General features: G+C 46.3%; 53 protein-coding genes and 5 tRNA genes (1 of these 58 running past the window's edge). 26 read left to right on the top strand and 32 right to left on the bottom strand.

Features of this window, described 5'->3' with window-relative positions:
- The 8 genes from FJ023_07645 to FJ023_07610 form a co-directional block, all read right to left on the bottom strand.
- On the bottom strand, positions 1-552 hold the 5' portion of the coding sequence (locus FJ023_07645; GenBank protein MBM4447204.1) for a PHP domain-containing protein. 99 nt of this gene lie to the left of the window's left edge; the window shows 552 of its 651 coding nt (coding positions 1-552); the start codon lies at positions 550-552; its stop codon lies off the left edge, out of view.
- A 4-nt stretch (positions 553-556) separates the two neighbouring features.
- Positions 557-1,117, bottom strand: coding sequence for an elongation factor P (gene efp / locus FJ023_07640; protein ID MBM4447203.1), 561 nt, complete (start codon positions 1,115-1,117; stop codon positions 557-559).
- Between the two features lie 15 nt (positions 1,118-1,132).
- Complete coding sequence (locus FJ023_07635) at positions 1,133-2,209, bottom strand: aminopeptidase P family protein (GenBank protein MBM4447202.1); 1,077 nt, start codon at positions 2,207-2,209, stop codon at positions 1,133-1,135.
- A 2-nt stretch (positions 2,210-2,211) separates the two neighbouring features.
- A complete protein-coding gene (gene aroQ / locus FJ023_07630) occupies positions 2,212-2,652 on the bottom strand; it encodes a type II 3-dehydroquinate dehydratase (GenBank protein ID MBM4447201.1) in 441 nt (146 codons plus the stop codon).
- Positions 2,649-4,781, bottom strand: coding sequence for a type I DNA topoisomerase (gene topA / locus FJ023_07625; protein MBM4447200.1), 2,133 nt, complete (start codon positions 4,779-4,781; stop codon positions 2,649-2,651). The genes aroQ and topA overlap by 4 nt, the downstream gene beginning before the upstream one ends.
- A 2-nt stretch (positions 4,782-4,783) precedes the next feature.
- Entirely contained in the window at positions 4,784-5,905 is a 1,122-nt protein-coding gene (gene dprA, locus FJ023_07620) for a DNA-protecting protein DprA (GenBank protein MBM4447199.1), read from the bottom strand.
- Between the two features lie 97 nt (positions 5,906-6,002).
- Positions 6,003-6,091: transfer RNA gene (locus FJ023_07615), tRNA-Ser, on the bottom strand.
- 7 nt (positions 6,092-6,098) lie between these two features.
- Positions 6,099-6,185: transfer RNA gene (locus FJ023_07610), tRNA-Ser, on the bottom strand.
- A 177-nt stretch (positions 6,186-6,362) separates the two neighbouring features.
- Between FJ023_07610 and FJ023_07605 the strand changes: the two genes are divergently transcribed.
- From FJ023_07605 to FJ023_07545, 13 genes are all read left to right on the top strand, one after another.
- The gene (locus FJ023_07605; protein MBM4447198.1) at positions 6,363-6,482 is read left to right on the top strand and encodes a hypothetical protein; all 120 of its coding nucleotides are present in this window, start codon (positions 6,363-6,365) and stop codon (positions 6,480-6,482) included.
- A gap of 3 nt (positions 6,483-6,485) precedes the next feature.
- Positions 6,486-7,628, top strand: a complete 1,143-nt coding sequence (locus tag FJ023_07600) for a sodium ion-translocating decarboxylase subunit beta (GenBank protein ID MBM4447197.1) — start codon at positions 6,486-6,488, stop codon at positions 7,626-7,628.
- Positions 7,629-7,670: 42 nt separating this feature from the next.
- Positions 7,671-10,397 carry a cation-translocating P-type ATPase gene (locus tag FJ023_07595; GenBank protein MBM4447196.1) on the top strand — a complete coding sequence of 909 codons (2,727 nt, stop codon included), beginning with the start codon at positions 7,671-7,673 and terminating at the stop codon, positions 10,395-10,397.
- A gap of 113 nt (positions 10,398-10,510) precedes the next feature.
- The gene (locus FJ023_07590) at positions 10,511-11,806 is read left to right on the top strand and encodes a cation:proton antiporter (GenBank protein ID MBM4447195.1); all 1,296 of its coding nucleotides are present in this window, start codon (positions 10,511-10,513) and stop codon (positions 11,804-11,806) included.
- 60 nt (positions 11,807-11,866) lie between these two features.
- A tRNA-Arg gene (locus FJ023_07585) sits at positions 11,867-11,938 on the top strand.
- 20 nt (positions 11,939-11,958) lie between these two features.
- The gene (locus tag FJ023_07580) at positions 11,959-12,846 is read left to right on the top strand and encodes a hypothetical protein (protein MBM4447194.1); all 888 of its coding nucleotides are present in this window, start codon (positions 11,959-11,961) and stop codon (positions 12,844-12,846) included.
- A gap of 8 nt (positions 12,847-12,854) precedes the next feature.
- Complete coding sequence (gene porA, locus FJ023_07575) at positions 12,855-14,024, top strand: pyruvate ferredoxin oxidoreductase (protein ID MBM4447193.1); 1,170 nt, start codon at positions 12,855-12,857, stop codon at positions 14,022-14,024.
- Positions 14,024-14,953, top strand: coding sequence for a pyruvate synthase subunit beta (locus FJ023_07570; protein MBM4447192.1), 930 nt, complete (start codon positions 14,024-14,026; stop codon positions 14,951-14,953). Before porA ends, FJ023_07570 begins: the two co-directional genes overlap by 1 nt.
- A 2-nt stretch (positions 14,954-14,955) precedes the next feature.
- Positions 14,956-15,405 (top strand): NADH-quinone oxidoreductase subunit NuoE, encoded by a 450-nt coding sequence (gene nuoE, locus FJ023_07565; GenBank protein ID MBM4447191.1) that lies wholly within the window; start codon positions 14,956-14,958, stop codon positions 15,403-15,405.
- Positions 15,406-15,420: 15 nt separating this feature from the next.
- The gene (locus tag FJ023_07560; GenBank protein ID MBM4447190.1) at positions 15,421-17,277 is read left to right on the top strand and encodes an NADH-quinone oxidoreductase subunit NuoF; all 1,857 of its coding nucleotides are present in this window, start codon (positions 15,421-15,423) and stop codon (positions 17,275-17,277) included.
- 1 nt (position 17,278) lies between these two features.
- Complete coding sequence (locus FJ023_07555; protein MBM4447189.1) at positions 17,279-17,998, top strand: 2Fe-2S iron-sulfur cluster binding domain-containing protein; 720 nt, start codon at positions 17,279-17,281, stop codon at positions 17,996-17,998.
- A 71-nt stretch (positions 17,999-18,069) separates the two neighbouring features.
- Positions 18,070-18,145 (top strand) — tRNA-Pro (locus FJ023_07550).
- A gap of 170 nt (positions 18,146-18,315) precedes the next feature.
- On the top strand, positions 18,316-18,960 hold the full coding sequence (locus FJ023_07545; protein MBM4447188.1) for a cysteine hydrolase: 645 nt from the start codon (positions 18,316-18,318) through the stop codon (positions 18,958-18,960).
- A gap of 225 nt (positions 18,961-19,185) precedes the next feature.
- On the opposite strand, the gene FJ023_07540 is transcribed toward FJ023_07545, so the two are convergent.
- The 12 genes from FJ023_07540 to FJ023_07485 all read right to left on the bottom strand — a co-directional run bounded on the left by FJ023_07540 (position 19,186) and on the right by FJ023_07485 (position 30,417).
- Positions 19,186-19,461, bottom strand: a complete 276-nt coding sequence (locus tag FJ023_07540) for a hypothetical protein (GenBank protein ID MBM4447187.1) — start codon at positions 19,459-19,461, stop codon at positions 19,186-19,188.
- A gap of 81 nt (positions 19,462-19,542) precedes the next feature.
- Entirely contained in the window at positions 19,543-19,797 is a 255-nt protein-coding gene (locus FJ023_07535) for a hypothetical protein (GenBank protein MBM4447186.1), read from the bottom strand.
- A 55-nt stretch (positions 19,798-19,852) separates the two neighbouring features.
- Positions 19,853-20,479 carry a repressor LexA gene (gene lexA / locus FJ023_07530; GenBank protein MBM4447185.1) on the bottom strand — a complete coding sequence of 209 codons (627 nt, stop codon included), beginning with the start codon at positions 20,477-20,479 and terminating at the stop codon, positions 19,853-19,855.
- Positions 20,480-20,688: 209 nt separating this feature from the next.
- Positions 20,689-21,360 (bottom strand): indolepyruvate ferredoxin oxidoreductase, encoded by a 672-nt coding sequence (locus tag FJ023_07525; GenBank protein MBM4447184.1) that lies wholly within the window; start codon positions 21,358-21,360, stop codon positions 20,689-20,691.
- Positions 21,303-23,240, bottom strand: a complete 1,938-nt coding sequence (locus tag FJ023_07520) for an indolepyruvate ferredoxin oxidoreductase (protein MBM4447183.1) — start codon at positions 23,238-23,240, stop codon at positions 21,303-21,305. The genes FJ023_07525 and FJ023_07520 overlap by 58 nt, the downstream gene beginning before the upstream one ends.
- 30 nt (positions 23,241-23,270) lie before the next feature.
- Complete coding sequence (locus FJ023_07515) at positions 23,271-24,389, bottom strand: hypothetical protein (protein ID MBM4447182.1); 1,119 nt, start codon at positions 24,387-24,389, stop codon at positions 23,271-23,273.
- Positions 24,390-24,555: 166 nt separating this feature from the next.
- Complete coding sequence (locus tag FJ023_07510; GenBank protein ID MBM4447181.1) at positions 24,556-24,933, bottom strand: RidA family protein; 378 nt, start codon at positions 24,931-24,933, stop codon at positions 24,556-24,558.
- A 160-nt stretch (positions 24,934-25,093) separates the two neighbouring features.
- Positions 25,094-26,641, bottom strand: a complete 1,548-nt coding sequence (nadB, locus tag FJ023_07505; GenBank protein MBM4447180.1) for an L-aspartate oxidase — start codon at positions 26,639-26,641, stop codon at positions 25,094-25,096.
- 37 nt (positions 26,642-26,678) lie between these two features.
- On the bottom strand, positions 26,679-27,941 hold the full coding sequence (gene miaB / locus FJ023_07500) for a tRNA (N6-isopentenyl adenosine(37)-C2)-methylthiotransferase MiaB (GenBank protein ID MBM4447179.1): 1,263 nt from the start codon (positions 27,939-27,941) through the stop codon (positions 26,679-26,681).
- A gap of 27 nt (positions 27,942-27,968) precedes the next feature.
- Positions 27,969-28,742 carry a 3-oxoacyl-ACP reductase FabG gene (locus FJ023_07495; GenBank protein ID MBM4447178.1) on the bottom strand — a complete coding sequence of 258 codons (774 nt, stop codon included), beginning with the start codon at positions 28,740-28,742 and terminating at the stop codon, positions 27,969-27,971.
- Positions 28,743-28,931: 189 nt separating this feature from the next.
- A complete protein-coding gene (locus FJ023_07490) occupies positions 28,932-30,158 on the bottom strand; it encodes a CoA transferase (protein MBM4447177.1) in 1,227 nt (408 codons plus the stop codon).
- Between the two features lie 167 nt (positions 30,159-30,325).
- Positions 30,326-30,417 (bottom strand) — tRNA-Ser (locus FJ023_07485).
- Between the two features lie 122 nt (positions 30,418-30,539).
- Between FJ023_07485 and ybeY the strand changes: the two genes are divergently transcribed.
- Complete coding sequence (ybeY, locus tag FJ023_07480; protein MBM4447176.1) at positions 30,540-31,022, top strand: rRNA maturation RNase YbeY; 483 nt, start codon at positions 30,540-30,542, stop codon at positions 31,020-31,022.
- A 66-nt stretch (positions 31,023-31,088) separates the two neighbouring features.
- Here ybeY and FJ023_07475 read toward each other — a convergent pair whose 3' ends face one another.
- The 3 genes from FJ023_07475 to FJ023_07465 are packed head-to-tail and all read right to left on the bottom strand — an operon-like array spanning position 31,089 to position 33,889.
- Entirely contained in the window at positions 31,089-31,697 is a 609-nt protein-coding gene (locus tag FJ023_07475) for a guanylate kinase (GenBank protein MBM4447175.1), read from the bottom strand.
- A gap of 24 nt (positions 31,698-31,721) precedes the next feature.
- A complete protein-coding gene (gene aroA, locus FJ023_07470) occupies positions 31,722-33,053 on the bottom strand; it encodes a 3-phosphoshikimate 1-carboxyvinyltransferase (protein MBM4447174.1) in 1,332 nt (443 codons plus the stop codon).
- Positions 33,032-33,889: a prephenate dehydrogenase/arogenate dehydrogenase family protein gene (locus tag FJ023_07465; protein MBM4447173.1), complete on the bottom strand. Its 858-nt coding sequence runs from the start codon at positions 33,887-33,889 to the stop codon at positions 33,032-33,034. Before FJ023_07465 ends, aroA begins: the two co-directional genes overlap by 22 nt.
- Before the next feature lie 174 nt (positions 33,890-34,063).
- Between FJ023_07465 and FJ023_07460 the strand changes: the two genes are divergently transcribed.
- From FJ023_07460 to FJ023_07405, 12 genes are all read left to right on the top strand, one after another.
- A complete protein-coding gene (locus tag FJ023_07460; GenBank protein MBM4447172.1) occupies positions 34,064-34,855 on the top strand; it encodes a carbon monoxide dehydrogenase in 792 nt (263 codons plus the stop codon).
- Complete coding sequence (locus tag FJ023_07455; protein MBM4447171.1) at positions 34,848-36,041, top strand: phosphoglycerate kinase; 1,194 nt, start codon at positions 34,848-34,850, stop codon at positions 36,039-36,041. The genes FJ023_07460 and FJ023_07455 overlap by 8 nt, the downstream gene beginning before the upstream one ends.
- The gene (locus FJ023_07450) at positions 36,038-37,243 is read left to right on the top strand and encodes a 2,3-bisphosphoglycerate-independent phosphoglycerate mutase (GenBank protein ID MBM4447170.1); all 1,206 of its coding nucleotides are present in this window, start codon (positions 36,038-36,040) and stop codon (positions 37,241-37,243) included. Before FJ023_07455 ends, FJ023_07450 begins: the two co-directional genes overlap by 4 nt.
- A 1-nt stretch (position 37,244) precedes the next feature.
- On the top strand, positions 37,245-38,009 hold the full coding sequence (locus FJ023_07445) for a triose-phosphate isomerase (protein MBM4447169.1): 765 nt from the start codon (positions 37,245-37,247) through the stop codon (positions 38,007-38,009).
- A complete protein-coding gene (gene miaA, locus FJ023_07440; protein ID MBM4447168.1) occupies positions 38,006-38,956 on the top strand; it encodes a tRNA (adenosine(37)-N6)-dimethylallyltransferase MiaA in 951 nt (316 codons plus the stop codon). Before FJ023_07445 ends, miaA begins: the two co-directional genes overlap by 4 nt.
- A complete protein-coding gene (locus FJ023_07435; GenBank protein ID MBM4447167.1) occupies positions 38,943-39,803 on the top strand; it encodes a diaminopimelate epimerase in 861 nt (286 codons plus the stop codon). Before miaA ends, FJ023_07435 begins: the two co-directional genes overlap by 14 nt.
- Positions 39,800-40,972, top strand: coding sequence for an LL-diaminopimelate aminotransferase (locus FJ023_07430; protein ID MBM4447166.1), 1,173 nt, complete (start codon positions 39,800-39,802; stop codon positions 40,970-40,972). Before FJ023_07435 ends, FJ023_07430 begins: the two co-directional genes overlap by 4 nt.
- Before the next feature lie 20 nt (positions 40,973-40,992).
- Positions 40,993-42,147: a GTPase HflX gene (hflX, locus tag FJ023_07425; GenBank protein ID MBM4447165.1), complete on the top strand. Its 1,155-nt coding sequence runs from the start codon at positions 40,993-40,995 to the stop codon at positions 42,145-42,147.
- A 1-nt stretch (position 42,148) separates the two neighbouring features.
- Positions 42,149-42,364, top strand: coding sequence for a hypothetical protein (locus tag FJ023_07420; GenBank protein MBM4447164.1), 216 nt, complete (start codon positions 42,149-42,151; stop codon positions 42,362-42,364).
- Between the two features lie 94 nt (positions 42,365-42,458).
- On the top strand, positions 42,459-43,391 hold the full coding sequence (locus FJ023_07415) for a hypothetical protein (protein ID MBM4447163.1): 933 nt from the start codon (positions 42,459-42,461) through the stop codon (positions 43,389-43,391).
- Between the two features lie 175 nt (positions 43,392-43,566).
- Complete coding sequence (gene trxB, locus FJ023_07410) at positions 43,567-44,484, top strand: thioredoxin-disulfide reductase (protein ID MBM4447162.1); 918 nt, start codon at positions 43,567-43,569, stop codon at positions 44,482-44,484.
- A 258-nt stretch (positions 44,485-44,742) separates the two neighbouring features.
- Positions 44,743-44,943, top strand: coding sequence for a TM2 domain-containing protein (locus FJ023_07405; GenBank protein ID MBM4447161.1), 201 nt, complete (start codon positions 44,743-44,745; stop codon positions 44,941-44,943).
- A gap of 275 nt (positions 44,944-45,218) precedes the next feature.
- Here the strand turns inward: FJ023_07405 and FJ023_07400 are convergent, their stop codons facing one another.
- From FJ023_07400 to FJ023_07360, 9 genes are all read right to left on the bottom strand, one after another.
- Positions 45,219-46,667 carry an acyl-CoA dehydrogenase gene (locus tag FJ023_07400; GenBank protein MBM4447160.1) on the bottom strand — a complete coding sequence of 483 codons (1,449 nt, stop codon included), beginning with the start codon at positions 46,665-46,667 and terminating at the stop codon, positions 45,219-45,221.
- A complete protein-coding gene (locus tag FJ023_07395; protein ID MBM4447159.1) occupies positions 46,668-47,438 on the bottom strand; it encodes a hypothetical protein in 771 nt (256 codons plus the stop codon).
- A gap of 14 nt (positions 47,439-47,452) precedes the next feature.
- On the bottom strand, positions 47,453-48,532 hold the full coding sequence (locus FJ023_07390) for an acyl-CoA dehydrogenase (GenBank protein ID MBM4447158.1): 1,080 nt from the start codon (positions 48,530-48,532) through the stop codon (positions 47,453-47,455).
- Positions 48,517-49,452: an NAD-dependent epimerase/dehydratase family protein gene (locus tag FJ023_07385; protein ID MBM4447157.1), complete on the bottom strand. Its 936-nt coding sequence runs from the start codon at positions 49,450-49,452 to the stop codon at positions 48,517-48,519. Before FJ023_07385 ends, FJ023_07390 begins: the two co-directional genes overlap by 16 nt.
- A gap of 234 nt (positions 49,453-49,686) precedes the next feature.
- Positions 49,687-50,415 (bottom strand): hypothetical protein, encoded by a 729-nt coding sequence (locus tag FJ023_07380; GenBank protein MBM4447156.1) that lies wholly within the window; start codon positions 50,413-50,415, stop codon positions 49,687-49,689.
- Between the two features lie 295 nt (positions 50,416-50,710).
- Positions 50,711-50,914 (bottom strand): hypothetical protein, encoded by a 204-nt coding sequence (locus tag FJ023_07375; GenBank protein ID MBM4447155.1) that lies wholly within the window; start codon positions 50,912-50,914, stop codon positions 50,711-50,713.
- Positions 50,915-51,268: 354 nt separating this feature from the next.
- The gene (locus FJ023_07370) at positions 51,269-53,026 is read right to left on the bottom strand and encodes a TIR domain-containing protein (protein ID MBM4447154.1); all 1,758 of its coding nucleotides are present in this window, start codon (positions 53,024-53,026) and stop codon (positions 51,269-51,271) included.
- A gap of 22 nt (positions 53,027-53,048) precedes the next feature.
- A complete protein-coding gene (locus FJ023_07365; GenBank protein ID MBM4447153.1) occupies positions 53,049-55,703 on the bottom strand; it encodes an AAA family ATPase in 2,655 nt (884 codons plus the stop codon).
- 12 nt (positions 55,704-55,715) lie between these two features.
- Entirely contained in the window at positions 55,716-57,320 is a 1,605-nt protein-coding gene (locus FJ023_07360) for a hypothetical protein (protein MBM4447152.1), read from the bottom strand.
- Between the last annotated feature and the right edge of the window lie 351 nt (positions 57,321-57,671).

Here is a 57,671-nt window from a genome sequence, read left to right as displayed (position 1 = left end):
AAAGTCATCTTTTCCATTGAATTCCGGCATTTCAACATAGGCATTGCCTATTTCAGGTAGTGTATGGGCATCACTGCCGGCACTGGCAGGCTTGCCATATTTTTGTGCTAGCTTCCAGGCTCTGGATGAGCTGCCAGGTGAAAAAAGACTACGGGCGTTGAAAGCCTCGATAATATCAATCTCTGGCATTACGCCTTTCAATACTTTGTTTCTAAATATTGATAAACGCAAGCTGTCATAGGGATGTGGAATACATACCAGCCCTCCCTGAGCTTTGATCTGGGCTATAGTTTCTTCTATGGACAATTTGCTAGGAATCTCCTGGGTGAGAAAGAACCCTATGATCTCACCACCCAAAGTCAGGATCTCTTCACCGACGATAATTAGGAAAGGTGCCATTTCTTTCAGCTTTAGAGCTCCGGCAATAGTGTTATGGTCAGCTACGCCGAGGCAGTTGATGCCAACTTCAAGACAGCGGTCAATTATCTGCTCCAGGGACATGGTGCAATCCATGGAGTATGTGGTGTGAATATGAAGGTCAGCTTTTATCAAAGATTCAGCTTACCCTCTCTAGGTAGTCCCCAGTGCGAGTATCAACCTTAATAGTATCGCCAGTATTTATGAAAAAGGGAACTTTAATAGTAATTCCCGTCTCCATCTTAGCTGGTTTGGTGCCGGCTGAGGCGGTATCCCCTTTGAAGCCAGGGCCTGTTTCCGTTACCTTAAGCTCTACTGAAACAGGTAATTGTATTCCCACAGATTTGCCTTTGTGTGTCAGTATTTCCAAGTTCGACCCGTCTTTCAAGTAGTTCAGCGTATCACCAAGCATTGATTTATCAAAAGGTATCTGCTCGAAGGTCTTGGTATCCATAAAATGGTAAAGGCTGCCATCATTATAAAGGTACTGTACAGGGCGACGTTCAAGGAAAGCTCTAGTAAATGTCTCACTGGCCTGGAAGGAGCGTTCAGTATTATGCCCAGCACGAACATCACGAAGTTTCAGCCGAACCTGTGCTGAGCCCCGTCCCATCTTAATATGCTGGTAATCAAGAACCTGATACAACTGCCCATCCAGTTCAATAGTTATTCCTCTTTTTAACTCTCCAGCGTCTATCATAAGGTGACTACCCTCCTAACAGATGTTTGCTATCTTCTCCGCCTTGGTAAGGGCTTTAACTCTGCCGTTCTCCATTACAACTGTATCTTCAATCCTAACTCCACCCCAGCCAGCTATATAAATCCCGGGTTCTACAGTGAAAACCATGTCATCAACTAACGAATCTGAAGAATTAGGCCCAAGCCTTGGCGATTCATGAGCCTCTAAGCCAACGCCATGTCCTAACCCATGACCAAAAGCATCACCATAGCCTGCCTTTTCAATAACCGCCCGGGCTAGTCGATCAGCTTGGTCGCCATTCATGCCAGCACCTATTGTTGCCAGAGCAGTTAATTGTGCACCCAAAACAATATCATAAATTTTAAAAAAAGTCTTGTCCTCATCACCTAGAAAAAAGGTACGGCTGAGGTCACTGCAATAGCCATTCACCCGTGCCCCCAAATCAACCACCACAGGTACATTTTTTTTAAGGCGCTGTTCTGAGGGCTTAGCATGAGGCGAAGCCGCATTGGGGCCAGAGGCCACGATGATCTCAAAAGGCACGGCTTCGCTACCCTTTTCTCGGAGGAATTTCTCCAATGCCCAAGCCAACTCTTTTTCGCTAATTCCGGGACGGATAATTGATTTAGCATGGTTAAAAGCGGCATCAGCTAATTCAACTGCTTCAATTATGAACTTTAGCTCCTCAGGCTCCTTGATAGCGCGAATGGACTCCACCAATCCAGTAGTTGGAACAAGTTTAATCTTATTATTGTCATCGCCTACCGTTTTACACAGCTGCTGGCAGGTGATAAAAGGAACCTGGTTGGCTTCAAAGCCCATCTTTTTATATCCTAAATCCGAGACCAATTTCGGCAACCAACTTACCACGTCACCTTTTATATGAATCACATCAAAATCCGGTGCTTCCTTCCTAGCTTGCTCTACATAACGGAAGTCCACGGCTAAATAAGTACTATTCTCAGAAATAAGCAGCCAACCCAATGAGCCAGTAAAACCAGAAAGATAACGCCGGTTTTCCGACTGAGAAACTACAAGGATATCCAACTCCCTTTGTGTTAGACTCTGCCGTAGTTTCTGCAGCCGGCTCACTCTTACTTTTCTGCCTTCAGTTCATCAGCTAGAATTCGCAGCGCAGCAACATATCCACGCCAACCCAAACCACTAATTTGCCCTTTGGCGATAGGTGCAATTACCGATTTGGCTCGCCATTCTTCACGGGCATAAATGTTGGACAGATGAATCTCAATAACCGGCAATCCACTATCAGCCAAGGCATCCCGTAAAGAAAAACCATAGTGAGTGAGTGCTCCCGGGTTTATGATTATGCCGCTAACTTCAGAGGAACTCTTCTGGATGAAGTCAATAAGTGCACCTTCATTATTTGACTGAAAGCTAACTATATCCACCCCCAGATCCTCCCCTTCCTTTTTCAAAAGGGTGTCAATCTGTGACAATGTTTTATCGCCATAAAGGGCTTTATTCCGCTTGCCTAATATGTTAAGGTTCGGTCCGTTGATAACCATGATTTTCATGCTGCCGCTCCTATTTTTTCTAATTCATCTAATTTATCTTTATATTCGCAGGCAGTGCATTTCACCCAACCGTCTCGATAAATAATGAGGAGCTTGCCACACTGAGGGCAGGGTTGTGGAACCGGCCTGCGATTAACTGCAAATTGACATTGTGGGAAACCACTGCAACCATAGAAAATGCGCTTTTTCTTTGTTTTTCTCTCTATCAACTCCTTTCCACATTGTGGGCAGGAGACACCGGTTTTGACCTTGAAAGGCATAGTCTTCTTGCAGTCGGGATAGCCACTGCAGGCTAGGAACTTGCCGAACCGTCCTGTCTTTAATACCATCGGGCGACCACACTCAGGACAGACTTCCTCTGTTGGCTTAGCAACGTTAATTCTTTCTATCTTCTCAGAGGCTTGGTTCAGCGTCTCCTCAAAAGGAATGTAGAAATCTCTCAAAACTGATACCCAACCCCTCTCACCCCGGGCAATCTCGTCTAGTTCTTCCTCAAGCTGAGCCGTGAAATCCAGGTCAACGATTTCAGGAAAGTGCTGAGTTAAGAGATCATTCACAATGAAGCCTATCTCGTCAGGGCAAAGCCTACCACTTTCCTTATATACATAACCTCTTTCTTGGATGGTAGATATGATTGGAGCGTAGGTGCTGGGACGACCGATTCCTTTTTGTTCCAGCGCTTTTATTAATGTAGCCTCAGTATAGCGAAACGGTGGCTGAGTAAAACGCTGCTCAGGGAAAAGGTCCAGTAAAACTAATTTGTCACCTGCTTTCAATTCCGGGAGGATGACTGCCTTGTCTTCTTCTCCGTCCTCATCTTTCCCTTCACTGTACAAAGTTATAAAGCCTGGGAACTTTACTACGGAGCTGGCTGCTCTCAGCAAATATCCCTTCTGGGATTCGGAACATTTGGCTTCTACTTCAACAGTGGTAGTATCCATCGAGGCTGCCGCCATCTGACTTGCTACCATCCGCTTCCATATAAGCTCATAAAGTCTAAGTTGCTCTGGTTTGAGATAGGGGCGAAGTTGGTCAGGTTCCCGATAAATCTTTGTAGGTCGAATAGCTTCATGTGCTTCCTGCGCCCATTTACCTCTCTTGCCAAACGAACGCGGATGTGGGGGCAAAAAACGAGCACCGTATTTGCTGGTAATGAAATCTCTGGTCTCAGCTATGGCGCTGGCAGCCACATTAGTGGAATCGGTACGCATATAGGTAATCAACCCAACCGAGCCCTCTTCGCCCAACTGTATGCCTTCATAAAGCTGCTGAGCGATAATCATGGTCCTTTGAGCAGTGAACCTTAGCTTGCGCCATGCCTCCTGCTGCATGGTGCTGGTTGTAAACGGTGGCGCCGGTTGGCGGGCTATCTCTTTTACCATCACTTTCTTAACCGCATAGTCGGCCTTCCTCAACTCGTCTTCAATCTTCTTGGCTTCCTCTTGGTTAGGCATCTCCAGCTTCTTGCCATCAGTCAGGCCTATAAGCAAAGCTCTGAAACTGGTTTTCGTAGCTTCCGTCAAACTTTTAGCCAATTCAGCCTCAATAGTCCAGTACTCCATACGGACAAAATTTTGTATCTCTCGCTCCCGGTCAACAATAATTCTCAAGGCTGCTGACTGAACTCTACCCGCAGAAAGTCCTCTTTGCACCTTCCGCCATAACAACGGGCTCAGCTTATAGCCAACCAATCTGTCCAAAACACGCCGTGCCTGCTGAGCATCAACCAAGTTCATGTCGATAGAGCGGGGATGGTGAAAAGCCTTTTCCACAGCATCTTTGGTTATCTCATGAAAGACAACCCGGTGAATGGGCACCTTGTTTTTACCCAGCTTAATGGACTCGATCAGATGCCAAGAAATCGCCTCTCCCTCCCGGTCAGGGTCTGTGGCCAGATAAACTGCTGAGGCACTATTAGCCGACTTCTTTAGCTCAGTTATGACAGGTCTCCTCTGTTTGATAACGACATATCTGGGAGCAAAGTCATTGGCCGTATCTATGCCCAATTCACTTTTGGGCAAGTCACGCACATGCCCCAGGGTCGCCTTGATATCATAACCCTTACCCAGTATCCTGCTTATTGTCCTTGATTTAGCTGGTGATTCGACAACAACAAGTTTCATTGTCATAATTACCTTGCCGTTTGGTATTCTTCTCTCATCTCTCTAGCCAGCACATAGTTCATACCACCAATCTGCTTCACCATTCCTTTAAGTTCCATCATGGTTAGAGCGCTGCTAACTAGAGCTGCTGCCAGACTACTATTACGACAAATCTCATCGATATGGGTCGGCTCACGGCTCAGTTGCTTTAGCAATAATGCTTCAGTCTCATCAACAGGTAGAAGCTCCTTCATCTCCAGTTGCTGTGCCATAATGGCCAGATTAAGCTCCTCTAAAATATCAACATAATTCCGAACCAGTTTTGCCCCCTCTTGAATTAAATGATTCGTCCCTCTGCTGGCGGGAGATAGAATACTGCCCGGGACGGCAAAGACCTCCCGGTTTTGCTCCAGCGCCTGATTAGCCGTAATTAAAGCCCCACTGCTCTCGCCAGCCTCCACCACCAGTACACCAAAGCTCAATCCGCTCATAATCCGGTTGCGTCTGGGGAAATTATCAGCTTTAGGCTTGGTGCCCAGTGGATATTCGCTCATCAAGGCGCCGTGCTCCATAATCTCGCGGGCTAGCTTGGCATTTTCTGCCGGGTAAACGATGTCCAGCCCACAAGCGAAAACAGCAATAGTTCTGGCACTTACTTGCAGCGCAGCACGGTGGGCTACAGAATCAATTCCTTTAGCTAGACCACTAACGATAGTGATTCCACTCCGAGCCAGGTCACTGACGATCTCCTCGGTCACCTGACGCCCGTAGACTGTAGCTCGACGGGTGCCGACTACAGCTAGGCAACATTCATCCTCAGACAACAGATCGCCCCTGACATAAAGCACCGGTGGGAAATCGTAAATTTCCTTGAGCCTTTGGGGATAGGCCGAAGAATCACAGGTAAGTACTTTCACCTTATATTGCTTCAGGCTGTCCATTTCAGCATCTGGCGAAATCCTGAGCCTCAAATTCACGATATTATCTACAGTTTTTGAATCAAGTCCGGCTCTTTTCAGTTCACCAGCCGAGGCTTTCCAGGCATGCTCAAGAGTAGTGAAATGCTCCAGTAGTTGGGAGATTTTCACTCGCCCGATACCTGGCACCTTGGAAAAGCCTACCCAATATTTCAGCCCATCTTCAGTCGTCATCTGAGTTGAAACATTGTAGCATAGGCAATATAGGCAAACAAACGGGCAGTTGACAAGGCTATTGTCAAGGTTAATGGGAAAACATTGAAGTGTAAACTGGCGGAGAGGGTGGGATTCGAACCCACGGTCGCCAATGGCGACACGCGCTCTCCAGGCGCGCCTGATAGTCCACTCCAGCACCTCTCCATGAGGCTGGCGGAGAGGGTGGGATTCGAACCCACGAGGCTCATCGCCCACCGCTTTTCGAGAGCGGCACCATAAACCACTCGGACACCTCTCCGCAGCTGCTAACATTATACAATTCCTGCGTTTGGTGGCAAAGTTTAGCACGCAGCTTTAACATACTGTCGAGGATAGGTTTACAAGGAAAAGCAAGCTATGATATGATTCCACCTTACCATATACCAATTGAGCGTTTTTGCAAGGGAATTAAGACACCAAAATTTGAGGCCTTGAAATGCTAGATGCGTTGTGGATAGTTCTTCTGGGAATGGCAATTATCTTTGCTGTGCTGGGAATACTGCTTGGCATGATGACCTTGCTGAATAAATTCCTGAAGCCCAATAAGGAAGAGTAAGGAATGGACATACCTGTAAGTGAATTTGTGGGCTTCCTCAACCTCAACTGGCAAATAGTCGTGATGCTGGCTGTCGGTGGGTTTCTCATCTACCTGGGCACCGCCAGGAACGTAGAGCCGGTTATACTGATACCCATTGGCACCGGAATTATGCTAGCTAACATACCTCTTGCTGGATTAGTTGATGAAGGCGGGCTTTTTGCTGTTTTGAGACAAGCTGGGATCAAAACTGAGCTCTTTCCCCTTCTTATTTTTATTGGCATAGGAGCTATGATTGATTTCGGCCCCTTCCTAGAAAGACCACACACTATCTTTCTCGGCGCTGCAGCCCAGTTCGGCATCTTCGGCACCTTTTTCCTGGCCTATCTCCTCGGTGATGGTTGGCTTCACATCATGAACTTCAGCCTGAAAGACGCAGCCTCTATCGGTATAATCGGCTCGGCCGATGGTCCAACTTCAATTTATGTGTCTTCCATACTGGAATCTAAGTATGCCGCAGCTATTGTGGTGGCAGCTTATTCCTATATGGCATTGGTGCCCATTATCCAGCCGCCGATAATGAGATGGCTGACTACCAAAGAGGAACGCCTAGTGGAAATGCCTATCAAAGTAGGAGCAGTGTCGCGAAGGACAAAAATCATCTTCCCTATAGCTACTGTATTGATAGTGGGATTAATAGCACCAAAAGCTACACCACTTATTGGCTGTCTTATGTTCGGCAATGTACTTCGGGAGTGTGGAGTGGTTGAAAGGCTTTCTGCGACAGCTCAGAACGAATTGACCAACATTGTTACCATCCTGTTAGGCCTCACAGTGGGTGGGATGATGATAGCTTCCGAGTTCCTCAAGCCAGAGACAATACTTATCTTCGTCATGGGAATAGTTGCCTTTGCATTAGATACTGCTGCTGGCGTCATTTTGGGGAAGACAATGTATCTTCTGTCCGGCAAGAAGGTTAACCCTTTGATCGGCGCTGCAGGAATATCAGCTTTCCCCATGTCAGCCAGGGTAGTCCAAAAGATGGGTCTTCAAGAGAATCCCCACAACCATCTGCTGATGCATGCTGTTGGAGCTAATACTGCTGGTCAAATCGCCTCGGTAGTAGCTGGTGGCGCCATGCTAATGCTAATACCCATGTTCAGCTAATTCCGATCTTGAATAAATACTGCAACAAGGAGGATAATTATCATGCAACTCAATAAGAACTGGCATAATTTAGAGGTACCAGAAGTCTTAGACTCTTTGAGTTCTAAGCGTGATGGCTTGAGTGAAGAAGAAGCTCAACACCGCCTGGCTCAGTTTGGTCATAATGAGCTGACTGCAGGGGAGAAGGTCTCACCCTGGAAAATTTTCCTAGAGCAATTCAAAAATTTCCTGATTATTATCCTCCTTGTTGCAGTAGTCCTGTCAGCTGTCGTGGGCGAGGTGGCTGATGCCATTGTCATTTTTGTTATCGTCGTTTTCGCTGCTGGCCTTGGCTTTATCCAGGAATACAGGGCTGAACGAGCTATGGAAGCCCTGAAGAAAATGGCAGCGCCTATGGCATCAGTGCTAAGAAATGGGAAAGAGGTGGAAATACCCTCTCGAGAGCTAGTCCCCGGGGACATAATCATCCTCAGAACCGGTGACCGAATACCAGCAGACGCACGCCTGATTGAAGCGATCAATCTAAAGGCAGATGAAGCCTCCCTAACCGGGGAATCGGTTCCCGTGGAAAAGATAGCTAAGGTATTGCCGGGAGAAATCAGCATTGGTGACAGAAAGAACATGGTCTTCATGGGAACAGCCGCCGTTTATGGTAGGGGTACAGCGATTATCACCGCTACCGGCATGGCTACGGAGTTTGGCAAGATAGCTACCATGCTCCAAGAGGTCAAGAAGGAGCAGACACCCCTCCAGGTTAACCTTGACAAGTTGGGAAAGTTAATTGCCATCGGCGCACTAGCCCTTTGTTTCATTCTCGCCGGAATTGGAGTTTTGAGAGGACATGAGATTTTGGAAATGCTCATCTGGGGAGTGAGCCTGGCAGTAGCTGCTGTTCCCGAAGCCTTACCTGCTGTAGTCACCATCTCACTGGCTCTCGGCGTTCAGAAGATGGTACGGCGACATGCCCTCATTAGAAAGCTACCGGCGGTAGAGACCCTCGGTTGTACCACATTTATTTGTTCAGACAAGACAGGCACGCTAACCCAGGATCAGATGACGATACGCCGCATCTATGTGGATGGCAAGCTGATTGATGTCACTGGAGTTGGCTATGAACCTAAAGGTGAGTTTCATTTTGACGGCAAAACCATAAACGCTGAAAAAGACACTGCCCTACAAATGCTGCTCCAGATAGGTAGCCTGTGCAATGATACGTCTCTTTCCTCTGCCGATGGCGTCTGGGGAATCAAAGGCGACCCTACCGAAGGCGCTTTGGTAGTAACAGCAGCTAAGGCCGATTTGTGGCAAGAGAAACTTCAGGGCCAATTCCCCCGCATCCACGAAATTCCTTTCTCCTCCGAGACGAAGAGGATGACCACTGTGCATCAAGCACCACAAGGTAAGATCGCCTACTCCAAAGGGGCACCAGAGGTAATCTTAAGTTCTTGCAGCCATATTTACCGGAATGAACAGGAACCAAAATTAAGCGATAATGATAGGAACAATATTCTGTCCGTGTCCCATGAAATGGCTGGTGATGCTCTCCGTATTTTGGGGGTAGCATATAAACGACTTCCTGATACCGCTAATACAACCGAGACGATAGAGCGAGACATGGTTTTCGTTGGCCTTGCTGGTATGATCGACCCGCCTCGTGAAGAAGTTAAAGAAGCGGTAAAGCTCTGTGACCAGGCAGGTATCAGGTCAGTAATGATAACCGGTGACCATAAGCTAACTGCGGTTGCCATTGCCAAGGAACTAGGCATACTCAAAGCAGGTGTTGCCCTCACTGGCGCTGATATTGATAATCTGAGCGACAAGGAATTTGAAGCCTTGGTGGAGAAAATAGAAGTCTATGCCCGCGTTTCTCCTGCCCATAAACTCCGCGTGGTGGAGGCTTTAACCAAAAGGGGGCATGTAGTAGCAATGACAGGGGATGGAGTAAACGATGCCCCGGCACTCAAAAAGGCTGACATCGGTGTGGCTATGGGTATTACCGGCACCGACGTTACTAAAGAAGCAGCCGATATGATACTTACTGATGATAACTTTGCCTCCATCGTATCTGCCGTAGAGGAGGGTAGGGGCATCTTCGGAAACATCAAGAAGTATCTAGTCTATCTCCTCTCATGCAATTTTGGTGAGATATTGCTCATGGCAACAGCCATTCTCTTTGGCCCACTTATTGGATTGCCGGCTGGGGTTATACCGCTTATTGCTATTCAAATCTTATATGTTAATCTGGCAACCGATGGCCTGCCAGCTATAGCTCTGTCTATGGATCCTCCTGACCCAGATATAATGAGGCATAAGCCCCGTCCTCGCCATCAGACTATCTTCACAGCACCTGTGCTCAGATACCTGACCGGTGCGGGAGTCTGGACTGCCTTGGTAACTTTAGCGGTCTTCCTCTGGGCATGGAATGCAAGGAACGACCACCTTGAGGCCCAAAGCATGTGCTTCGTTACCCTGATCCTCGTTCAGTTTTTCAACGCTTTTAACTGTCGCTCATTGGAACACTCTTTATTCAAGATTGGTCCATTTGCTAACAAGTGGTTATTGTTAGCAATAGGTTGGGAATGTATAATGCTCGGCCTAGTAATTTACCTACCCATTCTCCAAGGCCCATTCAATACCTATGCCTTAACTCTGACAGATTGGGTAATAGCCATACTCTCAGCCTCAACCATTTTCATTGCCGCCGAAATCTACAAGCTTATCAGTTCACGGCTAAAATCCAAAGGACTGGTTCCAGAACCCACCGGTTGACCATTTACCCTCTGCGATAACAGTCCTTAAAACCAGTAGGCTTCATTCTCGACATAAACCCAAATGTGGTAAACTTTACATGATTTATGTCTTTAACTACGGGTCTTTCGTAGATGGAAATCGAGATATATTTTAAATTTATACTGACCTTTGGCTTGATTCTGCTGGCAGCCAGGATAGGCGGCGAACTATTTGAGCGCTATTTAAAGCAACCACCAGTTTTAGGCGAATTGGTTGCAGGAATTATTATTTCACCATTTGCCTTGGGTGGACTTATCCATGACCCGATCATCCTGCATTTTGCTACTATCCAAGGTGCTTTCGGCCTCCATGAATTTAACGTAATGGAGATAATCTCCCAGATAGCCATCGTTGTTTTGCTTTTTGTTGCTGGTGTCGAAACTGATGTCGGTGCTTTCTTGAAGCAAGGAATAACCGGCGCTCTAGTAGCTGTCGGTGGCGTTATTCTTCCATTTACCTTTGGCTATTTCATCACCATGTGGCTAGCCCCTGAAGCAGGAATAGCTGGCTGGCTGTTCATGGGAGCAGCATTAACAGCTACTAGCATTGGAGTCACAATAAGGATACTAATGGGGATGGGCAAACTCCAGACACAAGCGGGAGCAACCATACTGGTTGGAGCTGTGATCGACGATATAATCGGCATAGTTATTCTATCAATTGTCGTTGGCATAAGCTCCGCAGTAAAAGCTGGCGGTGAGCTAAACATGATTCATGCCAGCTTAGATGCCCTTAAAATCCTTGCCATTGGCCTTGCCGTTTGGTTTGCCTTGTTAATCATCGGCGTAAAGCTCAACAAATATATATCACGTTTCCTTCTTAATCCTTTCAGAAAATCGGGGACAATACCCATTTTTGCACTTATCATCGGCTTTATCATAGCTTACCTGGTTACGTTGGTTGGCTTGCATCCCGTGGTAGGCGCCTATGTGGCTGGGCTTATGTTTGCCGCCACTGATGAAAGAGAGGACATTTTAGATAAAACCAGACCGATAATGCTCTTTCTGGCGCCTTTCTTCTTCTGTTACCTGGGCATGCAAGTTGACACACGACTGCTCTGGGGTGGAGCCATAATAGCAGTCATTTTGACAATAGCCGCTGTACTTGGGAAAATAGCTGGTTGCTATATTCCAGCCCGATTTGCAGGCAAGATGTCCCATACTGAGAGCATGATAGTTGGTATAGGAATGGTACCAAGAGGTGAGGTAGGTTTGATTATTGCGGGTGCTGGGCTTCTGGCTGGAGCCATAAGCCGAGACCTATTCGGTGCCGCAGTTGCGGTCAGCGTGGTCACAACACTTATAACACCAGCAATGCTCAAGCCATTTTTTAAGAAGCAGTCAGAACCAGTCACAGGCGCAGACAAGCCATTACAGCAAGATGAGTGAGTATGTAGTTTGCCTTTGGTAAGTTTGTCAAATAACACAATACTAGGTAAAATAACCAAAGCCCCTGTAGCTCAGGGGATAGAGCGCCGGCCTCCGGAGCCGGGTGCGAGGGTTCGAGTCCCTCCAGGGGCGCTTCGAGGAAATATAGCAAGTTGACGGAAAAAGACAAAACAATCGAGATCCGTTGGCATGGGAGAGGTGGTCAAGGGGCAGTAACATCGGCTGAACTATTAGCACTGGCAGCTATAGAGGAAGGCAAATTCGCCCAGGCATTTCCTAGCTTTGGCCCGGAAAGAAGGGGAGCGCCGGTGCTTGTTTTCAATCGCGTAAGCGATGTTAACCCGATTCGAGCCAGAGTGTCAGTAACAAATCCTGATATTGTGGTAATCTTGGATCCGGGCCTAATTTATATCACAGATGTCACATCAGGACTCAAGGAAGGCGGTGTGCTGATAATAAACACCACAAAGACATTAGTTGACATAACATCAGAACTGAATGGTCCATGGAAATTAGCTGTGGTTAATGCCACTTCCATTGCTCGGGAGATGCTTGGCGTTCCAATCGTCAATACGACAATGCTCGGAGCACTGGTTAAGGCCACAGGTATAATCGAGCTAGAATCGCTAACAGAGCCTCTAAAGGAGCGTTTCGGTGCTAGAGCTAAGGGTAATATCGATGCCTGTCGCAAAGCCTATGAAGAAACTGAAATAGCTGAACTTAGTGGCATTGTTGAAAAGCCACGTAAAACGTTCGAAACAGAAACATTTCCATCTTGGCAGGAATTATTGCCCGGCTGTGTTGTTACTGAGGCAGGGAACGCTAAGCAATATCGTACTGGGGATTGGAAATCAGAACGTCCAGTATTGGACCATCAAAAATGCATCAAATGTGGAATCTGCTATTTATTTTGCCCAGAAGGATGTATCGGGCAAAACGAAGACGGCTACTTCGAAGCCAATCTGTACTACTGCAAAGGATGTGGTATTTGTGCCCGCGAGTGCTGGACTGAAGCCATAAAGATGGTAGAGGAAGAATAGAGATGGCAATAAAGCGAACAGGCATGGAGGGCTCCTTCGCCATAGCCGAGGCTATCAAACTAGCCCGCGTCGAAGCTGTAGCTGCCTATCCCATTACACCTCAGACTCATATTGTGGAGCGGCTAGCTGAATTTGTAGCTAACGGTGAGCTAGATGCCGAATATATACCAGTGGAATCAGAACATTCAGCAATGAGCGCCTGCCTGGGAACTTCGGCTGTAGGTGCCAGAACTTTTACTGCTACCGCCAGTCAGGGACTGGAGCTTATGCATGAGGTACTCTATGTGGCCTCAGGGCTACGGCTACCAATAGTTATGACAGTAGCCAACAGGGCGCTCTCAGCACCATTGAGCATCTGGACAGATCATTCTGACGCGATGGCGACTCGGGACTGCGGTTGGATTCAGATATTCGCCGAAAATGCTCAACAAGCCTTTGATTTAACGTTATGTGCCTTTCGTATTGCTGAAGACCCAATTGTCTTGCTACCGACAATGTTCCATATTGACGGATTTTACGTTTCCCACACAATCGAATCTGTTGAATTTTTAGAGCAAGAAGTTGTAGATAAATTCCTTCCTGAATACCGGCATCCCTATCCTCTCGATCCAGATAAGCCAGTGACCATAGGCGCCTTTGGTCCCCCATTCATTTACACTGAGGCCAAGAAGGCACATGAGGCCGCACTAAGAAGCTCTAAGAAGGTGATTCTCCGAGTGTGGCAAGAGTTCAGCAAGCTCTCAGGACGCCATTATTCACCAGTAGAGAGTTACAAGGCAGAAGATGCTGACGTTTTGCTGCTATGCATGGGGAGCTTCAGTGAAACAGCTATGATGGCTATTGATAAAATGCAGGCTGAGGGTCAAAAGGTGGGACTAATAAGATTGCGCTTGTGGCGGCCATTTCCCACCGAAGAGCTTCGTCAGGCTGTAAGCAAAGCCCAAGTGCTTATCATCCTTGACCGAGCCCTTTCTCTGGGAGGCACACCACCGGTCTGCTCCGAAATACAAGCAGCACTTTACCCGCTAAAAACCAGGCCAAAAATTGTAAGTTTTGTAGGCAGCCTCGGCGGTAGAGAGATTTCCGCTCAAGGTTTTGAAGAGGTGATTCGTCATGGGGTGGATAAAGCGAAGCAAGGTGAACTTGATGAATTCGAGATTATAGGAGTCAGAGAATAGTGGAAAGTCTGGCTATATATGTCCCAAGATTAGTAACGACCAAGGAATATTTTGCCCCTGGACATCGTGCCTGTATGGGCTGTGGTGAAGCCTTGGCTGTAAGGCTTGTGTGTAAAGCTTTGGGCAGAAATATAATAATTGCTAACGCCACCGGCTGCATGGAAATCGTTTCCTCACCACTTCCTTCTACTTCCTGGGAGGTTCCCTGGATTCATACACTGTTTGAGAATACAGCGGCTGTGGCTTCCGGAATAGAAGCCGGAATAAAAGTTCTACGTCGCAAAGGCAAATATACTAAGAGAACAAAGGTTGTAGCAATGGCTGGTGATGGCGGTACTGCTGACATCGGCTTCCAAGCTCTATCCGGTGTTCTTGAGAGAGGCCATGACCTTATATATATCTGTTTCGATAATGAAGCCTACATGAATACCGGTATTCAGCGTTCCAGCTCCACTCCACTCGGTGCTTCCACCACAACTTCACCCGCAGGTAAGGTTAGCATTGGACAAACTACTTGGAAAAAAAATATGCCGGCTATCGCTGTCGCTCACGATATACCTTACGTGGCTACAGCGTGCCATAGTTATCCTTTCGACCTTATGAACAAAATTAGTAAGGCTATAGAAATCAAAGGCCCGTCTTACATTCATATATTGTCGGTTTGTCCCACCGGTTGGCGACTACCTTCAGATTTAACTATCAAGGCAGGGCGACTTGCTATAGAAACAGGCATCTTCCCTCTCTATGAGGTGGAAAAAGACAGATATACCCTGAATTTAGATTTTCCCCAGCTACGACCGATAGAAGACTACTTTAAGCTACAGGGAAGATTCCGGCACCTTTCAAAAGAAATAACATCTCAAATTCAAGAAAGGGTAGCTGCTGAGTATGCCAAACTTAAGAAGAAAGCTACCAGCAATAATTATTAGATATGGATGAAAAAGTTAGCGCTACTATAAACAAATACAACGCTGACAGAGGCCAACTGGTTTCCATACTCCAGGATATCCAGACTGAATACTATTACCTTCCCAAAGAAGCACTGATTCAGGTGAGTGAAATCATGGGCATTCCTGCAAGCCAGGTGTATAACGTGGCCACTTTTTTCAGAGCCTTCAGCCTCGAGCCCAGAGGCAAGCATTTGATTAACGTTTGCCTGGGCACTGCCTGCCACGTCAGAGGTGCCGTCAGAGTACTGGAAAAGATTGAACGAAATTTACTTATCGAAAGAGGTGAGACGACTAAAGACCGCAAATTTACATTAGAGACAGTTAACTGCATGGGATGTTGTGCCGTAGGGCCAGCCGTGAAAATAGACGGTGAATATTTCGGACAGCTGAGCACAGACAAGGTAGATAGTGTGCTAACCAAATTTGAGTAAGCGCTAACAAACGAAATGCCAAACAAGCTCCGTTCAAAACAAGACTTAGAGGCTCTACAAAAAGAGCTAATCAATGAAAGAAAATCAGGAAAGCCTCTAATTGCGGTATGCAATGGTACAGCCTGCCATCCTTACGGCTGCGCCCAAATCGTAGAAGCCTTTAAGAAAGAACTATCAAAACAAGGCTTGGAGAATAAGGCGGAACTGAGAATCACAGGTTGTCAAGGCCTCTGTGAGAAAGGCTCGATCGTAGTTATCCAACCTGGCGACATTTTCTACCAACAAGTAAAGTTGGAAGATGTGCCTGAGATACTGCATGAGACACTAATCAATGGCAATATTATTGACAGACTGCTTCATAATGACCCGATTACCGGCAGCAAACTTGTGCACAGGCATGAAATTCCCTTCTACCAAAAGCAAAAGCGGAATATTCTTGGCAACAACATCGAAATAAACCCAATTAAGATAGAGGATTATATTGCTATTGGTGGCTACACAGCTTTAGCCAAAGCCCTCTTCGAAATGGCTTCAGAGCAAATAATCGAGGAAATCAAACGCTCCGGCTTAAGGGGACGAGGAGGTGCTGGTTTTCCCACAGGAGCAAAATGGGAATCCTGCCATAATGCTCCCGGAGATATAAAGTACGTCATCGTAAATGCTGATGAGGGTGACCCCGGAGCTTACGCTAATGAAGGTCTACTTTCGGGCAATCCACACAGTGTACTTGAAGGCCTGATTATTGGTGCTTATGCAATTGGAGCTCACCAAGGATATGTGTATGTTCGCAATGAATATCCTTTAGCATTGGCTAACATAACAATTGCTCTGAACCAAGCACAACAGCTAGGGCTGCTCGGAGATAATATCCTGGGTTCAGGTTTCCATTTTAATGTCCGCATAACTAGAGGTGGAGGTGCTTTCGTTTGCGGTGAGTCTACAGCACTGATGGCATCCCTCGAAGGCAATGTTGGAGAACCAAGAGCTAAATATGTTCATACAGTGGAAAAAGGACTGTGGAACAGACCCAGTAACCTAAACAATGTAGAAACTTGGTCTAATGTGCCCGTAATAATCAATAAAGGCACTGATTGGTACCGCACCTTAGGTACCGATGGCAGCAAGGGGACAAAAATCTTTTCTCTGGTGGGTAAAATTAATAACACAGGCCTGGTGGAAGTGCCAATGGGGATAACCCTAAGGGAAATCATCTATGATATTGGTGGTGGTATCCGGGAAGGGAAGAAATTCAAGGCAGTGCAGACCGGTGGCCCCTCAGGTGGCTGCCTTCCTGAAAGCTTACTTGACTTACCAGTAGATTTTGACGAGCTAACTAAAGCCGGCTCGATGATGGGCTCGGGTGGCATGATTGTCATGGATGAGACCACATGTATGGTAGACATCGCTAAGTACTTCCTCACCTTCCTCGAAGAGGAATCTTGCGGTAAGTGCGTGCCATGCCGTGAGGGAATAAAACGCATGCGGCAAATTCTGGATGACATCACTGAGGGGAAAGGCAATGACGCAGATATCGACCTTCTGGAACGGCTTTCCGCAACCCTCGTAGATAGCTCTCTCTGTGCCCTAGGTAGCACAGCACCAAATCCTGTTATTACCACTATCCGCTATTTCAAAGATGAGTACGAAGCTCATATCAAGGAAAAGAGATGCCCGGCCGGTGTCTGCAAGGCTCTAATCCATTACTACATAGAAGAAAAATGCCCAGGCTGTGGACTTTGTGTTAAAGCTTGTCCTCAGGAAGCTATAGCCTTTATGGGCAAAAGGAAACCTGTCGTTCTGGATGAGTCGAAGTGTATCAAATGTGGGGCTTGTTACGACGTCTGCAAATTAGGAGCTGTAGGTAGAAAGTAAGATGGTAACCTTAATTATTGATGGCCGTGAATTCAAGGCTGAAAAAGGGCAGACAATACTTCAGGTAGCTAGAGAAAACGGTATTGATATACCTACCTTGTGCCACCATGAAGCTATAGAGCCATACGGCGCCTGTAGACTGTGTATCGTGGAAATTTCCAAAGGCAAGCGTACCAGGATAGTCACATCTTGCCTTTACCCGGTAGAAGAAGGATTGAAAGTTAAAACTGATTCACCCAGGGTAATGAGCAATCGTAAAATGATAGCAGAACTGCTTCTAGCACGATGTTCTAAAAATAAAGTGATACAGGAATTGGCTTCGCAGATAGGCATTGAGCAACCATCTTTTAAATCTGAGTATCTAGAAGATAATGACTGCATTGTGTGTGGTTTGTGTGTTAGAGCCTGTGAGCAAGTCGTTGGTGTAAGTGCTATTAGCCTGGTCAATCGAGGTATAACCAAAGAGCCTGCCTCTCCTTTTCTTGAGCCGGCTGAAGCTTGTATAGGTTGTGGTTCTTGCTACTATATATGCCCAACCGGCGCAATAAAGATGGAAGATAGGAAAGACACCAGAATAATCTACAATTGGAAAGTGGAATTCAAGCTCAAGAAATGTAAGGTCTGCGGGAACTACTGGGCACCGGAAAAGCAACTAGAATACATCAGACAAAAGTGGAATCTACCTGGGGATTTCTTCGATGTCTGCCCCACATGTAAATAGCCGCACCATTCGAGAACCGGCATGTAACTCCTTGACTATATCGAACTAGTTGAACTATACTTTTTTTGCTTCGGGGTGTAGCGCAGCGGCTAGCGCGCATGGTTTGGGACCATGAGGTCGGAGGTTCGAATCCTCTCACCCCGACCATAAATATAATTTTGGATGTCTAGTCCCCATGGCCCTTCCATAAATGCGATTTCCGCTTCAAAAAAGGCGCAGAAACGATGGTAGCAGCTCCCACATCGCTAAAACTGAAGTAGAATTCTAGGACACCTTTTGTGAGGTACAGGTGCATCCCCATGCAGATTGAAGAATTAATGAATGATTACACAGAACCTGATTATAAGAGGGCCGCCCTACTTACTATTGATGTTCAGCGCGATTGTACAATTCCTGGCTCCCCGATTGAGATTCCTGGCACAATCGATATCCTGCCTAAAATAAAAAGCCTCGTACGAGCTTTCAGAATCTCCCAGAAACCAATAGTACATGTTGTCAGACTTTATTTGCCTGACGGTTCTAACGCAGATGCCTGCCGTAGAAAAGCTATCGAACTCGGAAAACGCATGTTCGCCCCAGAAAGCGATGGGGCAGAACTGGTTGAAGAACTAAAACCCACACGAGGAGTCAGATTAGACGCGGCGAATCTCCTAAAGGGAGAACTTCAACCGGTTGAACCAAAGGAATGGATAATGTATAAGCCAAGGTGGGGAGCATTTTTCAAGACTCCTTTGGAGAAGCATCTGCACGATCTAGACATTAATACTATTGTGCTGTGCGGATGTAATTTCCCTAATTGCCCACGCACAACAATCTATGAGGCTAGCGAGCGGGATTTTAGAATTGTTTTCGTAACAGACGCTGTTTCGCAAACTAATAGACGAGGTTTGCAAGAGCTAAAAAATATAGGGGCAAACTTGATCAAGACTACAGAATGCTTATCAAAGCTGGGTAAATGTTAACAGCTGACGGTTGCGCAACCACTGCCACAAAAGGGCGGATACTGGTACGTAAACCATCAGCGAAAATGGGACACACTTGGGCGTAATGTTCAGTACCTCCTGTGGGAATAGTTCCACGCCTATAAAATGCAAAACATACGCCAGAACTTGATAAAAGCAGGTTAGCCATTCTAACATTAAACCGTCAAGCATGTTTTGTGGGTCTTTCCCATACTGCACCCAAACCTATTGGCAGAAGGGACACTTGACAGGAGAATCAATTACTGTAGCTTTGACATGGATCTTGCCATGACGACTGCACGTGAGCTGGTAGTAGGCTCGCACTACTCTAGTGCCAGCGTCATCTATTGTTGGGCTTGAAATATAGCTAATAGAATTAACTGCCTCTTTTGCTCCATTGCCGTTATATGATGCACCGCATTTGGGGCATTTCGTGGCATCGGGTAACGCAATGCAACCGCATCTCGAACATTGGACTGTATCTCTTACTGCCTGCATCATTGAACAAGCCTCCTCCCTTTAATCAATGGCATTAATTTATAGTTTAGCGACGGTTCGATTTTTTATTCTCAAATTCAAGCTTTAATCGTAAACTCGGCCCAAATACCAGGAATTGGAAGCAGTATCGCGATAAATATCACAAATAACACCTTTACTTGTCCTAACCCTAAAGTAACTCTTTAGAAGCTCTTGTTCGAAGAGTTGTTCCGCTACCCGCCACTGCTGGTATATTCTGGTCACACGCTCCGCTTTGCCATTTCTGGTAATAGTTAGCGGTGTGCCCTCAATATTGGCGGTTACCCTTAACTCTTCTGGTTTTCCAAGCAGTTTAGCCATTTCTAACCTCCGCGATTTATTTGAATAAAGGCAATCATCGCCTCTTATTCTCCTGTCATAGTCTTCTGATAACTCCCACAACCTTTCCCTGGACTTCCACATCTTGGGAATTTGCATAGAGCGGCTCCATCTGAGAATTAGACGGCTGAAGGCGAATAATCTGTTGCTCTTGAAATAGTCTCTTCAAAGTCACCTCATGCTTGTCTTTTAGCCAGACAGCAACCATGTCTCCATCATCGGCTGTGTTCGCCGGTTCCATTAAGACAATGTCTCCGTCATCAATCAGGGCATCAACCATTGAAAGGCCTTTTACTTTCAAGGCATAGACTTTCTTTCCCTGAGTCAGCTCCTCAGTCAATTCTAATGTTTCTACAGCCTCGTTTTCCCACGTGTCCGAATCTGGCACTGGGATTGGTTCACCTGCAGCAATATTGCCTAACAGCGACACCCTAACAGCACTCTTTCTGTCAAGGAGTTGGATACTTCTGAAGATTTCTGGATCCCGATGAATGTGGCCTTCCCTCTCCAGTATATTCAAATGATGCTGGACAACTGCCGTCGAGCTTATATTGCACCCTTTTAGAATATCTCTAACCGTAGGTGCATAACCCCTGCCTTCAAAAAAACTACGGATAAACTTCAATATCCGCTGCCTTGTCTCACTTACTCCCGGCTTTCTCATCTAATAGCCCCTTTTTAAACACATGTTTTACAAACCAACGTTCTACAAACAAGTGTACACATTTTTTAGTCGTTTGTCAAGCCCCCCGGGGGAGATTTAGACGCAAAATTTTGAGAAAAGGGGGGTAGGTGGGAGCGTTTAAAGTAGGTTCACATGTCTAAAGAGCTGGCGGCAAAGTGAAATGCAGTCTTAAATCAGGTAAACGATTTCTAAGATCTTACGAATTTAATGCCTTTGTTGAAAGCTGCCAGATTGGCTTCGAGTTCTTTGGGAAAAGTTTCACGCAACACAGGTTCCACCGACTTCTTGTCCAGTGGCAAGACACCAGAGCCTATTAGAGCACCAATGAGAATTGCGTTGGCAAACATAGGACTTCCCATTTTCTGTGCTTCTTCGGTGGCATTAATAATCCATGTTTGATATGACAGCTCTTTCACGGTCTCAACCAGCTTGTCTAAGTCAGGATACTCAGCATGACCGCCGGTAACATCAATAGAATATATGGGTCTGGGATTTATTATGGTGATGACATGCGTGTTACCATATCGGCCCAGCATTCGCAATGTTTCCACCGGCTCCATACCGAGGATAATATCAGCGCAACCATCAGGAATGAACGGGCTATACTGAGTCTCTTTGGAGATTCTCATGTGGCTCATGACCGGCCCGCCACGCTGGGATGCTCCGTAGGTCTCCCCAACAGTCACAAAGTAGCCATTCCTCACAAAAGTGTTGCCAATGATTAGCGATATCATCACATTGCCCTGCCCTCCAACGCCGGTAATAACCAGGTTAAGCGGGTCTTTCATCAACTGTTTTTTGGTCATGCTGCCTCCCTTATGATAGCTCCTTGTGGACACACGTCTGCGCATACACCACATCCAGTACAAATAACCTCGTCTGCCTTAGATTTGCCAGCCTTTTTATCCCATGTCAGTCCCGGGCAGAGAAAGACTCTGGTGCACAATCTGTCGCAGCCGCAAGATTCTCCAATACATTTCTCGGGGTCTATATATACTTTATATGGTGGCTTCTCCTTTTTAGCTCTAACTAGCTCGCACTGGCGTCTCATTATAGCTACCTTGACACCACCGCCTTCAGCCATCAGTTCTAGTAGCGTCGCTGTTGTGCCTCTCAAATCAAAGGGGTCACAGACCTCGACGCGTGTGCCCAAAGAGCGGCACAGGGCTTCCATACTTACCACTTTTGTCGGTTCCCCCATGGCTGTTATGCCGGTTCCGGGGTGAGGCTGAAAGCCAGTCATAGCTGTAGCACTGTTATCCAAAATGACAAGGATAAAGTCTGACTGATTGTAAATGCCATTTATCAGCGCAGGGATAGTAGCGTGATAGAAGGTGGAATCGCCAACTACAGCAAGCACCGGCTGATTAAAGCCAAACCGTCCTAATTTGCCCAGTCCGTTAGCCACTCCGGTTCCTCCTCCCATGCAATGCATTGTCCTGACCTGGAAAAAACCAGCAGGCCCTAATGCCATGGAATAACAGCCGATATCGCCTGTAACAACGCCACTACGTCCATCCAGTTTAAGCGCGTTCTTGATTGCCCAGAATGTAGCTCGATGTGGACAACCAGCACAGAAAGTCATGCTTCTCTCTGGGACATGGCTTTTGGCAGCGGCTTCGGCTTTGCCATTGTACTCAGTATCACGAGGTTGGTACATTAGCTCTAATATATTGGATATAGCTTTAATAACCAAATCTGGATTTAACTCTCCATAGGCATTTATATGCCCTGATCGCTTGCCATAGAAGGTAGGACGAGGGCTGGTGGATGGCAAGCTGGCGACAAATTCCATAATGCTCCGCTCCAGAAATGGGTCGATCTCCTCTACAAACAGGACTTCTTGTGATTTAGTCAGATGGCTCTCCACAAATTTTTCAGGTAGAGGCCAGAGGGTACCGAGTTTTAAAATGCCTACCTTATCCTCCAATTTCAATGCTTTTACCGCGTCCTGAGAATAGAGCCAGCAACTTCCGCAAGTTACAATCAGTAAGTCTGCCTTATCCGGACCCACATACTGATTGAATCGCGCTGCTTCGAATTTCTCCCGTGCCTTGTCCATCTTCATATGCAGGAAGAAATGTCGCAGCGGACTTGGAATCGGCATAAAGCTAGTGGGTAGTAAATTTCTTAAATCGTGTATTTGCTCGAAATATGCTCTTTGTTCCTTTTTGGGTAGTTCGCCTAGCTTCACATTTCCCCTAGCATGGGCAATACGAGTCACACTTCGTAACATACAAAGAGTGCCTATCTCTTCAGAAAGGTCGAAGAGCCATTTTGTCATGTCTTTTGCTTCCTGAAAATCACCAGGCTCTACTAGCGGAATATCCAGCCATTTAGCTATTGGGCGTGTATCTTGTTCATTGGAGCTGGAAATAGCTGACGGGTCATCGCAGCTCACCAAAACCAATCCACCTTTACCTATACCACTCATAACTAGATTTGCTAGAAAATCGGAAATCACATTTATTCCATTCTGTTTCATAGCAGCAAGAGCTCTAATACCAGCAAAAGAAGCACCAGCAGCGGCTTCCATGGCTACCTTTTCGTTTACAGACCATTCAGCATATATACCTGTCTCCTTGGCTACCTGGGCTAAGCTGCCAATAATCTCCGACGATGGTGTCCCTGGATAAGCAGCAGCAAATCCTATGCCTGCCTCCAATGCCCCACGGGCAATGGCTTCATTACCAATAAAAAGCTGTCTGGTACCAGGTGCGTCTATTTCAATATTCGCCATATTACTTACCTCCTCGACTTTCTACAGACTTTAGGACAGTAACTTCTTGGCAAGGTTCTGTGATAAGCTAATATAAAGCAGGTTCTTTTCGTCACCACTCCTCTTGACAATCTCCTTTAATGCTCGTTTCTTCTTAAGCTGTGCTGCTTCCTTCAGATGAGCCAGGTTTGCCGAAGGTAACTTGTCAACTTGAAGTTTCCCTCTCTTTTTAGCCTTCTCCATAAGATCAGCACCAGCATCAGTACGAATGATGACAGTATTCCAGCCTTCAGTGCCCTCGACCGAGCCGACCGAAATGTCAGCAAACTCTGACGTCATATCCAAACAATAAGCACACGTTGGCATGACAAACTCTCTGATTTGTTCTAGGGGAAACGAGGTCTTGCCCGATGCAGTAAAAACTTCGAATCTATTAGCTGGTGGTGGGGGAATATCGAACTTCTTAACTTCCGATAAGGCAAGATTCTCTTTCAAGAATTGATAGAATTTGTTGGGAGACAAAGCCCAAGTACAAAACAGCCCGATAACCAATTTAACATTGCCTATGCTAACCCTGTTCTCGGGGGGGTCTTTTTTCATCTTGGCCACAGCTAAAACTTGACATGGCATGGCAACTATTCCCAGCTTACTATTGTTGCCCTTAGGGATTTGATTATATCTAACTAATATAGGACAAGCCATGTAGCTAGAACCGGCACATTGAAGCGCATCTTCAGCAGTTTGAGCCAGAAAAGGACTCGGGGTTTTGTCATCTGATGTCTTCGTCAAAAGAGCGCCCTCAATAAGTCTTTCCCCGAGTGCCAATGACAAGAGTGTGGTTACCACACCACCATACTGTGCTTTTTCTGTGACGCTGGCATCTGTCGACCTTACTATTAACACCTCTTCTGTTGTAGTGCCTATTTCATTATCGCCATATTGTGTTCCAAAGACTTTTTGACTAATTCCATTCATGTCTATATAAGTCCGTGGGCAATATTGATAACACTGAGCTTCATCTATTCTAGTACAATTATCCAGCAGTGCAATCCTACCTTTATAATAAACCAAATAAGGACAACTACCAGTACAGGCACCACATAAGGTACAAAGCCCAGCATCTATAACCTCATTGAACAGTTCCTTGCAACCCTTAGATTCTCTAGTCATAATACTCTCCTTTCGGGATTACAACCATTCTCAAACTCTTGACAAAACTACTAGGTGATACCTCAAATGTCTTATACCCCCAAAATAATATTTAGAGTTAGATTAAATAACAATCCCCCAGGCTTTCAAAGCAGCTCAAGAAACCGTTTGATTAAAACTGAATGTTTCATTTTATGGCAATAACTTCTATCTCCACAGGGAAATTGCCGGGGACTTCCTTTACAGCAACACACGAGCGCGCTGGAGGATCTTTAGGGAAAAAGGCCCTGAAAATCTCGTTCATGCTACTGAAATCCGCCATATCCCGCAGAAAAACAGTTGCTTTAACAACTTTATCGAGTCTACTACCTACCGACTCTAACGTTTTCTTCACATTAGTGAGTACCAGTTCAGTAGCCGCCTTTATATCATCAGTTATCATTAAATTCTTTTCGAGGTCTACAGGAACTATGCCGGAGACAAAAAGAAATCCACCCGCTTCCACAACATGAGAATAAGGCCCGGCTTTTGTTAGCGCATCTACATCATGAACCCTCTTTTTCATAAAGCCCCCTTTGAACTAATTCGCTCTGCCGACAAAGCCTCTTTATTTTTTGTAGCGTAGCACCATCGAGAATTATAACACAGTGGTCCTTTCTTAATGCGAACAAGCTGTGCACTTCAGTCGGAATAGTTATATATTTATGAAGTGTGCGGCTTACCTTTTAAGTGTAGTTGCTTGCCCTGAAAACGACATGCTTTTGCCAGTCTGGTGAAGTTTTAGGAAAGTCAGTTCGGAAATGAGCACCACGGCTTTCTTGACGAAGCAAAGCAGCCTCAGCCATCAGGCGAGCATTCAATACCATATTGTTCAACTCGTAAGAAGGGCGGTCTGTTGGATGAGACAACAAAGCCTGCCAGGTAGCCAGAATGTCCACAGCTTTAGACAGACCATCACCGGAACGAATAATGCCAACCTTATCCCAGAGAAGAGATTCGAGGTTTGATAAATTAAGCCGTGAGGTAGTCTTCAACTTTTTTCGCTCTTCCAGGTGGTAGCAGCCAGTGTTAGTAGTTACCGATGTTGGGATATCCTTAGCTATCTCCCGAGTTCTTTCAAGAATCCGTTTACTGAAGACCACAACTTCAAGCAAAGAGTTCGAGGCCAGTCGATTGGCACCGTGGACACCAGTGCAAGCAGTTTCACCGGCAGCAAATAACCCATCAATATTGGTCTCCCCCCAGGTATTGACTTTAACCCCACCCATCAAATAATGGGCAGCTGGAGCTACCGGGATAAGGCCTTTAGTGATGTCCAGTCCATGATCAAGGCAGAAGCGATAAATATGAGGAAAACGTGTAGCAACTCGGCGGGCAGGAATATGAGTCACATCCAAGAATACTCGGTCGCTACCAGTTTTTCTCATCTCATAGAGAATGCTCCTAGCTACTACATCTCTAGGTGCCAGCTCAGCTTCAGGCGTATAATCTGGCATAAAGTGATATCCTTCTACATTGCGCAAGATGCCACCCTCTCCGCGTACGGCTTCACTGATGAGAAATGGTGGAACCCCGGGAAGGCGAACAGCAGTCGGATGAAACTGGAAAAACTCCATATCTGTTATTTCAGCACCGGCTTGAAAAGCCAGCGCAATACCATCACCAGTGGCTACATCAGAGTTGGTAGTATACTTAAACAGCCGCCCAGCACCTCCAGTAGCTAAAATTACAAAGCGACATTCATACTCTTCAATTAAGCCAGTACGGCAATCGAGAGCTCTCGCACCTTTAACTTTCCCAGATTCTAGTATAATTTGAGTGACTAAACAGTATTCAAGTACGTTTATTGAAGACATGCGCACTCGCCGACTTAGGGTGACCTCAATATGCTCACCAGTGGCATCACCACCAGCATGCAGGATACGAGGGACACTATGCGCAGCTTCTCTAGTTAAGGCAATTTCTCCATCCAGTGTGTCAAAGGGAACACCGAATTTTATAAGGTCGGCAATACGGTCTGGCGCCTCATTAACCAGAATGCGCACTGCCTCAAGGTCACACAGGCCATCACCGGCATTGATGGTGTCCTGGAAATGAAGCTCGGGAGAATCATTTTCCCCTATGGGAGCAGCAATTCCCCCCTGAGCATGCCTGGTATTACAATCTTCAATGCTACCCTTAGTCAGAACCAAAACGCTACCTGCCTCTTTGGCCAGCAGGGCAGTGTAAAGTCCAGCGATACCACTTCCAATTACGACATAATCATAAATCATTATTTCAACTCTTCTAGTTTATTGCCAATCACTGCAATCATGCCTGTAGTGCCCACGGGCTGGCCTTAGTTATAGTAACATCTATCAAGCGTCCTAAGCAATCATTATCACCTTCACAAAAGACCAGCTTATTGCTCCGTGTGCGCCCATACCATTTACCTCTTTTACTACCCTCTACTAACACCTCCACTATTTTACCTGTGAGCCGAGAGTTGATGTCACCCGCTATATCAGCTTGGAGCATTTCAACTTTGTTAAGGCGTTCCTTCTTAATATCAGGCAGAACTTCATCCTTATATTCCCTAGAGGAGGTACCAGGACGTGGGGAATAGGCAGCAACATGGACGGTATCGAATCTGATTTCCTCAAGCATAGCTAATGTACGCTCAAATTGCTCCTCAGTTTCATTGGGAAAGCCAACTATGACATCGGTGCTCAGAGCCACCTCAGAAATACAATTGCGGATGTTACCAACAAGCTGTCGGTAGTGTTCCACTGTATACCCACGCCGCATAGCTTTGAGCAAATCATTATCTCCTGCCTGGAGAGGAAGGCTTATATGCTCACAAACCTTATCTAGGGAAGCGATAGTTTGGATAAGCTTTTGGCCCATGTCCTTGGGGTGACTGGTTAGAAAGCGAATCCTAGCCAAGCCGTCAACATCATTTAGTTCGGTGAGCAAGTTACTTAGGTTAGGCTGTGTTGGAAGATCATGCCCGTAGGAATTCACATTCTGGCCCAGTAAAGTGACCTCTCTTGTCCCACGTTTTGCTAACTCTGTCACTTCACAGACTATTTCCTCTATGGGCCGACTCTTTTCTCTACCCCGCCGGTAAGGGACGATGCAATAGGAACAGAAATTATTGCAACCCTGAATAATAGGGATGGACGCACTAACTGATGTGCTCTTAGTTGAAGGCAAGCCTGTTCTATCCCCAGGTATACCAATACCTTGTTTTTCAGCCCATCTGAGCAATCCGGCATAATCGCTGGGCTTGAAGAACAGGTCAACATGTGGGAAGTTCCTCTCAAGCCACTTAACATCAGAATCAACAAAGCAACCGGTAACTAGAATAGAAAAATCAGGCTTGCTATTCTTAATGCCTTTAAGGTAACCAAGTGTGCCAATAACCTTGCTTTCAGCACTCTGCCGGACTACACAGGTATTGAGTACTACTAGGTCAGCCCTCTGTAGTACAGGTGCGGCCTGATAACCGAATAGTTCGAGATAATAGGCCACCCGCTGCGATTCAGCCTTGTTCATTTGGCAACCTATTGTCCAAATGTAATACCCAGGCATACCTATTCCTGATTTTTCAAGGTTTCATTAAATGAGGCCCAAACTTGGTTTTGTTGTCAGTCCACCATCAATGACCAGCGTTTCACCAGTGACATAAGCCGAGGCATCAGAAACCAAATAGATAACTCCGCCAACAATGTCCTCAGGTTGCCCCAGACGAGCTAGTGGGATTTGTTTGGTTGCTTCTGGTCGAGCACCAAACAGCTGAAGCATCCCCTCAGTAGCAATATAGCCAGGAGCAATCGCATTGACTCTGATGTTATACTTAGCTAAATCTGTAGCCATGGTCTTGGTCAAATTTATAATTCCAGCCTTGGCTGCCCCATAAGCGGCATTAAAAATATAGGCGTTGAGTCCGGCAACCGAAGCAATGTTCACAATAACACCCTCACTGTGGACTATCATCACTTTAGCAACTGCCTGACTACAGAGGAATGCGCTTTTCAAATTCTCGCGGACGATAGCATCCCAACCACCTTCACTAATGTCCATTGTTGGCACCACAAATGACCCACCTGCATTATTGACCAAGATATCGATTTTACCGAACTCACTCACCGCCTTATCTACAAGATTATTTATCTGGTCATTTATGCGCACATCAGTTGGTACAGCCAACGCTTTCCCGCCTTTTTTCTGGATTTCCGAAGCAGTGTTTTCAATGTCAGCAACAGTGCGGGCTGCCACCACAAGAGTGGCACCAGCATCTGCCAATCCCAGAGCTATAGCTTTACCTATACCTCGACCAGCTCCAGTTACAATGGTTACTCTACCTGTCAAGCTAAATCGTGTTAAACTCATTTCTTCCCCCCGATCTCATCAATGTGAAACTATACCCACTTTCGAATATGCTAGCTCAAAGCAAGAAATTGTGTCAATTCAGAGGTCACTATCTAGAGAGTAAAATTTAATCTTCGCTAACCATCACTCTGCATATCTCTGAGGAGCAATCAACAAACAATTGTCTCCTTCGCAGTGATAGGATTAGACTTAAATCACACCCTCACTCTTGAGTTGGGCTATTTCCTTGTCCGAATAGCCACCGACCTCTCTCAAAATAAAGCCCGTGTGCTCTCCTAGCTCTGGGGCAGCAATCTTAGTTATGGCGTTTGTCTTACTAAAATGGATAGGATAACCTGGTATCCTTATCTTTCCTAATCTAGGATGATCAAAATCCATAATATAGCCGTTTTCCATTATCTGCTTATCATCGACAAGTTCACATAACCTATTAACAGGAGCCGCAGGTAAATCGTATTCGGCAAAGATTCTGAGCCATTCATCTCTGGGCTGGGCAGCAAAAATTTGATCAAAAAGGGCAACGAGCTGCTCGGAATTAACGAGCAGCTTTTCAATTGAGTCAAACCTTGCATCATTCTCCAATTCAGGGTGCCCAATTGCTTGGCAAAGTGACGACCAATACTTATCAAAGATGGTTGCTGTCAGGATAAACCAGCGACCGTCAGCACACTTGTAATAGTTTCTAAGTGGGTACTCCTTTGACCGCTGGTGACGGGGGGCTTCAAAGCCACCAACAAGAGCAATTAGAACATTGCAATAAAGCATATAGAGAGCAGTACTCAAAATGGAAACGTGGACTTCCTGTCCAATCCCGAACCGTTCCCGCATCAACAGGGCAGTTAAAATCTCATGGCTAGCCATGATCGATGTAGCTTGGTCAATAATCCCAAACTGGGAGACAAGCGGTGTCATGTCTGGCTCTCCTACACAGAACATCATCCCTGACCTGCCTTGCCCCTGATAGTCAAAGGCACCTACATCGCGATCAGGGCCATTTGGACCATAGCCTGAAACCCAGGCATAAATAATCTTCGGGTTGACCTTGGATAGTGTGGCATAATCCATCTTCAGCTTCTCCACAGCCGGCCTGCGCATACTGGTAAGAAAAACATCCGATTTACTTACCAGTCGATAAGTTATTTCCCTTCCCTTTTCCTTGTTCAGGTCTATGGTCACACTTTTCTTGCTGCGGTTAGCACCTTCATGCCATATACTATGCCCACCTTCAAGCTCCAGGCGGACACGCCCTACAAAATCTAGCTTTCGAATAGGATCCCCTGAGCCCGGCTGTTCTACTTTTATTACCTCTGCACCCAGGTCACCTAAAATAGCAGCACCGCCTGGTCCTGCATGGAACATCCCAAGCTCTATAACTCGAATCCCTTCTAAAGGTTTCTTCATTAACTCACCTCCCATAGGTTACTTGGTCAATCTTTTTGTGTAGCGCAGGGTGATTTTCGGGCTACGTGCTTCGCAGACACAAGATATTGAGATTAGTCTCTCCAATTCAATCACAATAGGCTGGGCCTTAAATTAGCCCGCCTAACGAAAGTCAATATAGCCTCGAGATTTTAGGTCCGATATGGCGGAGGGAATGGGATTCGAACCCATGACCCCGATTTCTCGGAGCAACCGCTTAGCAGGCGGCCGCACTAGACCACTATGCGATCCCTCCAGTCACACAGAGAAACACCCAAGCTCAATATATCACAGTTTTTTTGTTGCTTTCAACAAAAAGAAGGGTGATAGGCCTTTATTGAAATAGGCTGTTTTGATATGATGCTTCAGTGAGAATAAATTGTGGCTAAGCCGGAAATCAATATCTCTGTGGACCAGAATCTAGAGGTTTCCCTGAAGGAAAGCTGGCTTCAAGGAATAGCTACAAAAGCTCTTGAAACCGAAGGTATTATCTCGTCAGCGGAAATGGGGTTAGTCATCACCGACAGCAAAACAATTCAGAAGTTAAATAGAATCTATCGAGGCGAGGATAAGCCTACCGACGTGCTCGCTTTCCATATGCCTCCTAGCACGAATCAAGGACCAGAACAACCCTTTGTTGGCCCTCCGGATGGCGTACTCCATTTGGGTGAAGTGGTTATTTCATATCCCCAAGCGGTCAAACAAGCACAAAAGCAGGGGCATAGTGTAACACAGGAGTTAGCACTGCTAATTGTCCACGGTGTCCTTCATCTTTTGGGATATGACCACGAACTTCCTCAGGAGAACCAGCAGATGAGAGCTAAAGAAAACGCCATTCTAGAAAGGTTGGGCTCTGCTTGAGAGCAAAATGGTACAACCACTCCGTATCTGGCAGGATATTTACATCATTGGCAGCGCTGAACATTTCTATAACGTCACCACTCTTGGTTTTAACCGACATTTCTCAGCAGTTACAATGGCATTTATCTGGGTGACAGTGAGGTCTAGGCCATCAGTATGGCTTATCACGACATAATCGAAAAGGGGTAAGCTTTCTATTTCTTCCTGGGCTTTATTTAATCGCAAGTCTAAGTCTGGCGAGGATAATCCATGCCGTTGCTTCAACCGATTAGCTAACTCTCCTATCGATGGGGGCATAAGAAATATAAATACAGCATCAGGCAAAATTTGCTTGATAGTAGTTGCACCCTGAACATCTACTTTCACGATGGTGTCCAATCCCGCTTTTAAAGCTTCTTTTATCTCTCGTTTAGGCACGCCATAATAATTACCATAAACCTTTGCCCATTCCAAAAATTGATTCGTTTTAATCATTTGACGGAATTTTTCTTCGGATAAGAACTGGTAATCAACACCATCCCTCTCTCCCTGACGCTTTGGGCGAGTGGTCGCAGTCAAAACATAGTGGAAGGGAAAGCCCGCCTTTTTCATCTTATCCAATGCAGCATCCTTTCCAACGCCAGAGGGGCCGGAGATAACGATGAAGAGAGGGGGTGGAGATAGAGTTTTGTTTATCTTGTCACGCGTCACTTCTATTCCTCATCTCTTATCCTGATGCCTGGCAAGCCTCTCCAACTCTTCCCAAAAACATGGATTGGATATTTCTGCCACCTGAGCATTCTGGATTGAGGTGTTCCCTTTGGCAGCCAGGCCAGCGATTGCCAGGCTCATCGCCAGTCGGTGGTCAAAATGGCTGGTGACCTCTGTGCCCAACAGTGTTCCACCTCCGTAAATAACCATGCCATCGGGTTGCTCTTCAATCCTGACACCAAGACGGGAGAGCTCTCGAACTGTTGTCGTAATTCTATCAGATTCTTTGACCCGTAACTCACCGGCGTCTCTGACCACTGTTTTGCCTTGGGCTACACAGGCTGCTACAGCCAGTAGTGGAATTTCATCAATTAAGCGGGGGATTATATCTCCGCCGATTTCAATAGCCCTTAGATTGCTTGATTCTATGCACAGGTCAGCAACAGGCTCATTACCTTCCAACCGTTGGTTCTCTATTTTAAGTTTGGCGCCCATAGCTAAAAGGACATCTATAATTCCAGTTCGTGTCGGATTAACGCCGCAATTTACTATCTTAATCTTAGCGTTTTGATGTATAGCGCCGGCAACCAGCCAGTAAGCTGCCGAGCTTATGTCACCGGGTACACAGAGGTCAACCGAGGTTAAAGGAGCCTTTAAAGGTGTCAAAGATATATGGCCATTGTCATTTTCAATTTTAGCACCCATCCGTTTAAGCAGCCGCTCCGTGTGGTCGCGAGATGGTTGAAGTTGCTTCACAGTGGTACCTCCCTGAGCAAATAGGCCAGCTAACAAAATCGCCGACTTAATCTGAGCACTGGGTACCGACAAGGGATAGGTCACACCGCGTAGTCTCTTACCCCTGATAACCAGAGGAGCAAAGGAATCATCACCACGTCCGTAGATTTCAGCGCCCATCAAACGGAGTGGCTCGATCAAACGTTTCATCGGCCGAGAGCGAAGAGAAACGTCACCAGTAAGAATGGAAAGGAATACTTGTGAAGCAAGTACGCCACTGAGAAGACGCATGGTCGTAGCACTATTCCCGGCATTAAGAACATCTCTAGCTTCGGTTAAGCCTCTATTACCAATGCCGTAAATAACAACAACTGGGGGCTTGCCTTCTTGTTTTTCTTTCGCAAGCTTCACCCCGAGGGACTTCAAACAGTTAATTGTTGAGAGACAATCCCTCCCCGGCGATAGATTGCTAATCTTACTGTCACCTAACGCTAAACTGTTGAAGATTAGAGCACGATGTGAAATAGATTTATCACCGGGTACAGCAATTTCTCCAGCCAATTGCTTAGGTGATGAGATTGTTTTTAGTAGCGTTTTCCCAGCCATTTTTGCCTCGCCTCATGAGCTAGAGCTAGAGCTTTCTCTATTTCATCAGTCCCATCGGCTATCATGTTACGTAGTCTTTCTAGTTCATCAATAAACGTATCAATCCAAGAGACAATCGCAGCCTGATTGCTAAGGCATATATGTGCACTAACTTCTGGATTCCCTGAAGCCAAGCGAGTAAGGTCTCGATAACCACTGGCTGCTAGACGCGACATCTGCCGCCAAGAGGGATCTTTGGTAGTTGTTGAGACCAGAGCCACCGACAGTAATAGTGGTAAGTGACTAATGCCAGCTACCAATCTGTCGTGTTCTTGGGCGCCAATGACAAGGGGAACAGCCCCCAGCGTCTTTACCATATCCTTTACAGCCTGGATCGCTGCTGGCTTGGCCTGCGGCAATGGTGTCAAACAATAAATGCAATTATGGAACAGGCCGGCTTCAGCAGCTTTAATGCCTTGAATCTCCTTACCCGCCATGGGATGACCGCCAACAAAGTTTGTCCCTGACGGCAACAGCTCTTCTGCCCATTGCATAACCTGCACCTTAGTACTGGCAGTATCTGTAACAATAGAATCAGCTGTCAACCCAGGAGTTATTTGTGTGAAAACATCTTTTAAAGTCAGGGCCGGTGTAGCAATGATGATGATATCAGCCCCCTTGACCGCGCCACATAGGTTTGATTCAACCTTATCGACAGCACCTGACTTCAGAGCCAAAGTGCCTGTTTCCCGACGGCGAGCATAACCAATTATCTCTGCCTCTCGCCAATCGGCCTGTTTCAAAGCTAATCCTATAGAACCCCCGATAAGACCCAGCCCGATAATAGCTATGCGCATTGTCCTATTATAGCATTGCTGCAATCACCTTGAGAACCTATTTGAAGGCAAAATACCTTGATTTTGTCTCTGCCATCAGATATACTCCACGTAGATTTGTTACAAAAAAGATAATCCGATGATCGGGAATAATCCACAAGCATACGAAACTTTCTTAACGCTATTCAATAAAATATGAAACTGGCTATTACTGGCAAGGGTGGCGTAGGCAAAACCACATTAGCAAGCCTTCTAACCTGGATATATTCAACTGAAGGCAACAAGGTTATAGCCATTGATGCAAACCCGGATGCTAACTTAGCTACAGCTTTGGGCATTAGCGCTGACGAGTCTAGTCGAATAACTCCAATCGCTGAACTCCAAGAACTGATACAGGAACGCACCGGAGCTAAACCCAGCAGCTTCGGTACATTCTTCAAGCTGAATCCTAAAGTCGACGATATTCCTGAGCGGTTTTCCATTCAAAAAGACGGCATAAAGCTCCTAGTCATGGGAACGGTTAAAAAAGGAGGCAGCGGCTGCCTGTGTCCAGAGGGGGCCTTGCTAAAGAGCCTTGTCAGCCATCTCGTGTTAAGCAGATCAGAGGTGGTCATTATGGACATGGATGCCGGCGTAGAGAATCTGGGACGTGGAACGGCTAAAGGCGTGGATGCTTTCATTATAGTAGTTGAACCGGGGCAACGCAGTTTTCAGACCGCTCGAGCCGTTCAACGTTTAGCCAAAGACCTAGGCGTCAAAAAATGCTATGTAGTTGGCTCGAAAACACACGATGACGACGAGCGTCAGTTCATTGCTGACAACTTGTCCGACTTTGAGGTGCTGGGTTTTATTAATTATCACCCTGAAGTCGCCACCGCCGATCGGCTGGGAAAAAGCGTATTCGAAACGGCTCCAGCAGCAGTTGCCGAAGCCAAGAACATAAAGAAAAGGCTGGAACAAATCATATCAAGGAGACAGGTTGGCTAAAAAAACCATTCGCGACCTGGAAGTCAATGGAAAGAGAGTTTTGGTCAGAGTTGACTTCAACGTGCCGCTGGATATAAAGACAGGCGATATTACCGATGATAGCCGCATTCGAGCCGCTCTGCCCACCATAAAATACCTGGTTGAGCATAAGGCAAAAATTATTATATGTTCCCACTTGGGACGCCCGGATGGCAAGGTAGTCGACGGACTGCGAATGGCTCCCATTGCACAGCGGCTTTCCCAACTCATAAACTTGCCAGTATCAACTGCCTCTGGCTGTACAGGTGCTGATGTGGAAAAAGCAGTAAATAATCTTAAGGAAGGCGATATTCTGCTTCTGGAAAACATCCGCTTTCATGCTGAGGAGGAAACCAATGACTCCTCTTTTGCCCAAGCCTTAGCCAGGCTGGCTGACACCTATGTAGACGATGCCTTTGGTACTGCTCACCGAGCCCATGCCTCAACAGTAGGTGTAACTAAATACCTGCCAGCAGTCGCTGGCTTTCTGATGGAAAAAGAATTGGAGGCCCTCGGCAGCCTTCTAACCAGTCCTGAACATCCCTTCGGTGCTTTATTAGGAGGCGCCAAAGTCAGTGATAAAATCGGCTTGATTCAAAATATTCTGGACAAAGTCGACCTGCTGCTCATCGGTGGCGGCATGGCAGCCACCTTCCTGAAAGCCCGAGGCTACGAAGTAGGGTTGTCTCTAGTCGAAGCTGACAAACAAAGTCTGGCTCGGGAATTGATGGAAACTGCCAAAAAAAACGCGGGAGCTTTACTTCTGCCCATAGATGTTCTTGTTGCTAATAACATAAGCGTAGAAGCTACAGGCGAGATAGTCCCAATAACCAATATACCTGCAAACAAAAGTATTGCCGATATCGGCCCTCAAACTATTGAACTCTTTTCCCAACAACTAAAACAATGCCGAACGGTTTTTTGGAACGGTCCTATGGGGGTTTATGAGATACCACAGTTTTCCCAGGGAACTAAGGCGATAGCCGAATTACTGGCTAGCCTGAAAGCAACGACCGTTGTCGGTGGTGGTTCAACGGCTGAGATCGTTCAAGAGATGAACCTGGCAAATAAAATGACGCATGTCTCAACAGGTGGCGGCGCCAGCCTGAATTTCCTGGAAGGAAAGACGCTGCCCGGTGTGGCTGCGCTATTGGATAAGGTGAAATGATTCCACTAGAAGAAATAAGGCAGATCAGCATGGTTTCACTATCCAAGATAGTGATGCTGGTCATCGATGGTCTAGGTGGATTACCTGACGCCAAGACCGGCAAAACGGAGCTTGAGACAGCTAAAACCCCTTACCTCGACCTCTTAGCTAAGCAGGGAATATGTGGACTTACTGACCCGGTAAGCCCGGGGATTACTCCGGGAAGCGGTTCTGGCCACCTGGCACTATTCGGCTATGACCCACTCAAGTTTACCATCGGGCGAGGTGTTCTGGAAACACTAGGAATTGGTTTTGAGCTCAAAAAGAGCGATGTTGCTGCTCGAGGCAATTTCTGCACAGTTGATGATAAAGGGCTTATCACTGACCGAAGAGCCGGACGTATTAACACGGATAAATGCATCGAACTGTGCAAGCTGTTAGGCCAGATAAAGTTGGAAGGAGTCGAGCTTCTTGTCTTACCGGTTAAAGAACATCGGTTTTCATTTGTTCTACGCGGCAAAGAGTTACATGCTGAACTTAACGATACTGACCCACAAAAGATAGGCGTAGCTCCCTATCCGTCAAAGAACACAAAAGCAACAGCCAAGCACACAGCTGGTCTCATAAACGAGTTTATCAAACAGGCTAAAAGAATTTTGGCAGGAAATCACCCGGCTAATATGATTCTACTCCGAGGCTTCTCTAAACTACCTGACATCCCATCTATGAGTGAGATATATAAGCTGACGCCAGCAGCCATAGCCGTCTACCCCATGTATAAGGGGCTTGCCAAGCTGGTAGGAATGGAAGTATTCAGCACCGATGGTGGCATCCAAGAGGAACTAAAGATCCTGACCGACTGCTACAACAAACACGATTTCTTCTATATTCACGTCAAACACGCAGACAGTGCCGGTGAGGACGGGGATTTCGAGAGAAAAGTCAAGGTCATCGAGCAGGTTGATTCGGCTCTCCCTCAACTACTGAATCTAAAACCTGAGGTTATCATTGTTACCGGTGACCATTCAACGCCGGCCATGCTAAAAGGGCACAGCTGGCATCCAGTACCTCTTTTGCTTTACTCTCAATGGTGTCGGCCTGACAATGCTAAGGAATTCTCTGAATCAGCCTGTCTCTCAGGTGGACTGGGCAGAATCCCTGCCACAGATATAATGCCTTTGGCTATGGCCAATGCTTTGAAATTAACAAAATTTGGAGCCTGATATGCAAAAACCATTAATCTCCGGCAACTGGAAAATGAACACCAGGCTTGAAGAGGCTGAAAAACTTGTTCGAGCTATGCTGTCCGAACTGGCTAGCATAGACAGTGTGGAGAAGGTACTATGCCCACCATTCATCTCGCTAGCTGCCATAAAAGGACTAATCGAAGGCACATCCATTAAGCTCGGCGCCCAGAACATGTATTTTGAAGATAAAGGTGCTTATACTGGCGAAACATCGCCCCTTATGCTCACTGACCTGTGTGATTTTGTCATCCTGGGCCATTCAGAGCGCAGGCAATATTTCGCCGAGACAGACGAGCTAGTCAATAAAAAAGTAAAGAAAGCCTTAGAATCCGGACTTAAGCCTATTTTATGTGTCGGCGAAAGCCTGGAAGATAACGAGGCTGGCAGAACAGAACAGAAAATAACCAGGCAGGTAAAGTCAGGTTTAGCAGGCATAAATCCTACAAGCCAACTGGTTATCGCCTACGAGCCAATCTGGGCTATCGGCACAGGGAAAGCAGCTACAGGAAAACAAGCCAATGCTACAATCAGCCTTATTCGCGGTATACTAGGCAATATGTGGGGCAAGGAAACAGCCAAAACAGTGCGAATACTGTACGGTGGCAGCGTCACCGGCAGCAACATCGCTGAATTCATTGCCAAATCTGACATCGATGGTGCTCTGGTAGGTGGCGCCAGCCTTAAAGCTGACGAGTTCGTAAGCATCGTCAGGCAGACAGCCAGTCTCAAATCAACCCAATGAAATGCCTTGTTGCTGTTATCGGTCCAACAGCAGTAGGTAAAAGCCAGCTTGCTTTAAGCCTAGCCCGAGATTTCGACGGTGAGATAGTAAATGCTGATAGTCGGCAAGTTTATCGCCACATGAACATCGGCACAGCCAAGCCCAACCACACCGAGCTATCATTGGTTCGACATCACCTTATCGATATAATTAACCCTGATGAATCCTTCAGCTTAGCCATCTACCAGAAACTGGCTCTTGAGGCAATTGAAAATATCCAACAGCGGCAAAAACTTCCTCTCCTGGTTGGTGGCAGCGGTCTCTATGTTTGGTCAATAATAGAAGGCTGGAAAATACCACCGGTGGCTCCCGATGTCGAACTCAGGCATAGCCTTGAGATGAGAGCCAAAGAAGAAGGTGGCTACACTTTGTATCAAGAACTGCAGAAAATAGACCCGGTGGCTGCCATCAAGATTATGCCTACCAATCTGCGACGGATCATCAGGGCTTTGGAGATATGCAGGGCAACCGGACAACATGCCTCCCAGCTATGGCAAAAACAACCGCCACAATATCCAATCCTAATCATCGGCTTAACTATGCAGAGAGAAAATTTATATCGTAGAATTGACTCCCGGGTGGACGAGATGATAAAACAAGGACTAGTGGACGAAGTGACAGACTTAATGGCAAAAGGCTATAGCCTGGATTTATCTTCCATGTCTGGCATAGGCTATAAACAGATAGGCATGTTTCTTCAAGACAAGTTGGATTTGCCTACAGCAGTTCAGCAGATGAAATATGAAACACATCGCTACGTCCGCCGCCAATATGCCTGGCTCCACTTGGATGATATCAGAATTCACTGGCTAAATGAATATGATGACATACAGAAAGAAACAACTGACTTAGTGTCATCCTTTCTGGCTGGTATTCACGGCAAGCAGGTCGATCATGAAATTCGCTAAATTGCAGGCTACCGGGAACGACTTCATCTTGATAGATGCCCGAAATATGGAGCGGGACTGGCAAAAGTTAGCACGAGATATGTGCCACCGCTATTTCGGTGCAGGTGCCGATGGCATAATGCTGGTAATAACTTCACATACTGCCAGCTTAAAAATGCGGCTTTTCAACTCCGACGGCTCCGAGGCTGAGGTAAGCGGCAATGGCTTAAGATGCTTCGCCAAATACGTCATTGATAGAAAAATAATTCCCGGACCAAACTTAACCGTGGAGACCATGGCAGGCATTAGAACCATCAAGGCTTCTATGTCCCAGGGTAAAGTTAGCCATGCCAAAGTGAATATGGGCAAGCCCAGCTTCAGGGCTGAAGATATACCAGTAATAATAGACAAGTCACAAAAAGGGAGGGGGGGAGTTGACATAATACCGATACTGGATTATCCTCTGCAGATAGCGGGAGAAAAGCTGAATATGTCATTTGTGTCCATGGGAAACCCTCATGCTGTAAGCTTTTTATCCCAACCTGTAGCTGGTTTTCCTCTTTCTGAAATAGGACCACAGGTAGAAAACCATTCCATGTTTCCGGAACGGGCGAACTTTGAGGTAGCAAATGTTTTAAATCGCAACAAAATAGAAGCCAGAGTCTGGGAACGGGGAGCCGGCGAAACTCTATCTTGTGGCAGTGGCGCCTGTGCCATAGCCACAATTGCCAAACTGAAAGGTTACACAGACAATGAGGTTGACATAATGTTACCAGGCGGTAACTTAACCATAACCATGGATGGGGCAGGGGAGTTATATCTAAGCGGACCAGTTGAAGAAGTTTTTACTGGAGAGTGGCCAAAATGAAATTTTCGCATCGTCTTGATAAACTTCCACCGTATCTATTTGTAGAGATCAATCGCAAAATCGCTGAGAAGCAAGCTAGGGGAGAAGATGTAATCAGCTTTGCCATAGGCGACCCTGATATGCCAACACCAAAACACATCATCGAAAAGCTATGTCAGGCAGCACATGACCCAACTAATCACCGTTACCCAGAAACCGCAGGACTGCCTGAACTTTGCCAAGCCATCGCCCAGTGGTATCATAGGCGCTTTGGAGTAACACTCGACCCGAACAAGGAAGTATTGCCTCTCATCGGCTCCAAAGAAGGCGTCGGTCATATCTCCTTCTGTTTCATCGACCCTGGCGATATAGCTTTAGTGCCTGACCCGGGATACCCGGTATACTCCATGAGTATATTGCTGGCCGGCGGTGAGCCTTATTTCTTGCCTTTGACCGAGGAGAATGACTTTCTTCCCGACCTGGAAGCCATCCCTGAGAAAATAGCTAAGAAGGCTAAACTTCTATGGCTGAATTATCCAAACAATCCCACTGGAGCAGTAGCTGACATCGCTTTTTTCAAGAAGGCAGTAAATTTCGCTAAGAAATATAACCTGGCTATATGCCACGATGCCCCTTATACGGAGGTTGCCTTCGATAACTATCAACCACCCAGCCTCCTGCAGGTGCCTGAAGCTAGAGAAGTCGGCGTAGAATTTCATTCTTTGTCCAAGACTTACAACATGACTGGCTGGCGGATAGGCATGGCTGTGGGCAACACCACAATGATAGACGCTCTGTTTCGGTTCAAGTCCAACCTGGACTCGGGTATTCCACAGGCAATTCAGCAAGCAGCCATCAAAGCTTTGACAGGCCCTCAGGACTCAATTGCCGAACATAACGCAATCTACCAGCGACGTCGAGACAAACTGGTCAAAGCTCTCAATGATATAGGCCTGAGAGTTAAGCCACCTAAAGCCAGCTTCTACCTCTGGGCCAGGATACCCGATGGTTATACGTCAGTAAAATTCACCACTGAATTACTGGACGGGGCTAATGTGGCAGTCACCCCAGGAACCGGCTATGGCAAAGCCGGTGAAGGCTACATCCGTCTATCACTAACCTTACCAGATGACCGCCTTGATAAAGGTATAAACCAATTGCTGAAGTGGCGCAAGGCTAAGGGAAAATAATTTAACACAGTGTTTTAAACATGCGACAAACCTTACTTAAAACTCGAACTGAAAAAGAGAAGGCTTTGCTGGTTGGGGTTGATAGCAAATCCTCCGCTGACAAGTGGTCGATTGAAAGTTCTCTGGAGGAATTATCTTATCTGTCAAAGACAGCCGGCGCCGAGGTAATTGGCAGACTAGCCCAGAAACTAGAAAGGCCTTCTCCCACTTATTATCTGGGCAAGGGAAAGTTAGAAGAGCTAATTAAACTCAGAGAGCATTCTCCATACAGCGTGGTCATCTTCAATGATGAGCTATCACCACGGCAACAGAGAAACCTAGAAGAAGCTCTGGAAGTCAAAGTGATCGACCGTACAGCACTGATACTGGATATCTTTGCCAGGCGAGCCCAAACCCGCGAAGGTCAACTCCAGGTAGAATTGGCCCAACACCAATATCTCTTACCCCGCCTCGCTGGCCAGTGGAGCCATCTTGAACGTCTAGGTGGTGGCATTGGCACTAGAGGCCCCGGAGAATCACAGTTGGAGACAGACCGCCGTCTCATCCGCAAACGAATCCATCGTCTCCAGAGTCAAATTGAGGCAGTAAGACGGCATCGGGCACTATATCGTCAAAAGCGCAGGAAGAGCCATATTCCTATAGTCGCCCTGGTCGGCTACACCAACGCTGGTAAAAGCACCTTGCTCAACGCCTTGAGCCAAGCCGATGTCTTGGTTGAAGACAAGCTTTTCTCCACGCTAGACCCGGTGACCCGGCGCTTGATTTTACCCGACGGACAACAATTTCTGTTAACTGATACCGTTGGTTTCATTCACAAATTGCCCCCATCAATAATTGCCGCCTTTAGAGCTACACTCGAGGAATTAACCGAAGCCGACTTACTATTGCATATAGTTGACATAACTCATCACGACGCCGCTGAGCAGTTCCAGACAGTAGAGGAGATACTTGCCGACCTCGACCTGGCCAATAAGCCTCAGATTACGGTACTGAATAAGATGGACTTGGTTGTTGAAAATCAGGAGGAAATGAACGCTTTAGCCCTGATCACGGTTGTAAAACCACCGGACGGCAATACGATAGCCATTTCAGCCTTAAAAGGCTGGGGCCTGGACAAGCTCTTGAATAGGATTGCTGCACAATTAGGTCCGAATTCCAAACCCGGGATAAGCTAGAGTGACGCATCCGGTAGCTGTAGTCGACTATGAAAGATGTAAGCCGGAAAAGTGTGGCGACGGCATATGCACAGCCGCAACCGAATGTCCAAATAAAGTCCTGCGACAAGAAGCTGCTCACGAATATCCTTTTTCTCATCCATCTCGCTTTTGTCGCGGTTGCGCCAAATGCGCCCAAGCCTGTCCAGCAGGAGCAATACAGATCAGAAGCACTTGACAAGGGAATGAAGAAATGTTAACCTGAATCAGGTTCTGAAAATGACACTTTTGCGAACATAAGATACGCCTAAAATACTCCAAATGGGCCAGCCATGAGCTTAGAACCGCTAATTGATGATTTCCTGGAATATATGGAGGTCGAGAAAGGCCGGTCGCCTCTCACTATTCGTGAATATAGGCATTATCTAGGCCGTTTCCTCGACTGGCTCAAGGCAAACTCCAAGGCAACAGGACCTGACGACATAACATCAGAGCTTATTAGAAGATACCGGTTGTACCTGGCTCATCTGTGCAATCCTGACAGAACATTATTAAAACGTGTCACTCAGACTTACCATATTATCGCCTTAAGGGCTTTTCTTCGATATCTACTGGTTCAGCGGGATATTTCTACCCTATCCCCAGATAAAATCGAACTGCCGAAGCAAAGCCAACGTTCAGTCGCCTTTCTGAACTCAGAGCAGCTAGAAAGACTGTTGAACAGCCCCAAAATATCAGATGAGGCCGGACTCAGGGATAAGGCTATCCTGGAAACCTTGTTCAGCACCGGACTCAGGGTTTCAGAGCTAGTGCGGCTGAACCGCGACCAGATAAACCTGGACCGCAAAGAATTCGGCGTCAGAGGCAAAGGAGATAAACTAAGGGTGGTTTTTCTGTCAGATACAGCGGCGCATTGGCTTGAGCGCTATCTGCAAACAAGAAAAGACAGCTTCAAGCCACTGTTTAGACGCTACAGCGGCAGAATTGATACTACAAAGGATGGCGAAAAAATGCGACTGACGGCAAGGTCGGTGCAAGAAATCGTCAACAAATATGCCAAGAGATGCGGCTTGCCCATAGAAGTCACCCCTCACACCTTGAGGCACTCCTTCGCCACAGACCTGCTAATCGCCGGTGCCGACCTTCGCTCCGTCCAGGAAATGCTTGGCCACGAGAGCATCCGAACAACTCAGGTTTATACTCACGTTACCAATAGGCATCTAAAAGAGGTTCACCGAACTTATCACAGCAGGAACAAAGAATAACCTAAACATTATGTCAATCTATCTCGATTGACGTTACGTTATGTCAAATAGCCCCCCTGCCCTATTCGTTCTAGTCACCAGCAATGGCGCGACTAGAAATGTCTTCTGAAGGCACTCAGTCATCGGCAAATAATCCCATCACCTGCTATAATTAAGGCTCAAGCAAGCATATAGCATGAGTAAATACGAAGTCATCATCATCGGCGGTGGCCCGGCTGGCCTCACTGCCGGCCTATATACATCTCGAGCCGGACTCAAGACCCTACTCATAGAGCGCAGCATGTTCGGCGGCCAGATAGTGAATGCCAGGCAGGTAGATAACTATCCTGGCTTTCCTGAAGGCATATCCGGCCTTGAACTAGCTTCGCTCATGCACCAACAAGCCACCAAATACGGACTGGAAACCATCACTGCTGAAGTCACAGCCATTAAGCCAGGGCGTACTTACAATGCCATCACCACCGAGGGCAATTTTGAAGCTGAAGCAGTGATTATCGCTGCTGGCTCAGAGTATCGCAAGCTTGGAGTTCCCGGTGAGGATAAACTCCTGGGCCGTGGTGTTTCCTACTGTGCCACTTGCGATGGTTTTCTTTTTCGTGACATGGATGTAGCCGTAGTCGGAGGCGGTGACACGGCTATCACTGATGCCCTGGAGTTAAGCCAGCATGCCAGCAAGGTCTACATTATACATCGACGAGACCAGCTCCGAGCCGGTCAAATCCTTCAACAACAGGCTTTAGCTCAGCCCAAACTAGAGCCCATCTGGGATACCGTGGTCGATGAGATTACCGGAGATAATAAAGTTAGTGGACTCAGACTGCGCAACGTGAAAACAGGTAAAACTACTAACCTCGAGGTGGCTGGCGTGTTCGTTGCCATAGGGATTACACCCAACAGTCAATGCTTCGCCAGCATAGCGGAGCTGGATGAAACCGGGCATATCAAGACCAATGAGTCAATGGCTACCTCAGCACCAGGTATCTTCGCCGTGGGCGATATCCGCAAAAACTCAGCCCGCCAGGTAGCCAGTGCCGTCGGTGACGGCGCTACTGCCACCCTATCCACCTTCAAATATCTTCGCGAAGGAAGCTAAGCTTCCGCCTAATACCAGCCATCTTCCTCATCACACAACATGAAAAGCTGCCTTAATCTGTAAAATGAATGTGAAACGTGATGTCTGTTTAAACGAGGCTGAGATGGTGGAGCTGAGGTTACTATAGGTAGAACTTTCAGCTTAACGTTTAACCTCAAAAGGTGAGGCATATTTCTCGTTATACTTTTCAGGCGATTGTGTGATCTTGGTCAACTCTGGTAGACTTCTAGTTAGATCAGACACAAGGAGGTATTCGAGATGGAGACAAAGAAGGAGTGGCAACAGCAGTTAACTATCCTCATAATATCTTTCCTCGCTGGCTATTTTGGCCTGGACCGTTTCTACCGAGGACAAATCGGTTGGGGTGTCGTAAAGCTAATAACGTGTGGAGGCGTTGGAGTTTGGTATCTGGTTGATGCGGCTATCGCTGCATATAGATTTGGCAAGCTTAACACCTAGGAATTCAGGATGGAACCGATAGCCTTGTAAACACAAAAGGCGTTTCACTGAACTTTTTGGACTTATGTTCAACCAAGCGCATTGGCCCTATTCTCCACGGTAGGTAAAATGTCCATAATCTGTTGAATGCGTGTGGTCTTGGGGCACTAGGAGAGTCAGCTAAGAGCTCTGATAGAGCTAAACCTTTGAGAATTGTAAGGGTTGAGGTTAGCCTAATGGGGAGAGAGATAAAATGGCGTGCTACGTAAGGGTCATCCGGATAGCTTATTAACCCGTCACTTTCTTTCAACCAAAATATTCTTGAAAGCATATAGTCTATTTATCTGATTTGTTCCTTCGTATATTTGAGTTAATTTAGCATCACGGTACAATTTTTCGATTCCATATGAGGATATTGCCCCATCTTCCTGCATAATTTGCATTGCTTTTGATGTCACTTCTATCGCCAGATCAGAAGCTGAAAATTTTGCCAGGGAACTATAACCAGCAACTAAAGACAAATCTTCATCTGAGATACTTCTTTTAGCTAACTTTCTTACAAATTCATAGGTTTTTTGGGGGTTAAAGATTCTTTGGGCTAAATCTGAGTTCATAATAGATCCCGGTACGAGATTAAAGGCCTTCATTAAGGGATGCTCCATTAATTTAGGGGTGCTTAATAAGTCGCAACATATTGCAGCGTCAAGATATAATTGTCTTGCCATTTGAATTTTTGCCAATATATCAACCAGCATAATCTGACACCACTGTTCTTCAAACAAATATCTTCCTTTTATTGTGGTGTCATTTAAATATTTCAACAACCTTTCAAAGGCACCTCTGGCAATACCGGTGGCAATCGCCGCGACCGGTGCCCGAGAGGTACCGAGAACAAGTGCTGTCAATCTTTCTCCTTCACCTATATCGCCAACTATATCCTCCTCTGGAATGAATACATCCTCAAACATTAACTCCGCTGCTGGACAGGCACGCTGCCCCATTTTCCTTTCAATTCTCCCTACGGAAAATCCTTTGGCATCATTTTTTACTATAAACGATACTCCCGTTTGAAGTGGACTTTTTCTATCAAGAAAAGTGCCAACCCAGATATATCTGGCTACATTTCCATTGGAGATAAATACCTTTCTTCCCTGCAACACGTATCCACCATTAACTTTTCTGGCATGGGTTACCAGCTTGGCAGCTTTCAAAAAATCAGCATCCTCAACATCAGAACCTGCTTCTGGTTCTGTAATTGCTAAAGCAAATAAAACTGGCTCTCCCTTTCTTTCTTTATCTGCTACTTCTTTCAGATATGTGGCAAAATGTCTTGTATCTGGTAAAAGAACAATCGGTGAAATTCCTAAAGCATGTGCCCCGAATATGTTGGCGATACCCGGGCAAAAACTACATAGCTCTTCCATAAGAATAGAAAAATGAGTAGTATAAAACCCCTTACCGCCACTTTGCTTTGGTATGAGATAACTTAAAAATCTATAGGGCAGCGCTTTATAGACTATATCCCAATGGAAATAATTGTGGTCCTTTTCTATCTTTTTATCTAATTCTTCAGCAATCGGCTCCACATATTTTGTGCCAAACTCACGGGCAGTATTTTGAACTTTATATAGTTCAGACACATAATCTGGGGCACACTTCTCGATCAATCCGAGTCTGGGAAATGCTTCCTTCAAATCTCTTAGCTTATAGATTAATTTTTCAGGTCCAAAAATATGTCTCTGCATTTACTCCAACCTGTTTGGTCCATATAAAATAGATTGAAACTTTGGAATATACTGGTACTGCAGTGGTCTTTTAGATATCAATAAATCCTGAAGTTCTTTTGAAATCGGATGCTCCTCCCCCAGTTCCAAAGAAAGGTCTGATGAATTACGAGACGAACCAAAATTTATCGCATTAATCAGAACATCAGCATGCTGTGCATTCCCGTCTTTTACTGGATAGGTAACATATCTCATCTTCAGAATTTTGTCTGCCTTAATCTTCTTGCCTTCCAGGCAAAGAATAAGATTCCCTTCATCTATTAATTTGACACGCACATTTCTATCATCCCGCTCAAAATCAATCTGTGCAATAAACTTTGGATAGTTATATACAATCACGCCTCCGTCTAAGGCTATTTTGGTGGTGACTGGAAGATGATGAATATAAACATGAAACTCTCGCCGGAGGAGATAGGATAACAATTTCACTGCTGGAACACAGCAACGAGACTTGTATGATATTGGAACAGAAATAGATAATTCATTATATGGTCTAATATCGGTATCTCGGTATTCAAAAGCAGTAATTGCAATGGCTCCTATTCCAGGGAATATAGTTAGAGGATGATACTCTTTCTTTGGCAGGATTTTTCTTAATTTACCAACTCTCGCTGGAAATATACCGGTTATAGAAGAAGCATCATAATAAAAAATTGGAAATTTGGATTTCTCCCTTTCAAGTTCAGTATCGAATTGAACAACCCCTTTGAAAAATTCAAGTTTTCTTTCCATTCTCTTTCTCCTCTTTACCTTAACCTTTCAATTTCGCGCCCAATATATTCCATTTTCCGGGATACCGGATTTACTATCCCCTGATAGGTTTTGGCATCTCTTAATATTCTTTCCACTCGGAAATCTTTCATATAGCCATAACCACCAAGTAATTGTATCGCATCAATACAAACTTTCTCCGCTATTTCGCTGGCATAAGCAGAAGCGATAACATGAGACGAGTGATAAACAAAAATTTTGGCTGTTTCAATTGAGAGTTTCATCTCAGAAAGTATCACCTTCACCGCCTCGTGCTCACATATAATTTTCCCACCCTGATAGCGCTCGGTCGTATACTTCAAAGCAATATCGTAGGCTTCTTCAGCCATACCTACCCCGACCGATCCCAGAGAAGAATCAAAAAATCTATAATAGTCTACCAAATCGGACAATTTCGCTTCGTCCAATATATTCTCTGGCAATATCTCTACATCTTTAAAGTAAATATTATTCATGGGACAAATTCTGAGTCCGATCCTGTATTTTTCTTCTTTTACCTCTGTCCCCTTAAGATTAGACAGAATGATAAACCAACCAAATTTATCACTGCCTTCTAACCTTGCCAGTAAACTAAAATAATTAGCAATTTCTCCACCGTATACATTTATTTTGCTCCCAGAAAGTCGGTAACTCTTAACAGCAGTCTGGATATTATCAGGAATTAATCCCGAAAACTTTTCTTCATTTATGGCTGAGGTAAAAATTAAAGGATTATTTTGCTTTTCAGACTCTGCAATAGCCGATAGAAACTTTGCCTTCTTTCCGGCATCTTTTGATAACAAAATAGGTGTGATACCCATTAGATGCGCGGCAAATATTAATCCAATTCCTGGGCAACCTTTCGTTATTTCTTCAAGAAAAATGCAATAATCTTTCGGGCTAAATCCAGCGCCACCAATTTCCTGACTAAGTAAAAAACTAAATACTCCGATGTTTGCCGCTCTTTTCAAAATATCTGTCAGTAATGCAGAATTACGGCAATCAAGCTCTTCCCACCTTTTTCTTAATTCCTGCTCGGCAAAATCTCTGGCTAAATTTCTTATTTGTTCTTCCATTTATCTAATACTTCTTTAAATGCATCCACAGGTGTATATTTAGGATACCAGCCGAGGATATTTTTTGCCTTTTCACTGCTCACTCGCCAGGGATATCTTCCCAATACAATCCAATCGGCTGAGAATGGGAATTTGCCAATCTTGAATAAAAGATGCCCAAATGTTTTAGCAATAAAATATGGGACTGCCATTACCGGTACATTAAGCATTTCGGACATTTCCTGAATACTTAAATTGCCACTAGCAATATTAAAAGCACCAGAGACATCTTTCTTTGTCACCCAGTAAAAAGCTCGGGCTACATCATCTTCATGAACTATTGGAAGCCCGACAGTATTTCCCTTAATATACAGTAAACGCTTATATTTAGGGAAATCGGCTAAAGGATTGTTGACATTACGACCACATAATACTGATGATCTAAGGCGAACAACCTTGATGTTTTTATTTTCTTTCTCAAATTCGTCAAGCGCTTTTTCTATCAGGAGTTTTGTATGGGAATAATAAGAATCTTTATTTCCTCTTAAAGGTGTATTTTCGGTAATTAGCTCTGGATTATCAGCATGCGAACCATAAGCAGCGATACTGCTTGCCACAACCAGTTTTTTTATACCACTCTCACTGACTGCCATAAGTAAGTTTTTCGTTCCATTAACATTTATATCATAAATAAGCTTTCGAACCATTTTCTTCTTGTCAACAACAATAAATGCTAAATGAATAACCACATCAACATCTTCAAAATGACTTGAGATTCCCCGAACTCTTATATCAACTTTTTCAAATGACAATTTTGGATGTTCTAAAAGGGGCTCGTTAATATCCAGCCCAATAATTGAGTTAATCTCTTCGTCTTGTAACAAATAAGGCAGAAGAACCTGCCCAAGATATCCGGATATTCCAGTAATTAGCACTTTCATCTTACTTGCCCTTCCAGTGCTCTACCACCCATGGCGGTAACTTATATGGCACAGTGCGCTCATAAACTACACCCTCTCAGGCTCAAAGACGGACGGGAGATGAAGCTGTGCGTAGACTATATTGGAAATTCGCTGCATGTTGTCAAAGAATGACAAACCAGTTTAGACATAAACGCGTAGATTACACTTCTACAAGGTTACTGTATAAGTTCATGCTAACCATGGTTTAGATGTTCAAGTTGATATTTGCTTTTCAATAAAATATCTCGCATCACACAGTTCATCACCATCGGACAGAGTGTGTATTCTCCGATACTTACTGCCTTCAACAAGGTATTCGCCCCCGGAGTAATCGAAGGTGCACCAGGTTTTTCTGAAGAAAGTCATCTCTTCTTGTCCGAACTTTTTGAAGAAGTCATAAACCGTGCATGAATAAATGTCCATGCACCACACGTCTTTGTCCATATATAGCTTTATTTTATACCCCGGTTCAGTAAAGGGATACTTCATTGCGGCTTTGAGGTACTTCCCCAAACGAGCCGTTGGACCTTTTGTTGTTATTTTCCACCACATCGTTCTCAGCGGAGCGATTATTGGAATTGCGCCTTTATTGTTCAGGTAGGCTTGCCAAATCATGTCCCCGACTAGATTTGTGGCGTAATCGCGAGCTATGTTCTCTTTTAGCAGAGCTCTGTATACGGCCAGAGTTAATAATCCAGCATATTCTTGTTGATAATTGCCGATACTATCAAGATCTTCAAAATAAGGCATTAACTCTTTGATATTCAGCATAGCCTGAGATGTTATTCTCCTTATTTCCTTGGCAGTGAAGCGTCCATATTCAGGCATACCATCTCGCCTGCAGCTCGATGCCAGTACTTTCGTGACGGTTTTTGTCTGGCCTTCCCACATTGCGTGCCGAATAATTTGTTTGATAAGTGTTTTTAATATATTCGATCTCATTTTATCTTCCTCCGGGGCATTGGTCTCATACTGAACCTGTCCAATAGTTATAGCACTTCTTGGGTTAGCCTTACAATACTGAGGAATGTCCAAGCTCTCAAGATTGCACTTTTGTCAGAAATGGGCAGCGATAATTCAGCGTGTCACGCAACCGAAGGGAGGGGAAATCCAAACCAACCTCTGCCTTGTCCGCATGGATAAAGGCGTAAAAACTATCCCTCAGTATTCCGGGAGAGAAATGTCATCCTACTTTTTCTTTAATTGTCGGCTGCGGAATTGAAGTTCAGTTGTGGCCCTATTGTAGCGTTTTCCTTAATTTCATGGCAACTACAGATAAAATGAGACTGGCAATACCTAATCCAGTGGCGAAGTATGCCTCTGTCATCGTGACTTTCCCAACAATGGGAAACACAAAACCATCGATCAGACACAAAATTAGCCCCCAAATAAATAGAAACCAAGCCGTTATTGTCGCTAGAGCTTTGAAAATTGGTGGCATTCCTCCATCCTCCTTTTTGCCTCATAGTATCACATCTTTGCCAATTGTCAAGCGATTTCCGGAAAAAGCTGAAATCGCTAATTTGGGAAAGTTAATTAAACGTTTCGTCAGACTGTGTAACCTTTGTAAGGGTTATAACACAATGTTAACAAAGGCATTGCGTTTGAGCTGGTTTTATTTTGGGTGAGTGACTACACTTCATCGGGAATGGGTGTGTGTCTGGCTTGTAGTTATCATTCTAGGGCGAAAGGTGCTACCCTTGGTATATCCTCTGCGTCGACATTAAGTGCTCCTAATATGATATTCGTAGCCAGACTTGACCACGGTATATCCAGCTTATGACTCGCTGGCTGCTCATTCCTCCGCCGTGAATCGCAGAGTGTGCGCTATCTCTGAAAACTTGGCTTCATCGTAAGGAGCAAGCGTGATTACAGACTTCGTGCTTACAGTACTTATGGTAACTAGAATCCACTTGTTGCCCTTCTTAACCCCGAGAGCATAGCTCTCAATCAAATATCCCGATGAATTCTCCCAGTCAACTTTGGCAGTGGTAGCTTTGGTGCCATCCTCCAGAGTTGTCTCCTGCTCAGCATCAACCTTGATAGCTGTACGTGATATACTTCTTGGCCCAAATGCGGCTGTGACAGCCTCGGCAAAGGTAGCTTGTCCCCTAACAGATGCAGATATTACCGGAACCTCCCCGGTGCCTTTAGCGTAGAGCTTAATCTCATTTTTTTCCTCATCTGCTACCCTTATCCAATCGCTCGGATATTTGATGGAGAAGCCGTACTCGGCATTGGTGTACTCAGTGGCGTTGAAGGAGAGCTTGGCTGCGGGTGGTGGCTCCACCGGCTTTTCCACGGGTGGTGGTGGACTAGGAGTAGGCATTGGTGTTGTAGCTGCTGGCAGTGTTGTCAATTGGCCTATGTCAGATGTGGCTTCCTTTCCGCTAGCGTTTTTTGACATGACCCTAAAGTGACAAGTTGTATCTGGCTGAAGCCCGGTTAATTCGACCCTGTGGTTGGTGACCAGTTCTTCGCCCAAGGCAGTAGTCAAACCTAAATCAGCGGTGTAGCCGTATGCTACCTGGCTGGTAGCCGGTTTATCTGTTGTCCAAGTAAGGACGGCACTTGTCGCAGTTATGTCTGAGACCGAGACATCCTGAATGGCAAGTGTTGGCGATGGGGTGAACAGATGACCGAAGGTGAAGTAGATACCACCGACACTTGCAATCCCTAACAAGGCAGCGCCTAGGCCTATTAGAAATGGCCTCAGCGGCATCCTGGCATGTGGCTTAGGGATTGGTTTTGGCTTGGCTTCCATCCTCCCTCTGGCAGCAGTTGCTTGAATCCCCTTCGCTGCCTCAGCCTCCTGTTTTGCTCTCTCCCGGAACGCCTCTACCTCTTTCTTCGCCCTGGCAGCGGCTTCTTGAATCTTCCTCGCTGCCTCGGCCTCCCGCTTCGCTCTCACCCGGGATTCCTCCGCCTCTTTCTTCGCCCTGGCAGCAGCTCCTTGAATCTTCCTCGCTGCCTCGGCCTCCCGCTTCGCTCTCGCCCGAACCGCTTCCTGTCGTGCCCTCTCTTTAACGGCTCCCTCCGCTTCTTTCTTCGCCCTGGCAGCGGCTTCTTGAATCTTCTTCGCTGCCTCGGCCTCCCGCTTCGCTCTCGCCCGGGATTCCTCCGCCTCTTTCTCTGCCACGGCAGAAGCTTCTTGAGCTAGAAGCTGCTGTACCGTGGCGACAAGTTTGGGTAAATGTTTCTCCAGAGGTGGCGTTTGGGCATCTAGCCACTGATGACGACTAGTGAAAAAATCTATAGATTTGGAGAGAGGAGTATTGTCAATCCGAATTGGGATGATGGGAATGCCTTTGCTGGCGGCTCTTTCCACCTCTCTATTTACTTGTGGTGAGCTATTCGAGCTGGATGATAACACTAGGATGAAAATACGGCTCGCATCAATCGCATCAACGATTGCCTCAACCCATACTTTGCCGATTGCAACATCCCGGGGAGCGAACCAGCAAGATATGTTTCTTGATTCGAGCGCGGCGCATATCGCCTCAGCAGTGGCCCTGTCAGGGGATGAATAGCTAATAAAAATGTCGTGAGCCATTTGATTTAAACCTCTTAGACTGTTAGCTCAATTTGACCATAGTATACCCAGCTTTCGCAATAATTCTGGGGATGCCTTTCACCAGGACGCGATCCTTTTCCTTCTCTTCTTCGAGAAGTTTATCCCACGGCACCAGGTCTTTATGCAGCTTCCTAGCTTTAATGGTCTTCTTCCCATATCGCCACCCTTCATCAAGCTTCTGACGCATCCATCGTTCATGCTCCATTTTTGCCAGTTTCTCTACCTCGCTACTTTCAAATTCAGCCGGTGCCTCACCACCGCGGGCTGGCAGCATGACATATCCCACGCTTGCTAGTTTGCTCGGAATATCCCGGACATTGTTGCGATTCTGCTCCTTCTCATTCTCAGGTAGTTCGGCGTAGGGTTTGAGCGAACTATGTTCTTTCTTGTCTTCCCGTGTAACCGGTCCATACTTGTATCCTTTTGCACTTAAATCCTCACAGAATATTTCATGAAACGCCTCGGCAAGCTTCTCCAGGAGGTCTTCATCAGGCTCCATACTTTGAATTAAGGCGGAAAAGTCCTGACCATCTACGTGCAAATTCAATTGCGTTTCAGAAGGCAAACTGGAACGCTCAAAGCTTGTTTTGCCTGCAAGTTGACTCATAGCCACGATTGCTTCCATAGACCGGGCTCCGTGTCTGTATTCCTTAGTCAGCAGAAAGGCGCGCAGCACTCCCTGGTCAATGTTCACCATTCTCTTGTTTCCTTCCTGGTGCAGAAGCTGTGGCGCAAAGCGTTCAAAGATTGAGCGTAAGATAATTGCTCGCCGGATGATATAGTAAGCGTCTTTAGCCAGCCCCTGAGTATTTTCCTGCCGGTTAGGACCGAGGATGTTGAGAAAGCCTTTGAGCCGGCTGGCAAAATCGGGCAACTTTGCTGCTCGGCTCTCTTTTTCTTCAAGATTGGTGCCAAAGTTTTCCATGCTATGGCTTGTGCCGCCGGCAAAAACAAAGATGCTGCGACCAATGGGATGAGTTATCTGCCCTTCTTGAAACTCACCGTCTTGCATCGGAGCCAGAAAATAACGCAGCCAGCCCAGCGGCTGATGCTGTAGGTGGGCATCAAATTCGTCCCAGAAGACGAGTGGAATTTTGCCGGATAATGCCTTGTCACGCACCTGATGAAAGGCATCAAACAAATCTTCAAATCCAGCAAGCTGCGATAGATTGAAGTTCAGAGTCTCAATTTCACCCGGCAGCACTGAGTTGGCTACTTCTTTTACGGCAAAAGACTTGCCAGAGCCCGGCTGACCAAAGACAGCAATGGAAAGGGGTGTTTGGCGGTAACGTTGGCAGTAGTCGTGAATCAGACTACTGATGCTGTGCAGGCTCTCGATCTCCCTGCGGTCCACCGTCTTCAGATTTCCAAACCGTCCCATTGGCACTTCAGGTAGGGCGCATTCCAGACCTTCGTGCACAATTTGTTCTGCTATAGCCTCAAGTGGAGCTGGATTTTTGTCCTCGAGAATTGTCCAGAAACGGGCTGTCTCTGTGGCAGCAGTGCCGGTCGCTAGCGCCGGCAGCGCCTGTGTTGGATTCCTGATTAAAGCTGTTGCCAGGCACTTACCATCCTCTGCCAATACCTCAGCTATTTTTGAGACTGGAAAAGCGAGACGGATTTGACCTAGGTCACTACCGACATGGCCGTAGCCCTCCACATGAAGAAAGCGCATGGCACGAACACCAGACTGGATGCCCCGGGACATGTCTGGCTGCGTGGCATTCAACATCAGTTCACGGGCAATGCCTGCGGTGAGGCAAGAGTTGTACCCGATCATGTATCCCTTGTGGTAGCATCCCCATTCGCCTTCCATCGCACTTGGGTCAAAAAACAGCATTGCATCCGGTACGGATTTCGAATTTCGTGACAAAAGAATCACGCCTGCAGTGCCAAAAGAGACGACCACATATGCGCACTGTGCCAGCGCGTTCACATGGGGATTGTATAAAAGTTCCCACACCAGGTCCTGGGCAGTGCGTTCCCATGATATCTGATGACTGATTTGTACCTGGCTGCTCCGTAGATCACCCGCTGTCATGACCACTATAAGCTGCTCAGCATGATTGCGGTGCAAATGGTTCCACAGTCTGCCTTGAGCAACGGGCTTAGCCATCTTGGCCACAACCCAGGGGCTGGCGGTACTACTGGCCAATGCCTGAGGCCAGAACTCTTGGTGCTCACGAAACCCCAGGTTGGCATCGTCAATGATGATGAGGTCCGGGTATTTGGGGTCATCGACAATCTTTCTCCACTTGTCTGATGAAGCCACGTTAGTATGTGCTGGACTCAGCCCCAGGAATTCCTGCACCCGCCATACCTTGTCTGAGCTTGAGGCGCGTTCATCAAGCTTGAAGGGCGCCCACATAGCATAAGAATGGTGGAAACGGCTATCAGCCGGAGTTACCCGACCTCGGGGCAGACTGACTTGCTGGACTTCAAAGTTGACCTGGCTGGCTTGTCTCAGGTTCTTGGCAACAGCACTAATAAGGTCAACCAGCATTGCCGCGCCACCGCGCTGGCAGAAGGCGGCAGTTACTTCATCCGCAGTCCAAGCCTGCGCCATGCCCTCCGTTCGCCATATTCGGGCAATGTTCCAATCAATAGTGACATCTCCGGTCACCACCACGACTTTGCTACCTTTTTCTTTATTCATTAGCTCATTCTGTCAGACTGGCTCTGGCGTGTGAAATCGGACGACTACGCGCCAGTCCTCATTTTCGTGCAACATGGTTTCTTCAGCTTCTTTCAATGACTCGAGGAAGCTATTATAATCCTGAGATAGCATCATTCTATCCTTGAGTTCGGTCAGATGGCGCACCATCTCAGCGGAACGCATCGAATTTCTTAAGTAGTCCCTGTGCATTCGAATGGCGGTTATGGTGGCAGCAATAGCTGGCAAAACTATAGCCATGAAAGCAAAGAAAATCCCAAGCAAGTCAGGGCCAAGATTGGAAATGTGGAGCAGCACAGCACAGATAGTGAGGCCAAACAAGACATAGCTGGCAATGGCCATGCGGTGATGTCTTCGGTAGTGGCGTTTTCTGGTGCCATCATGATAGCTAATCTGTTCTTCAATCCAAGCTTCACATATGAAACACTTCAGGCGTTGGAATGTGGATAAATTCATCTCAAGACGTGGTCGCCGCCCCCAAAATGAAAGAAAGGCAGGCACCATCCAATCTTTGGGAGAATATGCCAGGCTCAAGTGCCGAGGTGGTCGTAGTGTTGACACGTCGATATTCGCCAGTGCCATGAACAGGGCTGAACGAAAGCGCTCAGCCAAGAATCTGTAATCTAACCACTTGTCATGCCATCTCCGCCATCGGCTTATGCTGACAATGGCCAGCACGGCTAACATCAAGAGTACTTCGGATGTCAGGATAATTGGTCTCTGGGGCAGGAAAAGAATTTGGGAAGCGGCTATGACCACAGCGGCTAAGGCTAGTACGTAGACGACACTATCAGCCCGATAATACAGGTGCTGGTAGCGCAATGCCAGGATATCAGCCCTGACATAATGGCGCAGGCAATATTCCAGAGTCGCCTGCAATCTATCAGAAGGTAATTTGGCACTTTCGGATATACCCACGAAAAACTGGCGCATTTCTTCTAGTTGATTAGCAAAGTTGGTAGCATTGACCTGCTCTGAGTTGTATTCATCGAGGGATCGGAGTGGCCCGGGGTTTAGGCCCCGCCCCGGCTCGAGCGTGACCTGCCCTGGTTTATCCGTGTGTATCCAGATAAGAGGGCACTTAGTATCTCGTGCATACTTGACCATTTCTGCAGTACCACCTTGTCCAGTAGCCGGTTTGCCGTTCCAGAGAGCAATGAGCACGTCGCATTGGTCAACCACATAGCGCCCCACCTGCTCATATGCTTCGGTTCGCTCAGCTTTGGCTGTAAGCGTTCTGATACTCCTTACTTGGGAAAGCAACCTTTCAAATTCCTTCTTGGATTCGCTGGTCTCGAAGTCTTGCATGTAGTCATCTTTCTCCATGGGAAGAACCACCTCTAATGTTGACTCGGGAATCTTGAGGATTTCTCTGACCACTAAGCGGTCAGCGCCTTCGGCAAGAGGAGACAGAACACACAGGCCTACCGGAGTGCTTCGCATAGGCGGCACCACCTGTTTTATGCTTTGTACTACTGAGCGGATTGCTTCAGTGAGCGCAGGTTGTTTTTCTAACTCTCGGTGGCCGGTGACGCCAATGACAATGCGGGCGGAAATTACCTGCTCAAACCTATCAAGTTGGAATCGCTTGCCCCACATACCTCGTCCTTACAACAATCTTTAACGTCCCGTGGATGATTACACCCTAACTCGCAATATTATGCGCTAGCAAGCACTGCCAGTCAATATGGATCTGTTGCGGATTTCGGTCAAATCGTCTGTAAGGTATCCCAAACATGCTATACATGCGGCAATGAATAATGGCTATTTGCAACGTTGATTTATTTGTTGAGCGTGGAGTTTGTTCGCTGCGTTTTGAACAATTCATCGTGTATATTACTTTCAGGCTGTACCCTCAAAATAGGATAGAATAGAGCCTGACGGGTTCCGGTGAGGTGCACAATTCATTGGGGAACTCAGGTTGCCCCGCCAATCAGATTGCCTGCCGGC

The organism is Chloroflexota bacterium, assembly GCA_016875875.1.
Lineage (GTDB): Bacteria > Chloroflexota > Dehalococcoidia > GIF9 > UBA5629 > 9FT-COMBO-48-23.
The sequence above is the reverse complement of the archived record's forward strand: the minus strand, read 5'-3'. Positions and strand labels throughout refer to the sequence as shown.

What these genes read in the sequence shown, in the direction of transcription:
- efp (MBM4447203.1), bottom strand. Translation starts at nt 1,117, where the DNA reads ATGATAGACGCTGGAGAGTTAAAAAGAGGAATAACTATTGAACTGGAT.
- aroQ (MBM4447201.1), bottom strand. Translation starts at nt 2,652, where the DNA reads ATGAAAATCATGGTTATCAACGGACCGAACCTTAACATATTAGGCAAG.
- topA (MBM4447200.1), bottom strand. Translation starts at nt 4,781, where the DNA reads ATGACAATGAAACTTGTTGTTGTCGAATCACCAGCTAAATCAAGGACA.
- dprA (MBM4447199.1), bottom strand. Translation starts at nt 5,905, where the DNA reads ATGACGACTGAAGATGGGCTGAAATATTGGGTAGGCTTTTCCAAGGTG.
- FJ023_07605 (MBM4447198.1), top strand. Translation starts at nt 6,363, where the DNA reads ATGCTAGATGCGTTGTGGATAGTTCTTCTGGGAATGGCAATTATCTTT.
- FJ023_07600 (MBM4447197.1), top strand. Translation starts at nt 6,486, where the DNA reads ATGGACATACCTGTAAGTGAATTTGTGGGCTTCCTCAACCTCAACTGG.
- FJ023_07595 (MBM4447196.1), top strand. Translation starts at nt 7,671, where the DNA reads ATGCAACTCAATAAGAACTGGCATAATTTAGAGGTACCAGAAGTCTTA.
- FJ023_07590 (MBM4447195.1), top strand. Translation starts at nt 10,511, where the DNA reads ATGGAAATCGAGATATATTTTAAATTTATACTGACCTTTGGCTTGATT.
- nuoE (MBM4447191.1), top strand. Translation starts at nt 14,956, where the DNA reads ATGGATGAAAAAGTTAGCGCTACTATAAACAAATACAACGCTGACAGA.
- FJ023_07560 (MBM4447190.1), top strand. Translation starts at nt 15,421, where the DNA reads ATGCCAAACAAGCTCCGTTCAAAACAAGACTTAGAGGCTCTACAAAAA.
- FJ023_07555 (MBM4447189.1), top strand. Translation starts at nt 17,279, where the DNA reads ATGGTAACCTTAATTATTGATGGCCGTGAATTCAAGGCTGAAAAAGGG.
- FJ023_07545 (MBM4447188.1), top strand. Translation starts at nt 18,316, where the DNA reads ATGAATGATTACACAGAACCTGATTATAAGAGGGCCGCCCTACTTACT.
- FJ023_07540 (MBM4447187.1), bottom strand. Translation starts at nt 19,461, where the DNA reads ATGATGCAGGCAGTAAGAGATACAGTCCAATGTTCGAGATGCGGTTGC.
- FJ023_07535 (MBM4447186.1), bottom strand. Translation starts at nt 19,797, where the DNA reads ATGGCTAAACTGCTTGGAAAACCAGAAGAGTTAAGGGTAACCGCCAAT.
- lexA (MBM4447185.1), bottom strand. Translation starts at nt 20,479, where the DNA reads ATGAGAAAGCCGGGAGTAAGTGAGACAAGGCAGCGGATATTGAAGTTT.
- FJ023_07525 (MBM4447184.1), bottom strand. Translation starts at nt 21,360, where the DNA reads ATGTGGTGTATGCGCAGACGTGTGTCCACAAGGAGCTATCATAAGGGA.
- FJ023_07520 (MBM4447183.1), bottom strand. Translation starts at nt 23,240, where the DNA reads ATGGCGAATATTGAAATAGACGCACCTGGTACCAGACAGCTTTTTATT.
- FJ023_07515 (MBM4447182.1), bottom strand. Translation starts at nt 24,389, where the DNA reads ATGACTAGAGAATCTAAGGGTTGCAAGGAACTGTTCAATGAGGTTATA.
- FJ023_07510 (MBM4447181.1), bottom strand. Translation starts at nt 24,933, where the DNA reads ATGAAAAAGAGGGTTCATGATGTAGATGCGCTAACAAAAGCCGGGCCT.
- nadB (MBM4447180.1), bottom strand. Translation starts at nt 26,641, where the DNA reads ATGATTTATGATTATGTCGTAATTGGAAGTGGTATCGCTGGACTTTAC.
- miaB (MBM4447179.1), bottom strand. Translation starts at nt 27,941, where the DNA reads ATGCCTGGGTATTACATTTGGACAATAGGTTGCCAAATGAACAAGGCT.
- FJ023_07495 (MBM4447178.1), bottom strand. Translation starts at nt 28,742, where the DNA reads ATGAGTTTAACACGATTTAGCTTGACAGGTAGAGTAACCATTGTAACT.
- FJ023_07490 (MBM4447177.1), bottom strand. Translation starts at nt 30,158, where the DNA reads ATGGGAGGTGAGTTAATGAAGAAACCTTTAGAAGGGATTCGAGTTATA.
- aroA (MBM4447174.1), bottom strand. Translation starts at nt 33,053, where the DNA reads ATGGCTGGGAAAACGCTACTAAAAACAATCTCATCACCTAAGCAATTG.
- FJ023_07465 (MBM4447173.1), bottom strand. Translation starts at nt 33,889, where the DNA reads ATGCGCATAGCTATTATCGGGCTGGGTCTTATCGGGGGTTCTATAGGA.
- FJ023_07460 (MBM4447172.1), top strand. Translation starts at nt 34,064, where the DNA reads ATGAAACTGGCTATTACTGGCAAGGGTGGCGTAGGCAAAACCACATTA.
- FJ023_07450 (MBM4447170.1), top strand. Translation starts at nt 36,038, where the DNA reads ATGATTCCACTAGAAGAAATAAGGCAGATCAGCATGGTTTCACTATCC.
- FJ023_07445 (MBM4447169.1), top strand. Translation starts at nt 37,245, where the DNA reads ATGCAAAAACCATTAATCTCCGGCAACTGGAAAATGAACACCAGGCTT.
- miaA (MBM4447168.1), top strand. Translation starts at nt 38,006, where the DNA reads ATGAAATGCCTTGTTGCTGTTATCGGTCCAACAGCAGTAGGTAAAAGC.
- FJ023_07435 (MBM4447167.1), top strand. Translation starts at nt 38,943, where the DNA reads ATGAAATTCGCTAAATTGCAGGCTACCGGGAACGACTTCATCTTGATA.
- FJ023_07430 (MBM4447166.1), top strand. Translation starts at nt 39,800, where the DNA reads ATGAAATTTTCGCATCGTCTTGATAAACTTCCACCGTATCTATTTGTA.
- hflX (MBM4447165.1), top strand. Translation starts at nt 40,993, where the DNA reads ATGCGACAAACCTTACTTAAAACTCGAACTGAAAAAGAGAAGGCTTTG.
- FJ023_07415 (MBM4447163.1), top strand. Translation starts at nt 42,459, where the DNA reads ATGAGCTTAGAACCGCTAATTGATGATTTCCTGGAATATATGGAGGTC.
- trxB (MBM4447162.1), top strand. Translation starts at nt 43,567, where the DNA reads ATGAGTAAATACGAAGTCATCATCATCGGCGGTGGCCCGGCTGGCCTC.
- FJ023_07405 (MBM4447161.1), top strand. Translation starts at nt 44,743, where the DNA reads ATGGAGACAAAGAAGGAGTGGCAACAGCAGTTAACTATCCTCATAATA.
- FJ023_07400 (MBM4447160.1), bottom strand. Translation starts at nt 46,667, where the DNA reads ATGCAGAGACATATTTTTGGACCTGAAAAATTAATCTATAAGCTAAGA.
- FJ023_07395 (MBM4447159.1), bottom strand. Translation starts at nt 47,438, where the DNA reads ATGGAAAGAAAACTTGAATTTTTCAAAGGGGTTGTTCAATTCGATACT.
- FJ023_07390 (MBM4447158.1), bottom strand. Translation starts at nt 48,532, where the DNA reads ATGGAAGAACAAATAAGAAATTTAGCCAGAGATTTTGCCGAGCAGGAA.
- FJ023_07385 (MBM4447157.1), bottom strand. Translation starts at nt 49,452, where the DNA reads ATGAAAGTGCTAATTACTGGAATATCCGGATATCTTGGGCAGGTTCTT.
- FJ023_07380 (MBM4447156.1), bottom strand. Translation starts at nt 50,415, where the DNA reads ATGAGATCGAATATATTAAAAACACTTATCAAACAAATTATTCGGCAC.
- FJ023_07375 (MBM4447155.1), bottom strand. Translation starts at nt 50,914, where the DNA reads ATGCCACCAATTTTCAAAGCTCTAGCGACAATAACGGCTTGGTTTCTA.
- FJ023_07370 (MBM4447154.1), bottom strand. Translation starts at nt 53,026, where the DNA reads ATGGCTCACGACATTTTTATTAGCTATTCATCCCCTGACAGGGCCACT.
- FJ023_07365 (MBM4447153.1), bottom strand. Translation starts at nt 55,703, where the DNA reads ATGAATAAAGAAAAAGGTAGCAAAGTCGTGGTGGTGACCGGAGATGTC.
- FJ023_07360 (MBM4447152.1), bottom strand. Translation starts at nt 57,320, where the DNA reads ATGTGGGGCAAGCGATTCCAACTTGATAGGTTTGAGCAGGTAATTTCC.